This window comes from Rhodococcus sp. DMU1, from assembly GCF_012272955.1.
Lineage (GTDB): Bacteria > Actinomycetota > Actinomycetes > Mycobacteriales > Mycobacteriaceae > Rhodococcus > Rhodococcus aetherivorans.
Genome location: NZ_CP050952.1, coordinates 1,018,502 through 1,075,722 on the forward strand (window position 1 = coordinate 1,018,502; position 57,221 = coordinate 1,075,722).

58 protein-coding genes and 1 tRNA gene (1 of these 59 cut by a window edge) are annotated in these 57,221 nt (G+C 65.4%); 36 read left to right on the forward strand and 23 right to left on the reverse strand.

Annotated elements, in window-relative coordinates:
• The 14 genes from HFP48_RS04810 to HFP48_RS04875 form a co-directional block, all read left to right on the forward strand.
• Positions 1-985 carry the final stretch of a hypothetical protein gene (locus tag HFP48_RS04810; RefSeq protein ID WP_168579132.1) on the forward strand. 4,751 nt of this gene lie to the left of the window's left edge, so only the last 985 of its 5,736 coding nucleotides appear in the window; the start codon falls outside the window, past its left edge; the stop codon is at positions 983-985.
• Positions 986-1,155: 170 nt separating this feature from the next.
• Complete coding sequence (locus HFP48_RS04815) at positions 1,156-1,809, forward strand: hypothetical protein (protein ID WP_239010509.1); 654 nt, start codon at positions 1,156-1,158, stop codon at positions 1,807-1,809.
• Positions 1,810-1,815: 6 nt separating this feature from the next.
• Positions 1,816-3,393 carry a hypothetical protein gene (locus HFP48_RS04820; protein ID WP_168579133.1) on the forward strand — a complete coding sequence of 526 codons (1,578 nt, stop codon included), beginning with the start codon at positions 1,816-1,818 and terminating at the stop codon, positions 3,391-3,393.
• 14 nt (positions 3,394-3,407) lie between these two features.
• On the forward strand, positions 3,408-3,758 hold the full coding sequence (locus HFP48_RS04825) for a hypothetical protein (RefSeq protein ID WP_168579134.1): 351 nt from the start codon (positions 3,408-3,410) through the stop codon (positions 3,756-3,758).
• On the forward strand, positions 3,758-5,134 hold the full coding sequence (locus HFP48_RS04830; protein ID WP_168579135.1) for a peptidoglycan DD-metalloendopeptidase family protein: 1,377 nt from the start codon (positions 3,758-3,760) through the stop codon (positions 5,132-5,134). Before HFP48_RS04825 ends, HFP48_RS04830 begins: the two co-directional genes overlap by 1 nt.
• Positions 5,131-5,520, forward strand: coding sequence for a hypothetical protein (locus HFP48_RS04835; RefSeq protein ID WP_168579136.1), 390 nt, complete (start codon positions 5,131-5,133; stop codon positions 5,518-5,520). Before HFP48_RS04830 ends, HFP48_RS04835 begins: the two co-directional genes overlap by 4 nt.
• A gap of 3 nt (positions 5,521-5,523) precedes the next feature.
• A complete protein-coding gene (locus tag HFP48_RS04840) occupies positions 5,524-5,796 on the forward strand; it encodes a hypothetical protein (protein ID WP_168579137.1) in 273 nt (90 codons plus the stop codon).
• Between the two features lie 187 nt (positions 5,797-5,983).
• A complete protein-coding gene (locus HFP48_RS04845; protein ID WP_168579138.1) occupies positions 5,984-6,358 on the forward strand; it encodes a hypothetical protein in 375 nt (124 codons plus the stop codon).
• Positions 6,355-7,359: a hypothetical protein gene (locus HFP48_RS04850; RefSeq protein WP_168579139.1), complete on the forward strand. Its 1,005-nt coding sequence runs from the start codon at positions 6,355-6,357 to the stop codon at positions 7,357-7,359. The genes HFP48_RS04845 and HFP48_RS04850 overlap by 4 nt, the downstream gene beginning before the upstream one ends.
• Before the next feature lie 14 nt (positions 7,360-7,373).
• Complete coding sequence (locus HFP48_RS04855) at positions 7,374-7,649, forward strand: hypothetical protein (protein ID WP_168579140.1); 276 nt, start codon at positions 7,374-7,376, stop codon at positions 7,647-7,649.
• A gap of 1 nt (position 7,650) precedes the next feature.
• Positions 7,651-7,929: a hypothetical protein gene (locus HFP48_RS04860; protein WP_168579141.1), complete on the forward strand. Its 279-nt coding sequence runs from the start codon at positions 7,651-7,653 to the stop codon at positions 7,927-7,929.
• Positions 7,929-8,246, forward strand: coding sequence for a hypothetical protein (locus tag HFP48_RS04865; protein ID WP_168579142.1), 318 nt, complete (start codon positions 7,929-7,931; stop codon positions 8,244-8,246). Before HFP48_RS04860 ends, HFP48_RS04865 begins: the two co-directional genes overlap by 1 nt.
• A gap of 3 nt (positions 8,247-8,249) precedes the next feature.
• A complete protein-coding gene (locus HFP48_RS04870) occupies positions 8,250-8,600 on the forward strand; it encodes a hypothetical protein (protein ID WP_168579143.1) in 351 nt (116 codons plus the stop codon).
• A 20-nt stretch (positions 8,601-8,620) separates the two neighbouring features.
• Complete coding sequence (locus HFP48_RS04875; protein ID WP_168579144.1) at positions 8,621-10,405, forward strand: hypothetical protein; 1,785 nt, start codon at positions 8,621-8,623, stop codon at positions 10,403-10,405.
• Between the two features lie 78 nt (positions 10,406-10,483).
• On the opposite strand, the gene HFP48_RS04880 is transcribed toward HFP48_RS04875, so the two are convergent.
• The 3 genes from HFP48_RS04880 to HFP48_RS04890 form a co-directional block, all read right to left on the reverse strand.
• On the reverse strand, positions 10,484-10,858 hold the full coding sequence (locus tag HFP48_RS04880) for a hypothetical protein (protein WP_239010508.1): 375 nt from the start codon (positions 10,856-10,858) through the stop codon (positions 10,484-10,486).
• Entirely contained in the window at positions 10,846-11,061 is a 216-nt protein-coding gene (locus tag HFP48_RS04885) for a hypothetical protein (RefSeq protein WP_168579145.1), read from the reverse strand. The genes HFP48_RS04880 and HFP48_RS04885 overlap by 13 nt, the downstream gene beginning before the upstream one ends.
• A gap of 156 nt (positions 11,062-11,217) precedes the next feature.
• Positions 11,218-11,508, reverse strand: coding sequence for an excalibur calcium-binding domain-containing protein (locus HFP48_RS04890; protein WP_346779458.1), 291 nt, complete (start codon positions 11,506-11,508; stop codon positions 11,218-11,220).
• 1,692 nt (positions 11,509-13,200) lie between these two features.
• Between HFP48_RS04890 and HFP48_RS04895 the strand changes: the two genes are divergently transcribed.
• On the forward strand, positions 13,201-13,947 hold the full coding sequence (locus tag HFP48_RS04895) for a phage Gp37/Gp68 family protein (protein ID WP_168579147.1): 747 nt from the start codon (positions 13,201-13,203) through the stop codon (positions 13,945-13,947).
• Here the strand turns inward: HFP48_RS04895 and HFP48_RS04900 are convergent.
• From HFP48_RS04900 to HFP48_RS04910, 3 genes are all read right to left on the reverse strand, one after another.
• Positions 13,939-15,051 (reverse strand): three-Cys-motif partner protein TcmP, encoded by a 1,113-nt coding sequence (locus HFP48_RS04900; RefSeq protein ID WP_168579148.1) that lies wholly within the window; start codon positions 15,049-15,051, stop codon positions 13,939-13,941. The two genes, HFP48_RS04895 and HFP48_RS04900, sit on opposite strands and share 9 nt — an antisense overlap.
• Before the next feature lie 560 nt (positions 15,052-15,611).
• The gene (locus HFP48_RS04905) at positions 15,612-16,451 is read right to left on the reverse strand and encodes an acyltransferase (RefSeq protein ID WP_168579149.1); all 840 of its coding nucleotides are present in this window, start codon (positions 16,449-16,451) and stop codon (positions 15,612-15,614) included.
• A complete protein-coding gene (locus HFP48_RS04910) occupies positions 16,448-17,083 on the reverse strand; it encodes a DUF2637 domain-containing protein (protein WP_168579150.1) in 636 nt (211 codons plus the stop codon). The genes HFP48_RS04905 and HFP48_RS04910 overlap by 4 nt, the downstream gene beginning before the upstream one ends.
• Before the next feature lie 151 nt (positions 17,084-17,234).
• On the opposite strand from HFP48_RS04910, the gene HFP48_RS04915 reads away from it, so the two are divergent.
• The 4 genes from HFP48_RS04915 (at position 17,235) to HFP48_RS04930 (ending at position 20,168) form a co-directional block, all read left to right on the forward strand.
• Positions 17,235-17,306 (forward strand) — tRNA-Thr (locus HFP48_RS04915).
• Positions 17,307-17,582: 276 nt separating this feature from the next.
• Positions 17,583-17,990 (forward strand): YciI family protein, encoded by a 408-nt coding sequence (locus HFP48_RS04920; RefSeq protein ID WP_006942909.1) that lies wholly within the window; start codon positions 17,583-17,585, stop codon positions 17,988-17,990.
• A 6-nt stretch (positions 17,991-17,996) separates the two neighbouring features.
• Entirely contained in the window at positions 17,997-19,193 is a 1,197-nt protein-coding gene (locus HFP48_RS04925) for a DUF6596 domain-containing protein (protein ID WP_029541195.1), read from the forward strand.
• 174 nt (positions 19,194-19,367) lie between these two features.
• Entirely contained in the window at positions 19,368-20,168 is an 801-nt protein-coding gene (locus tag HFP48_RS04930; protein ID WP_043801483.1) for a hypothetical protein, read from the forward strand.
• 19 nt (positions 20,169-20,187) lie between these two features.
• Here the strand turns inward: HFP48_RS04930 and HFP48_RS04935 are convergent, their stop codons facing one another.
• Positions 20,188-20,421, reverse strand: coding sequence for a hypothetical protein (locus tag HFP48_RS04935; RefSeq protein ID WP_146034312.1), 234 nt, complete (start codon positions 20,419-20,421; stop codon positions 20,188-20,190).
• Positions 20,422-21,495: 1,074 nt separating this feature from the next.
• On the opposite strand from HFP48_RS04935, the gene HFP48_RS04940 reads away from it, so the two are divergent.
• Positions 21,496-21,798 carry an FtsW/RodA/SpoVE family cell cycle protein gene (locus tag HFP48_RS04940; protein ID WP_081637032.1) on the forward strand — a complete coding sequence of 101 codons (303 nt, stop codon included), beginning with the start codon at positions 21,496-21,498 and terminating at the stop codon, positions 21,796-21,798.
• Between the two features lie 69 nt (positions 21,799-21,867).
• Complete coding sequence (locus HFP48_RS04945) at positions 21,868-24,891, forward strand: protein kinase (protein ID WP_006942917.1); 3,024 nt, start codon at positions 21,868-21,870, stop codon at positions 24,889-24,891.
• A 258-nt stretch (positions 24,892-25,149) separates the two neighbouring features.
• On the opposite strand, the gene HFP48_RS04950 is transcribed toward HFP48_RS04945, so the two are convergent.
• The 5 genes from HFP48_RS04950 to HFP48_RS04970 all read right to left on the reverse strand — a co-directional run bounded on the left by HFP48_RS04950 (position 25,150) and on the right by HFP48_RS04970 (position 30,048).
• Positions 25,150-25,917: an SDR family oxidoreductase gene (locus HFP48_RS04950; RefSeq protein WP_006942918.1), complete on the reverse strand. Its 768-nt coding sequence runs from the start codon at positions 25,915-25,917 to the stop codon at positions 25,150-25,152.
• Positions 25,918-25,974: 57 nt separating this feature from the next.
• Positions 25,975-26,214 carry a hypothetical protein gene (locus HFP48_RS04955; RefSeq protein ID WP_044476293.1) on the reverse strand — a complete coding sequence of 80 codons (240 nt, stop codon included), beginning with the start codon at positions 26,212-26,214 and terminating at the stop codon, positions 25,975-25,977.
• Between the two features lie 408 nt (positions 26,215-26,622).
• The gene (locus HFP48_RS04960; protein ID WP_065923020.1) at positions 26,623-28,335 is read right to left on the reverse strand and encodes an FAD-dependent oxidoreductase; all 1,713 of its coding nucleotides are present in this window, start codon (positions 28,333-28,335) and stop codon (positions 26,623-26,625) included.
• Between the two features lie 184 nt (positions 28,336-28,519).
• Positions 28,520-28,720, reverse strand: coding sequence for a ferredoxin (locus HFP48_RS04965; protein WP_006942920.1), 201 nt, complete (start codon positions 28,718-28,720; stop codon positions 28,520-28,522).
• Positions 28,721-28,821: 101 nt separating this feature from the next.
• Complete coding sequence (locus tag HFP48_RS04970) at positions 28,822-30,048, reverse strand: cytochrome P450 (RefSeq protein WP_006942921.1); 1,227 nt, start codon at positions 30,046-30,048, stop codon at positions 28,822-28,824.
• Positions 30,049-30,357: 309 nt separating this feature from the next.
• On the opposite strand from HFP48_RS04970, the gene HFP48_RS04975 reads away from it, so the two are divergent.
• A complete protein-coding gene (locus tag HFP48_RS04975; RefSeq protein ID WP_006942922.1) occupies positions 30,358-31,098 on the forward strand; it encodes an SDR family NAD(P)-dependent oxidoreductase in 741 nt (246 codons plus the stop codon).
• 59 nt (positions 31,099-31,157) lie between these two features.
• Entirely contained in the window at positions 31,158-31,553 is a 396-nt protein-coding gene (locus HFP48_RS04980; protein ID WP_006942923.1) for an SDR family oxidoreductase, read from the forward strand.
• Between the two features lie 962 nt (positions 31,554-32,515).
• Here HFP48_RS04980 and HFP48_RS31475 read toward each other — a convergent pair.
• The 10 genes from HFP48_RS31475 to HFP48_RS05030 form a co-directional block, all read right to left on the reverse strand.
• Complete coding sequence (locus HFP48_RS31475; protein ID WP_006942924.1) at positions 32,516-32,800, reverse strand: hypothetical protein; 285 nt, start codon at positions 32,798-32,800, stop codon at positions 32,516-32,518.
• Positions 32,801-33,733: 933 nt separating this feature from the next.
• A complete protein-coding gene (locus tag HFP48_RS04990) occupies positions 33,734-34,570 on the reverse strand; it encodes a mycofactocin-coupled SDR family oxidoreductase (RefSeq protein ID WP_006942926.1) in 837 nt (278 codons plus the stop codon).
• A gap of 80 nt (positions 34,571-34,650) precedes the next feature.
• Positions 34,651-35,268: a nuclear transport factor 2 family protein gene (locus HFP48_RS04995; protein WP_006942927.1), complete on the reverse strand. Its 618-nt coding sequence runs from the start codon at positions 35,266-35,268 to the stop codon at positions 34,651-34,653.
• A 29-nt stretch (positions 35,269-35,297) separates the two neighbouring features.
• Complete coding sequence (locus HFP48_RS05000) at positions 35,298-35,852, reverse strand: VOC family protein (protein ID WP_006942929.1); 555 nt, start codon at positions 35,850-35,852, stop codon at positions 35,298-35,300.
• 92 nt (positions 35,853-35,944) lie between these two features.
• A complete protein-coding gene (locus tag HFP48_RS05005) occupies positions 35,945-37,333 on the reverse strand; it encodes an MFS transporter (protein ID WP_232334114.1) in 1,389 nt (462 codons plus the stop codon).
• 276 nt (positions 37,334-37,609) lie between these two features.
• Positions 37,610-38,533, reverse strand: coding sequence for an SDR family oxidoreductase (locus tag HFP48_RS05010; protein WP_044476301.1), 924 nt, complete (start codon positions 38,531-38,533; stop codon positions 37,610-37,612).
• Between the two features lie 207 nt (positions 38,534-38,740).
• On the reverse strand, positions 38,741-39,706 hold the full coding sequence (locus HFP48_RS05015; protein WP_006942934.1) for an SMP-30/gluconolactonase/LRE family protein: 966 nt from the start codon (positions 39,704-39,706) through the stop codon (positions 38,741-38,743).
• 124 nt (positions 39,707-39,830) lie between these two features.
• On the reverse strand, positions 39,831-40,574 hold the full coding sequence (locus HFP48_RS05020; protein ID WP_006942936.1) for an SDR family oxidoreductase: 744 nt from the start codon (positions 40,572-40,574) through the stop codon (positions 39,831-39,833).
• Between the two features lie 103 nt (positions 40,575-40,677).
• Positions 40,678-42,315 carry an NAD(P)/FAD-dependent oxidoreductase gene (locus HFP48_RS05025; protein ID WP_006942944.1) on the reverse strand — a complete coding sequence of 546 codons (1,638 nt, stop codon included), beginning with the start codon at positions 42,313-42,315 and terminating at the stop codon, positions 40,678-40,680.
• 171 nt (positions 42,316-42,486) lie between these two features.
• Positions 42,487-43,623: an acyl-CoA dehydrogenase family protein gene (locus tag HFP48_RS05030; RefSeq protein WP_006942948.1), complete on the reverse strand. Its 1,137-nt coding sequence runs from the start codon at positions 43,621-43,623 to the stop codon at positions 42,487-42,489.
• Between the two features lie 154 nt (positions 43,624-43,777).
• On the opposite strand from HFP48_RS05030, the gene HFP48_RS05035 reads away from it, so the two are divergent.
• From HFP48_RS05035 to HFP48_RS05050, 4 genes are read left to right on the forward strand one after another with little or no spacing between them, the layout of a single operon-like run.
• On the forward strand, positions 43,778-44,953 hold the full coding sequence (locus HFP48_RS05035) for a CoA transferase (protein ID WP_006942951.1): 1,176 nt from the start codon (positions 43,778-43,780) through the stop codon (positions 44,951-44,953).
• Positions 44,954-44,970: 17 nt separating this feature from the next.
• Positions 44,971-46,704, forward strand: coding sequence for an AMP-binding protein (locus HFP48_RS05040; protein WP_044476297.1), 1,734 nt, complete (start codon positions 44,971-44,973; stop codon positions 46,702-46,704).
• Positions 46,705-46,706: 2 nt separating this feature from the next.
• Positions 46,707-47,891 (forward strand): FAD-dependent oxidoreductase, encoded by a 1,185-nt coding sequence (locus tag HFP48_RS05045; RefSeq protein WP_006942957.1) that lies wholly within the window; start codon positions 46,707-46,709, stop codon positions 47,889-47,891.
• A 29-nt stretch (positions 47,892-47,920) separates the two neighbouring features.
• Positions 47,921-48,373 carry a nuclear transport factor 2 family protein gene (locus tag HFP48_RS05050; protein WP_006942960.1) on the forward strand — a complete coding sequence of 151 codons (453 nt, stop codon included), beginning with the start codon at positions 47,921-47,923 and terminating at the stop codon, positions 48,371-48,373.
• On the opposite strand, the gene HFP48_RS05055 is transcribed toward HFP48_RS05050, so the two are convergent.
• Entirely contained in the window at positions 48,370-48,990 is a 621-nt protein-coding gene (locus HFP48_RS05055) for a TetR/AcrR family transcriptional regulator (protein ID WP_006942961.1), read from the reverse strand. The two genes, HFP48_RS05050 and HFP48_RS05055, sit on opposite strands and share 4 nt — an antisense overlap.
• A 176-nt stretch (positions 48,991-49,166) precedes the next feature.
• Between HFP48_RS05055 and camK the strand changes: the two genes are divergently transcribed.
• The 9 genes from camK (at position 49,167) to HFP48_RS05100 (ending at position 57,218) form a co-directional block, all read left to right on the forward strand.
• Positions 49,167-49,940, forward strand: a complete 774-nt coding sequence (gene camK, locus HFP48_RS05060) for a 6-oxocamphor hydrolase (protein ID WP_006942964.1) — start codon at positions 49,167-49,169, stop codon at positions 49,938-49,940.
• Positions 49,937-50,440, forward strand: coding sequence for a MaoC/PaaZ C-terminal domain-containing protein (locus HFP48_RS05065; RefSeq protein WP_006942965.1), 504 nt, complete (start codon positions 49,937-49,939; stop codon positions 50,438-50,440). The genes camK and HFP48_RS05065 overlap by 4 nt, the downstream gene beginning before the upstream one ends.
• 3 nt (positions 50,441-50,443) lie before the next feature.
• Positions 50,444-51,670, forward strand: coding sequence for a thiolase family protein (locus HFP48_RS05070; RefSeq protein WP_065923018.1), 1,227 nt, complete (start codon positions 50,444-50,446; stop codon positions 51,668-51,670).
• Between the two features lie 8 nt (positions 51,671-51,678).
• Positions 51,679-52,065 carry an OB-fold domain-containing protein gene (locus HFP48_RS05075; protein ID WP_006942967.1) on the forward strand — a complete coding sequence of 129 codons (387 nt, stop codon included), beginning with the start codon at positions 51,679-51,681 and terminating at the stop codon, positions 52,063-52,065.
• Between the two features lie 12 nt (positions 52,066-52,077).
• Complete coding sequence (locus tag HFP48_RS05080; protein ID WP_006942969.1) at positions 52,078-53,685, forward strand: long-chain fatty acid--CoA ligase; 1,608 nt, start codon at positions 52,078-52,080, stop codon at positions 53,683-53,685.
• A gap of 81 nt (positions 53,686-53,766) precedes the next feature.
• Positions 53,767-54,936: a thiolase family protein gene (locus tag HFP48_RS05085; RefSeq protein WP_006942971.1), complete on the forward strand. Its 1,170-nt coding sequence runs from the start codon at positions 53,767-53,769 to the stop codon at positions 54,934-54,936.
• Positions 54,937-54,977: 41 nt separating this feature from the next.
• Positions 54,978-55,850 carry an enoyl-CoA hydratase-related protein gene (locus tag HFP48_RS05090; protein ID WP_065923017.1) on the forward strand — a complete coding sequence of 291 codons (873 nt, stop codon included), beginning with the start codon at positions 54,978-54,980 and terminating at the stop codon, positions 55,848-55,850.
• 20 nt (positions 55,851-55,870) lie between these two features.
• The gene (locus tag HFP48_RS05095; protein ID WP_006942975.1) at positions 55,871-56,476 is read left to right on the forward strand and encodes a TetR/AcrR family transcriptional regulator; all 606 of its coding nucleotides are present in this window, start codon (positions 55,871-55,873) and stop codon (positions 56,474-56,476) included.
• Positions 56,477-56,597: 121 nt separating this feature from the next.
• A complete protein-coding gene (locus HFP48_RS05100; protein ID WP_161996384.1) occupies positions 56,598-57,218 on the forward strand; it encodes a TetR/AcrR family transcriptional regulator in 621 nt (206 codons plus the stop codon).
• Positions 57,219-57,221: the final 3 nt, after the last annotated feature.

A 57,221-nucleotide genomic window follows, 5' to 3' on the forward strand; every position in this document is an offset into this window, starting at 1 on the left:
CATGCTGAACAACGCCCCCGCCGCTGCGCAGACCAGCGAGTACGGCTCCGGGCAGCAGCCTGAGGTCGGGCCCGCCGCGGCTGCGAAGTACGCGGCAGAGATCGACTGGGGCGGGGTCGGTGCTCAGATCGGGACCTCACTGCTGGCGGAGTGGGGTAACGACCTGCTCGGAATCGCTGGGTTCTCGAGCCAGTTCGAGGGCATGAAGCTGGTCGATGACCGCGGACGCGGACGCTCGGACGAGGCCCAGGCACGCAACGAGGCCACGTACAGCGAGGCTCCGGCCGCGGCGGCGACACCGGCGTCCACCGGGGCCCCCGAGTCCACGGTGGACGCTCCCGCTACAGCGGAGGTTGCCGCTGGACCGGAGTCGGTTGTCGACGCGGTGAAGCGGGCCTTCGCTCCGTACGGCTGGAACGAGGGCGAGCAGTGGGCCGCCGCCGACTGGATCATCCAGAAGGAATCGAGCTGGAACCCACTGGCACGCAACCCGCAGTCCAGTGCTTTCAGCCTGTTCCAGTTCCTCGGGTCGACGAAGGACGCCTACCTGCCGGACGAGAGTCCGGATCCGTACACCCAGGGGGTGGCGGGAGCGAAGTACATCCGCGACCGCTACGGCGACCCGATCCGGGCGAAGTCGTTCTGGGAGAAGAACGGCTACTACGACCAGGGCGGCATCGCATCCGGTCGCGGTTTCATGCTCAAGGACGTCATCCGTCCTGAGCGTGTCCTTTCACCGCGGCAGACCGAGGCGTTCGAGGCGCTGGTGCCGATGCTCGACCGAGTCCAGTCGGCCGCTTCCGCGCCGCGTGAGGTGATGTCGGCCGCCGACCGGTCGGCACTCGAACTCGCGCCGGTCGGTGGTGGGGACAACTGGAACTTCAACGGCGAGCTCTCGCCAGCGATGCGGAGGGAGATCGACATCATGTGGAACCAGCGTGAACGCGGCAGCGGACGTAGCTCCGAGTCGAGGAGGCGTTGGTGATCGACTCGATCAGCATGGTCGGGTGGAACGGGTCGCGGCACAGGTACGGCGGCCCGTCTCGCGGGGCCCAGGACTCATGGATCCAAGGTGGTCTTGACGGTCTCTGGGTCCCCGCGCCCCGCACTCCGACCCGCACCTCCCGGGCGTACCAGCACGGTTCGACTCCGAAGGTGACGAAGATCGAGGAACGCCTCCTCGACTTCCAGCTTCGGATCGAAGGTCGAACACGCCGTGACTTCGAGCGTGAGTTCGCCGCCCAGATGGCGGTGTGGTCGTTCGACCACGACAACGAGGTCACGACGAAGACCGCATCCGGCCGGCGCACGATCAGGCTTCGGCTCGACCGGGATCCGAAGATCGTCGGTCGGATGTCGATGCAGACCACCCGCATCGACGTCGAGATGGTTGCGGTTGCGTGCTGGCCGTACCTGACGTCGGGAACGAAGGTCATCAAGTGGGAGGCCGGGCCCGGCTCCCACGTGGGGACCTTCCCGGTCTCGAATCCGACCGACGTGCCGTTGTGGCTCAAGTTCGAGGGCACCCCGGCAACGAAGTGGCTACTGCCGGACGGTCTGTCGGGTCGGATGGTGCTGATCAAGGATCAGACCTCGGGGTGGCGGGTGCAGACCCGTCAGGACTTCCAGACTCTCCGCGCGGCCGGTGCGGGGTTCGAGGTGTGGAAGGCGATGCGGGGCGTGGGCTTCCTGCACGAGATCCCACCGCGCACCTCGCAGGTGTTTCTGCCCGTCGAGGTGCAGGGGTCTGCGGTTCCGGTCGAGTTGCGGATCCACATGCCGCGCTATCACGAGATGCCCTGGGGGTGAGTGCCTGTGAGTTACGACCTCGACGCTGACCTCGCGGCGATCGACGCCCAGGAGCATGAGGAGGCGGCGCTCGCGCTGCTCCGCACCCGGGTCACGATCCACGATCGGAACCTCGAGCTCGTCGGGGAGGTCGAGGGTGAGTACGACGCCGACTGGGAGACGATGTGCAACGAGGTCGGTGAGGCCTCGGTCGGTCTCGATGGCCGGGACGATCTGGCGCAGTGGCTGATCGACGGTCTCTCTCTTGAGCACGACATGTTCCTCGTGTTTCGGTCGCCGTGGAAGAAGGCGTGCTTCAAGGTCTACGACATCGAGTACGACGAGGACGAGCACGGCGAAGCGATCGTGCGGCCGATGGCCCGGCACATCCTCGACGAGATGAAGCACCTGCAGTGCTGGCCCAACACGTTTGCTCCCCTGGCGGTGCAGGCCCCGAAGGTCGACTTTCAATGGGGCAACTCGATCAAGGTGATCAAGGGGTACGCGCACCGGAACCTGCTGCGTGAGCAGCAGCCCGGATGGCTGCCGGCCTTCGACATCTGGGATGTGGCGAACTGGCAGGCGAACTTCGACAACGCGAAGTGGCCGATGGTGATGGTGCCGTACATCGAGTCGCGTGACGGTATTGGTCCGTGGTGTGCTCTCGGGTCCCGCATGGACGACTTCTGGGATCTGGTGCTGCCGACGCTCGAGGACGGCGGGTTGCAGCTGACTGCGGACTTGTGGGAGGTCGGTGACCCGCAGCCCTGCCCGTCGCACTTCATCCTCGACCGACCGACGTTCGTGTTCGACGTGAAGAAGCGGGCCACGATCCCCGGTGTCACCGGCACGATCGCCGACCCGATCCTCGATCTGCTGCGCATCTTCGGATCCGACGGCACCTCGGACACCGTCACCATCACCGATCCGAACGACGACCCAGACAACGCTGATCCGAACGGACCCTGGGTCATCCTCCGCCGCGGTCAGCACCGCGGGCTGAAGTCGAAGATGGTCATCCACAAGCCGATCGAGCACACGATCATGACCGGCGGAAAGTCGCCGGACGCGATCAACCAGGGCGCCAAGCTCCTGTCGAACATCCTGCTCGGGTTGCTCGGCACCCTGATCGGCATGCCGTGGCTCACCCTCGGTATCTTCGACAAGGCGGTCGAGGATGTCATCTTGGCGTGGGCGAGCCTCACCAACTATCAGCGCAAGGCAAATATGGGCCGGTTCGCGCACAAGTCCGGATTCGAGGCTGGCGGTGGCGTGGCGGTGTCCCCTTCGGGGCTGCAGACGATCCGGGTCGGTCTGCACAAGGCCCGCGGGTACGTCTCGTTCGCTGCCGAGATCGACGACGCCGCACCGTATCGGGTTGGTCTGCATATCGACGACGGTCTGCGCTGCGGGTTCGAGATCGGAAACCGGATCTGGCTTTCGCACATCGCATCGGTACGCCAGTCCTGGTCGCGGGAGAACCCGGACCAGCCATGGGAGATCAACGTCGGCGACTACCGATCCGAGGAACTGTCCGGCACTCGCGCATTGCGCGGACTCGAAGCCATCAGCGGCGCGCTGCGCCAGCACTCGAGCGCTACCTAGACCAGGAGGTCGCATTGACACCCGAAGAGCTGCAGAAGGCTCTGCCGCCCGGGATGCATCCGTACGCGTACGTGTTCATGCATCCGCCCACGAACGGGGAGGGATCGCCGGTGGCGACGTTCGAGCCGGACGAGATCAACTCCCTCGCCAGGCACATCGAGCGCCTCGGATTTCGCCTGGTCGAGGAGCCTCTCGATCGGTACAACCCACCGATCACCGGGCCCATCCACCCTCACAACCCGGGGCAGTGGCAATCGAAGAAGCTTCCGCCGCCGAACCGTCCTGACCCGTACGCGCACATCCGCGCCCAGCTCGCGGAGTTGCCAGCGTCGGCGCGCGCTGAGTTGCTCGAGGAGGATGTGTGATGGCGCCTCGTTACTGGCCACTGGCCCGCGGCCACCTCATCACGTCCGGCTACGGGCCGCGCTGGGGTACCTGGCACCGCGGTGTGGACTTCGGCTGGCCCGGCGGATCGGCCGGCAAGCCGGTGCACGCAGTCCAGGCCGGCACCGTCGTCGCGGTTGGATGGGACCCGTCGCCGGGAGGGTTCGGCCACTACCTCGACATCGATTCCGACGACTCGCAGGGCGCGAACCTGTGGGTGTACGGCCACATCGTCCCCGAGGTGACGCGCGGGCAGCAGGTCGCGGCGGGGCAGCGCATCGCCCACGTCAACGGCGACCGGTCCACGAACGGCGGTGTCGACCCGCACTGCCACGTCGAGGTCCACAACCGCGTCCGCCAGCCATTCGGCCCCGGGCGCATGGACCCGATGCCGTTCCTGCAGGACGCGTCCTACCCCGGCGAGACGCCCGCACCCACACCGGACGTTCCTGTGTCCCGCGTGCTGTACGGCATCGACGTGTCGAACCACCAGCGTGAGTTCGACTTCGTCGCGGCCAAGCGGGAAGGGTTCGTGTTCGCCACCCACAAGGTCACCGAGGGCGACGGCTACCGCGACCCGTTCTGGCCGCGCGCCCGCGAGCAGATGCGCGAGCACTTCCCGGGCCTGTTCGGCGGGTACGTGTTCTGCAGGCGCGGCAGCCACCCCGAACGGGAAGCCGACACGCTGCTGCAGCACCTCGGCGATCCGTCGATCCCGATCCAGCTCGACTACGAGGACACCTTCGGCGGCGGCTCCATCGAGGACATGTGGGCCCGCATCCACGCCATCCAGGCCCGCGGCATGCGGGTGTTCTCGGTGTACCTGCCGCGCTGGTTCTGGCGCGACCGCATGGGCTCCCCGAACCTGGCCGGGATCCCGGCGCTGTGGAACTCGCACTACGTGAGCGGCAAGGGCTACGCCTCAACGCTGTACGAGACCTCGCCGGGGACCATCACCGCCGGGTGGGCCGGCTTCCATCCCGGGGGTCCGCCGGTGCAGATCCTGCAGTTCTCCGAGATCGCCCGTGTGGCGGGACAACTGATCGACGTGAACGCATTCCGCGGCACGGTCACCGAACTCCGCGCATTGTTCGCGGGCGATACAGGGGGTTTCCTCATGGCACTGTCCGATGACGAGCAGCGGCAGCTGTTCGAAGCGATCTGCAAGCCGCGACCGTCGCTGGTCGAATCTCGGTTCCTCGGGGGACAGCCCCCGGCCGAATTCGATGCGGCCACGTTCACCCGCACCGCGGACTATCAGGCGTTCCACGCTGCTCGGCTCGCCCAGTCCTGCCTGGACGAGGTCGCAGCCTTGCGTCGCGACCTGGGGCTCGAGCGAAAGGGAGACGCGAAGTGAAGACGATCTCAAAGAACTGGCCAGTGATCCGGCAGGTCATCTACAGCCTCACCGCCGCCATCTTCGGGGGGTTGACCCTGCTCGGCGTGTTCACCGATGCACAGGTCACCGAATGGCTCGGTCACACCACCACGGTGCTTACCGCAATCGGTACCGCAGTGGCACTGCTGGCGAGCCTGTACACCCCGAACCCGAAGGGTGCGCAGACCATCGGTGACGGCACCGAAACCCCGGTCAACTACGAAATCACCAAGACCAGGCCGACGACGGTCGTCGTCGGCGGAGGTGGATCGGGGGGTGTGTCGGATTTCGGGCAAGTGATCCGCAATGCCACCGATCAGGTCGGTGCGGCGCGGGCGGAGCTCGAACGTCGACTCGGGCGGTAACCCGTGGAGGAGATCGCCGGAGTCGCCATCGCCGACCTCGGCCTGTCCGGCCTGCTGACCCTCGCCGTCCTGCTGATCCTGGCCGGCGGCCTGATCCCACGCACCCTGCACCGCACCATCGTCGCAATCCAACAGCAGCGAATCGACAAACTCGAAGAGCTACTCGGCAAGCGAGACTCACAGCTCGACCGGTTGATCTCCGGGGCCGAGAAGTCGGCGGACGCCCTCGAAAAGATCCAGGTCTCGACCGACCCGGAGAGGGACGGTGATGGGTGATGTGGTGGTTCGGGCACAAGCTTCGGCGTGAGCGCCAGCAGCTCGAGCACGCCGACATCGCGCTCGCCCAGGAAGCCGAGCGGGAGCGCCGAGTCAATGACGTTGTGGCGCGAATCGAGGAGGCCCACCGAAGGAACCACTTCGGGGAAGCAATCGAACGTGCCATGAGCAGAAAGAGGAAACCTGCATGATCAGGACCAGCATCGCGATCGCTGCGCTGCTCGGTATCGGCGCGATTATCGTCCTGGAACCCGAACCGGAGGCACGGCTTCTGGTCACAGCGATGACCATCCTCGCGTGGATGTTCGCGCTCAGCTACGCGGTCCGCTCCCATTGGCGCATCACCCAGGCCGGCCGATCGGTCATGGCTACCACCGTGTGCCTGGCGCTGCTGGGGACGCAGTTGATGTCGCGGTGGTGGTTCGGGCCCTACCCCGGGCACCACGAGGTGCGCGCCGTCATTCTGCTCGCCCTGGTCTTGACCATCCTGCACCGGCTTCTCGTCCTGTGGCGGATCCAGCGCGAAGGACGACCGATGGAACAGAGCGAGGATGCACGATGACCTCACCTGACGGATTCATCCCCGGCAGCACCAACACCGGCTGGGGCGACATGTCCGATATGGCCGGCGAGTTCGTCCAGGGCGGCCTGCTCGGATGGGTGATCGATCTGGCGATCCAGTGGATCAACAACATGATCGCTTCTTTGCTGGACGCGCTCGACGGAGTAACCGGAGGGATCTTCAACCTTGACGACATGGCGGACCGCTTCCGCGGGACCGAGCGCACTCTCGCGAACGAGGTCCCGCGTCTGGACAACCGCATCGACGAGATCATCATCGGCAACATGCAGGCCCAGCTCGCCACCTTCTCGGCATCGGGCACCTGGTACAAGCCGACCGACGCGAAGTACGTCACCGTCGACATCCTCGGCGGCGGGTCCGGCGGTGGGCGCTCGAACAATGGTGGCAACGGCGGATCCGGTCGAGGCGGCCGCGGCGGCTACTCCGGCGGATGGGCGCGCCTTGAGTTCGACGCCGCAGACCTCCCCAGTGAAGTGGCGATCACCGTCGGCGCCCCCGGATCAGGCGCCACATCGGACGGCGGACACGGAACCGACGGTGGCCCGTCCTCATTCGGCTCGTTCGGATCCGCAACCGGCGGCAGCTCGTCCGGTCAGGCATACGGATCCGGCGGTGCCGCCGACCGCACCTACAAGATCCGCGGCGGCAACGGTGCGTCTCTGATCTACGCCGGTGGTAATGGCCTTGCCGATCCGGGTGGCGAAGGTCCGTTTGCGCCCGGCGGTGCCCGCCCCTCGGAGCAGGCCGACGGTACGGATGGAAATCCGGGTGTCAGCGCAGGGGTAGGGCAGATCGGACCCGGTTCCGGTGGGTCAGGTGGAGCTGGGAAGAACGGAACTGGCTCCGGCGGCCGTGGCGGCGCCGGCGGTTGGCCGGCCGCACCTGGAGGCGGGGGCGGTCATTACGAGACGTTCGGCTTCGCCGGCAACGGCGGCAACGGCGCAAGCGGCGCCGTCTTTGTCACCACTCGTTTCTACTGACAGGAGAGTCCCTGATGGGCACCGCAACACAGGTTGCCACCGAGGTCGGCGGATTCGCCGCCCCCGCAACGTTGTACCGGATCGACCCGCCGATGGCTGGCGCCGATCACCTGCTGATCTACACCCAGCCCAGCATCGCGGGGCAGGCCGCTCAGTTGGTCGTACTGCTGGCCACAGAGACGGGCGCGGTGGTAGGGCGTGAGGTTCGACCTCAGCCGGGTTCACATGTCTCGGGTAACCCCAGTGACGAGACCGCCCTCCAGTTGGCCGGATACATGCTGGAGAAGTGACATGGCATTGATCGACGGGCGGTACCGCATCGCCGCAGAGGACCTGGCTGTCGCACTAAACGGCAACCCTGACGACGTGTGGCTCCTCCACAAGGACGGGCACACATCCACCTCCAGCGCCTCCGAGGTGTTGCAGGTGGACGGGTGGCCTCGGCCGCTGGTCAGAGTCAACGGTGCGCTGCAACACGTGAACACCTTCCCTGGGGGTCTTGACCAGGCTGCCGCAGTGCTCAACAGGATCATCGGCAGGTGGCTACCGATATACGGGGAGGCGCCGTAATGCTCGGTTGGAGCACGCTATACGACGACATCGAACTCAACGGCGGCGACTGGATCTTCGAACGCACCAACTCGAAAGGCGTCTTTCCATCTGACACGACCGCCGAGGTGAAGTGGGCGAACGGCGTCACCTGGGATGCCACGATCGACGGCGCCGACATGAAGTGGCGCATCGAATCCGAGGACTGCACCGCCGCGATCATCCCCGACGGCACCGGATTCGTGATCTGGGTGCACTACCCGAACTCGACGACCAGCACGACCGATGACTACCCGTGGATGCGCGGCCGCGCATACCGCACTGACATGGAGGACTGACCCATGGCACTGACCGCACCCGCAGCGACCGCCAATGCGATCGCCGACTTCATCGCTGCCCGGGGGAACACCTTTTCCCTGCACACCGCCAATCCCGGCGCGGCCGGCACCGCCAACGAAGCGTCCGGCGGTGGATACGCACGGCAAACCGGCACCTACCCGGCAGCATCGGGCGGGGAGACCACGACCGGCGAGATGGTATTCGACGTGTCCGCGGGCACGTACACGCACGCCTGCCGCTGGAACGGATCGACACTGATCGAGGTGATCGATAACCCGGACATCACCATCAGCCCGGCGGGTGAGGCGAAGCTGACACACAAGGTCAAGGTCAACTACACCGCGCCGGCCTGACCATGAACGGGGGTACGAGCATGGCCGTATTTCCCGGTCCCGACCGCGGCACGGCCGTGTTCCCGAGCGCCGACCGTGGAACAGCGGTGTTCCCGGGGGCCGACCGTGGTGCGGCCGCGTTCCCTCCGTACCCGAAGGCTCGTGCTGCCGCGGCCGTCACGCTCGTCGACATCATCTCGACCGTGGCCGCCGCCGCGGTGCTCGCCGAGGCTCACGCCGAAACAACCGTCGACGTCGAATCGACGATCGCAGTGCTCGGCGCCGCTCACACGGTCACGGTCGTCGACGTCGAATCGAGCATCACTGCACGGACCGTCGTCGCGGTGGCCACCGCGACCGTCCTCGACCTCGACTCCACGACGACCCTCACGGCCGCGGCAGTCGCCGAGCTGGTGTCGACGATCGAGGTGAACTCCACGCCCATGGTGACGGGCGTGGCTGCGCGCGCAGTCCTCGAGAGCATCGTCGATGTCACCTCCACCGGGCGACTGGCGGGCGGGGTGACCGAGGCCGAGACGGTCGTCGACGTCACCTCGTCGATCGAGGCGGTCGCAGTGACGGCAGTCGCCGCGGCCACCGCCGTGGACGTTGCCTCGAACATCATCCTCGCGGCCCCGTCCGTGGATGCTGCCCCGGAGACGATCGTCGACATCGGCTCGACCACCACGGTCACCGGTGTGGCGGCGAGCGCGGCCGCCGTGTCGACGGTCGATGTGGAGTCGACCGGCACCGTGGAGCAAGTTGTCCCGCCGTTCCCACCGTCGGGGATGAACAAGTCCGGCAACTACACGCTGCCGTCCACGAACACCTGGCACACGATGCCGACGTGGGCGATCCGCAGCGGATACCCGGATACTGTCATCGTCACCAACGGTATTGAAGTCCCCGCAGGTGTTGAGGTCATGGTCGCCGGACAGTTGACGTTCGGATACACGGATTCCTTCTCGGGGAACGGCATGCGGATGCGGGTGATGGCCGGAGCCACGCAGATCGGTGCGGTCGCCGGCACACCGGGCAACGGCTCGGTGGCGGCTCTGACGCAGTTCACATGGAAGAACGAGACGGGTGCGACGCAGTTGCTCACCGTGCAGGGATACTCGACGTCGTCGTCGTTCGGCCGGAACATCGTCCAGGGTGGGGTGAACAGCTACCTCACGCTGGTGGCGGTGGTGCCACTCGTCGAACGCGCCGCGGACAGCTTCGACGACGGCCCGGGCGGGCTGACCGGACCTCTGTCGGAGGAATGGGTCACCACCGGCGGTGGCACCCTCGGCCGGGTCAACGGCCGTCTCAACGGTGTCGGTACTCCGTCGGTGCCGCTGTCGTACGCGTGGTGGCACGAGCCGATGCCGTCGGACACGCAGGTGGTGCGGGCGGTGATGCGGTGGGACGGCTACGACCCCGAGCACTCCGCCTGCGGCCTGGTCGTACGGGCGAACCCGTACCAGGATCCAGTGACGAATCCGGGTGCGCAGTTCGGTGTGCAGTTCTCGTGGACGCGTTCGATCATGGCGCTGTACTACGAGGACTACGACGCGACGAATGGTTTCGTGCCGGTGACCGGCGTGGCGCAGTATGTGTCGACATCGAAGTTCCCGGAGGGCGCGCTCGTCGAGCTACGTGCCGAAGGGAACCTGTACACCGCCCGGGTGAACGGCACGATCATGTTGCAGGGCACCGTGGAGAACAGCGTGATCCCGTTCTCCAACCGGTACGTCGGACTGACCATCCAGGACGACTCCGCGGTGCAGAACGGCGGCGGGCCCCCGGGGCGCCTCGACGACTTCCAGGCGCTCACCCCGTAATCTACCGCCGATCAGACTCTGTGCACGAAAGCGCCCCGCCTCCGAACAGGAGGCGGGGCGCTTTCGTCGTCTGTGCGGTCAGGAGTTCACGAGTTGGTGGACACGCTGAAACGACACTCCCAGTACTTCACCGATGTCGCGGAGGGTCGCACCGCGCTGTTGAAGCGCACGTGCGGCGGTGATCTGCGCTTCGGCGGCGCGGGCGCGCGCTTCCTCGGCGGCGCGCTGAGCCTGGTGAACCTCGCGCACTGCGGCCGCGAGATCATCGGGCAGCTGGACGTCGACCTCGATCTCGGCTTCCGGGGTCCCCGTCATGATGTGCACGAGATCGGTCGTCATCTCCTTGACCTCGCGCAGGTGGCGGGCCTGGGTGGTGCGGTCCACCTCCGGCACGTGGACCGACCACCACCCGTCGTCGTGGGTGAGTTGTGCGGTGACCTTCACTTCTTCCACCAGTCCTTTCCGAGCTTGTCGGCGGCTTCCTTGTAGATCGCCGTGGTGGTCAGTTCCTTGATCTCGTTGTGGCGGGGGACCGGGATCATCAGGCCGTCGATGGTGACGATGGTGTGGCGTCCACCCTCGGTGACCTCCACCGTGAGGCCCGCGGCCTTGGCGGCGTTGCGGAGGTTCTTGAGGATGTCCCGGCGCTTCGTCATAAGGATAGTCTAGTGTGACTAGACATATCAAGTCAAGTGAAACTAGACAGATTTGGCGCAGTGGTGGCACGGTGGCGTCCGAACGTGAAATCACCCACACAACGAATGCGCCCCACCTCGCCGAGGTGAGGCGCATTCGTCGCTCTCGAGATCCGCTTACTCGCAGGCGACGCCGTCGTTGTCACCGTCGAGGTGTGCCGCGTAGCCAGGCTCCCCGCGGAAGATCGGAGTCACGCCGGCCTGGCGGGCCTCGGTGCAGTTCGCGTACGACGGGCCGGACGACCCGGCAGAACCGGAACCGGAGCCGGATGAGATCCACGACAACGGGCCAGCCGATGCCACAGCGGGCGCCGCGATAGTCATCAGTGCAGCGGCGAAACCAGCAGCGACCAAACGTGCCTTCATGTTCTCCCTATTCGTTCGACGGAACCCCGACGAATGGGACATTAGATGACTGTCTCGGCATCGTGACAGCCAGGGAATCCTGCCCGAAGTGGGGCGGCCCCATTAGGGCGCCAGCTTCGGACCGAAGCTGGCTGTGCCTATCCGTCGACAAGGAGTAGAAGAACCAGGATGATCACCACTCCGATGGACAGGGAGATCACGAGCCCACCGGTGGGGGATCTGGCATCACCGAAAAGCGGTTCGTCGGAATCCCATTTCCACCGCCGCTTACCCACCCCGCCATGAAACCGCACTGTCCGGTATGTCTGCAATGAGTAGATCTACGCGCGCGGCTTGGAGCGGCGGCCGTACATGTGGGCCAGCGGCTCGTGTAACGGTCGAACCAGCGCCGCCGACACTACCGGCGGTAACCGTGAGTACCCCGACGCTCGACGGTGCCGCAGCAGAATCGCCCCCGCTCCATTGCCTCCGGCGCGGGGGCGATTTGCTTTTGCGCAGGTTACGAGCGTCTTGCATGCAAGGGTGCGAGTAATGCTCGCTCACTACCGGCGGCCGAATCGGCTGTGCAGCCCCCTGCGGCGCACAGACCGATCCGGCCCGAGTTGAGGATCGCACGCAGCCCTGAGAAATAGATGAGCCTCCCTGAACAAGAGAAGAGCCCCGCCGGGGAATCAACTCCACTCCGGCGGGGCTCCTGGCCGCCGGCAGGGGGGATGCGGCGGCCGATACCGCCCGAATGCAGGGGGTGCACGGGCGGCCAACAGGAACTTTACTTCAACTTTGAACCAGATTGAAGACCGCCCACAGCGCCCCTCCGTCGGTGCGGCCGGTGGAGGCGCCGACCGCACCGACGGTGGCGCCCGCGGCGTCACACGGATCCCCGCCGTCCAGAACTCCACAGCCGGGCGGGCGCACAACGTCGGGGTTGCGCACTTCCGAAGGTGGAGAAGCGAGGAGCCGAACGCGATGTCCAGCCCTCCCCGGCGGTCCACCACGCTTCGACGAGGGTGAGATTTCGACAAACCGGGCGTAACGCCAACAGGTGTCCGACTGCCCGCCCCGCGGAATACGCATGGCCAGTGTCAGGGCTATGGCAACATTTGTAACGTTAGGGACTAAAGTCCCGACAACGTTGCCGGTGGTCCCGCATCCCCCGAGGCGGGCCCACCCTTCCGCACTACCCTCCCCGGTGTGTGGATGAGAAAGGTACCGTCGGCGGACGCGCCGACGGGACCCAGCGGGCAGGAAAACGAGCAGGGCCGGCTCTCACTGTGCAGCCCCCCTGCGACGCGCAGACCGAACCGGCCGGTTTCCAGAATCCCACGCCCGCCTGCGGTGAGGACGAAATCGGACTGAAAACCCCGCCGGAGAGAGAGTGGGGCAACTCCGGCGGGGCCTCGGTCACCGTGCAGGGGGGGTGACGGTGACAAGACCAACGGTATCGAAGGTCGAGCGACCTCGTGGGAGAACGCACGCCTGGCCCGCTCAAGTAGGTGAAGCCCCGCCGGGGATCTCTGTGAGGAGCCAACCGGCGTGGCCTGGCCGCCGGACGGGGGAGAACGGCGACCAAGATCAACTATCCAGGTCGGCGTCGATGAGGCGGGCTGAGAAGATCCTCTCACAGGCGCTAACAAAGTACCGCCTCAAGGCTATAGACGGCTGGGATCCCCGCCCCGGGAGGTGTAGGGTTCTGTGGAACAGGTAGTCGAACACGTGTGCGAATGGAGAGGGCTCATGGCCGACAAGTCGCCGATTGAATGGACCGAAGCTACCTGGAATCCAGTGACGGGATGCGACCGCGTTTCGGCTGGATGTGACAACTGCTACGCTCTTACTCTCGCTAAGCGCTTGAAGGCCATGGGGGCGGAGAAGTATCAAAACGACGGTAACCCTGTAACCTCTGGCCCGGGCTTCGGGGTGACAATCCATCCGCAAGCCTTAGAGCAGCCATACAAGTGGCGAAGTCCGCGCCTTGTATTCGTAAATTCAATGAGCGATCTATTTCACGCTCAGGTGCCAATTTCCTTCATTCGTGACATCTTCGATGTGATGCGTAATACGCCCCAGCACACGTACCAAATTCTCACGAAGCGTGCCCTCCGACTTTCCCGAATTGCGCCCAAACTCGACTGGCCCGAAAACGTATGGATGGGTGTATCGATCGAGGACTCCAGCACCCTTGGGCGAGTGGACCATCTCAGAATGGTGCCAGCAAGTATTCGTTTTCTATCCTGCGAACCGCTCCTGGGTCCGTTGGATGGAATCGATCTGCGCGAGATTGATTGGGTTATTGCTGGCGGCGAATCCGGCCCAAATTATCGCCCGATGGAGATTTCTTGGGCTCGGGGAATTAGGGATGCATGCGCCGCCGCCAGCGTCCCATTCTTCTTCAAACAATGGGGTGGGCGGACGCCAAAAGCGTTTGGCCGTGAGCTAGACGGTAAGCTCTGGGATGAGATGCCAGACTACGCGTTAGCTTGAGGGTAAGGAGAACGTGACACCTGCGGAGAACTGCCGTTTTCCATTCGGTCTGAAAACAATAATTTCTCCGGCCTTCTCCATTTCTTTGAGGATTGGTGTCACATGTGTTTCCCTATAAGGGGTACATAAGACGGCGAATTCCTTCACCTCATCCGCTGAAATACCGCTGCGTCCGACATATTCGTTGACGATCGCCTGCTTCAGCGGTCGAAGGTCCGGTGTCTGCTCAAATAGGGTGCCCTGACCGTCCATGCGGTCTGAGAACTTATAGTTTCCGCCTGGATCGATCTTCCACATTGCGGCCTTCATCCGTTGAACCCCGACTGGGCTATTGGTTGCATGAATAAGCGCATATGATACATTTCCAGTCCGGTTCAGCATATAAAATTTCTGGATGTGCTCTAGCTTTGTGTTCTTGGCTAGAGATTTGGCGTAGACCTCGACCAAATGTCCGATTCGGTCGTGGTTTTCTTCGTATTCGGCAAGTACTTCATCAACTTCCATTCCGTACAGTGCCTGAATCGGCGCCTCTTGGTGGTCTCTGGTGATGAATCGCTGTACGAAACCAACCATGAAATTGATAAACAGCTCGCTTCGCTCCGTTTCGGCTATCCCCTTCAGTAGGTCCATGGGGAACCGTGTATACCCGAATGGATCGATGAAGGCAAATGTCGGTGCGAGCTTCCGGTTCTGCTCACGAACAGCCTCGATAAGTCGATTCATTTCGTTATCGAAGGAGCCGTTGATGACATGAGTCTTAATATTATCGGGCCATGGCGCTAGCTCGATCTTTAGGCGCTCTAGCTCCTGTTCCAGTGACGCGCAGTTATCAATATCCTTCTCAATAAATACGAACACGAACTCACAACCTGACATTTTCGGAAGGAAGTGATGAGTGCGTAGTCGGCGCAAAGCAATCTGCGGTGATCCTTCGCTACCGTCGTCGTACCTACCGCGGCCAGCAAACCCGTCAATGTAGAGCACGCGTCCGCGCCATCGAGACAAAATGGGAAACCAAGCGCCGAGATAATTCTCAAGGATTTGATGCTTCGCCTTTGTGTGTGGAGCCATTTTCCACTTACTTGGGTCGCTGTCCTTGCTCACGTGTTCTCCTCTTTGGGGCAGTCGGCTAAGTCTCTGACGAAGAGTCGAACAAACCGATCGTTCTGTTACAGTGTGACTGTCGGTATCACGCAACCATCTAACGCCTGCGGTTGGCCGCTTCTCGGTGGCGTCCCGGTTGATGACAAACGCCTTGTCCGATGGCCGGGGCGTTCACGGGGCCGGATCTTTCCTCCGGCCGACTGGGAACCTGCTGAAACTCGAACGCATGTGCAGAAATACTGGGTATGGCCTCATTCGAACGCGCACCCAGGAAGTGCCCGAACGGACACTCACTCACCCTAGAACGGGATCCTCGTCGGTTGGGTCCCATGCAACTGCACACTGGTCGCCGTGGGTCGCCACACGTGGATCTGCCGAACTTTGCGAGACAACGATTGGCCAGCCGCCGCATGTCGGTCCGCTGCGGCCCGGAGTGAAGTGGTCGTGACATGAAGAACGCCCCGGGTGTGTGGGTGCCGGGGCGTTCAGTCAGCAGTGTAAGAGAAGGGTGTCACCTTCGGCGTAGACTGGTCCGTTCGCCGTTGCCGGGCTGCTGCGACCTATCCGGCAGCGCACTCCTGAGTCCACCCGGTCGTCCCGTCGGTGAACATCGTCGTTCCGGTCTGATACATCGACGAATCCATGCAGTAGTCGATGACCTTCCCCACCAACGGCTGCGGATCACCGATCGGGGCACCGGTGTAGCCGACAGGGGGACTCCCAACCGGAGCCTGCGCGGGCGCCGGAGCGTCAGTGGTCCGGGCTGTAGTCACCGCAGGCGAAGTGCTGACCGGTACCTCCTCCACGATCTCAGACTCAGGCGCGGCGGCCACTTCCGGAAGCACCCACTCGATCCGCACATCATCACCGCTCTGTGTCGTGTGATAACCGATCACACGCGCATCGTTCGGCACGTCGAGCGTCACCGTCCCATCTGCCGACGAGTTCGCCGGCAGATCGATGAACGCGTTCGACCCGCGAGTCGAGCATGGCGTCGCATCCGATGTGTCGAGGTTCTTCGCGATCTTCCCGGCATTGTCGACGTAGTAGAAGTCCGACTGCCAGAGCCACTGGGTCGCTGTCGCATCGCCGATCGCCACAGTCGCCTGGAATGCCTTCTTCGTGATCTGGTCGGGGTCCGTCGTGTTGATGGGACACCCTTCGGTGGTCAGCGCCGTATCGGAAACCTCAAGGACGATCGCGCCGCTCTGGGACACGGTCGCGGTCTCACCGAGTGCGATTTCGACTGCGCCCCGAGCGTTGAGGCCGGAGGACCGCTCCGCGCCGGTCGTGCTGGTAGGGCCGGCTGATTCGACGACCTCGGTGCCGTCGTCGCTACCTCCGCAACTTGCGAGCAGGAGTATGGCGGCGGGAGCAAGGGCGACGGCGCGGAGTCTCATGCCCGGATCATCCCATCCGGTCTGTTTTGTGTTACTTCCTGGCCGGCTCGTGCCCACCGTCGTACCGACGTGTCGGTGACACCGACTTCCTTCGCGACGGCGCGGAAGGACATGGTTGTGGTGGCGAGCAGCTCAAGTGCGCGTGCTCGCCGATCTTTGGGTGTCTCGACTGCCACCTCCGGTTCGACAGTCGGTGCCGCCGCCTCCGCAGGCATCGTGTCCGGGGTTGTGTCTACGTCGCGACCAGGTCGCGACTGTGCGTCGCGGGCAAGTTGCACCGCGAGGTGCGGCGCGACCAGTAGGCACAGCGGTGGCACCACCGACACCGCTGCGGCCGCGAGCGGCGGGAGTGGTCCCGGCGGAAGGACCTGGCTGCCGACGGCGGCGGTCATCGATACTCCGGTGCCGGCGGCGAGGAGGGTCCACGCGTAGCGGCGGGATCCGGTAAGGCGAAGGACGCCGCGGGTGGCGACGATGGTGATGCCGTCGACGATGAGCGGCCACACGTGTGCGGCGTAGGCGCCGTAGCCGGCGCGGAGCGCGAGGTCTACGAGCTTGGTATAGGAAAGCAGGAACGCGAGGGCGGCGATCGTGACGGTGAGGTACGCGTCGGTGCTGTGGGCACGTTTCATGGAGGGATTCCTTCCGGGGAAGTGCGAACGGAATCGAGTTCGAGGGAGTACGCGCGGGCGAAAGTTGTCACACAGTTGTCACAACTCGCGCACCGATGCACGTTCCCGGGCGGTGGCGAGCGCGGTAAACGCGCAGGTCACGGTGTTGCACGACGGCCACCGTTGGCCTCGTGTTCGCCTTGTAAGCGAGCGGTCGTCAGTTCAATCCTGACAGGGGGCTCCACCAGCGGAAACGCTGCACGGCAGGTCAGGGGCCGGTTCCGGGAACGGGAGCCGGCCCTGTTCTGGTTCTTGCCCACATTCTCTCGCTCGACGCCGTCGTGGCCGGCCTGCAAGCCCGCGGGCGCGAAGCTCGTCGCGGCTCCCGTGGCGCCGCAGAGTGCGCGGTGTCAGGAGGATCGCCGGGAAATGTCGCGGTGGGATGTCGAGATCCCGAGCACGGCTCCGTCTCTGAGGTGAACACGGCCACAATGGGCTGTACCGCATCAAGGAGAACACGATGGCCAAGTACCTGCTGCTCAAGCACTACCGTGGCGCGCCGGCACCGGTCAACGACGTGCCGATGGACCAGTGGACGCCGGAGGAGATCTCCGCCCACATGCAGTACATGAACGACTTCGCCGCTCGGCTCGAGGGCACCGGAGAGTTCGTCGACGCGCAGGCGCTGTCCCCGGAGGGCACGTTCGTCCGGTACGACGGCGAGGGGCGGCCGCCGGTCACCGACGGCCCGTTCGCCGAGACCAAGGATCTGATTGCCGGCTGGATGGTGATCGACGTCGACAGCTACGAGCGGGCGCTGGAGCTGGCCGGCGAGCTGTCTGCGGCTCCGGGGGCGGGTGGGAAGCCGATTCACGAGTGGCTCGAGGTGCGCCCGTTCCTGTCCGCGCCTCCGACCGTCACGGAGTGAGGCACGGTGGATGAGACCCTGCTGCGGACCCTCACCCCCACGGTGATCGGGATCCTCGTCCGCCGCGGAGCCGACTTCGCGGCGGCCGAGGACGCCGTGCAGGACGCCCTGGTCGAAGCGGTGCGCGTGTGGCCGGACGATCCGCCGCGGGACCCGAAGGGCTGGTTGGTCGCCGTGGCCTGGCGCAGGTTCCTCGACGCCACCCGCGCCGAGTCCTCCCGGCGGCGGCGCGAGGTGCTCGTCGAGGTCGAGCCCGGGCCCGGCCCGGCCGAGGCAGTGGACGACACGCTTGCGCTGTACTTTCTGTGCGCGCACCCGTCCCTGACGCCGGCCTCGGCGGTCGCGCTGACACTGCGCGCGGTCGGCGGTCTGACCACGCGACAGATTGCGCAGGCCTACCTCGTGCCCGAGGCAACCATGGCCCAGCGCATCAGCCGGGCCAAGCGGACCGTCTCGGGTGTCCGGTTCGACCGGCCCGGTGACGTCGCCACGGTGCTGCGCGTGCTCTACCTCGTCTTCAACGAGGGCTACTCCGGCGACGTCGACCTCGCCGTCGAGGCGATCCGGCTCACTCGCCAGCTGGCGGCCATGATCGAGCATGAGGAGGTGGCGGGCCTGCTCGCGCTCATGCTGCTCCACCACGCACGGCGCCCGGCGCGGACCCGTACCGACGGCAGCCTCGTGCCGCTGGCCGAGCAGGATCGCAGCCTGTGGGACACCCGTCTGATCGCCGAGGGCGTCGACGTGCTCCAGGCAGCGCTCGCCCGCGACCGACTGGGGGAGTTCCAGGCCCAGGCCGCCCTCGCCGCGCTCCACGCCGATGCCCGCACGGCCGAGGAGACCGACTGGGTGCAGATCGTCGAGTGGTACGACGAGTTGCTGCGGTTCACCGACAACCCGGTGGCCCGCCTCAACCGCGCCGTCGCGGTCGGCGAGGCCGACGGCCCGCGGGCCGGTCTGGCCGCCCTGGCGGGGCTCGACCCCGCCCTGCCCCGCCACGCCGCCGCCGCGGCGTACCTCCACGAGCGTGCCGGTGACCTGGTGACCGCAGCACGGCTCTACACCGAAGCGGCCCGATCGGCGCCCAACCTCCCCGAACGCGACCACCTCACGCGTCAGGCTGCACGGCTGGGCGCAGAGCTCCGCCGTCGAGGAGGCCGTTCGAATCCCGGAAACAGGACCGCCAGGGTCCCCCACTACTGACACCGTGTATGCCTCTGATCGGTGCATATGGGCGCTGGAGACAACGGCCCGCCGCGGCCCGGAGGGACGTGGTCGTGACGAGCATCACTGTCATATGTGCTTTCGGGCCCTAAAATTCCCGGCGTGCTTCCCGAACCGAACGATCGTATTCTCACGTCCGTCCGAAAAGGCGCCGTGCGGCTCGGCATCGTGTGTGGGTCGCTCGCACTCGCAACTGGACTGGCACCTCTGGCTGACGCGGATCCGGGTACCGCGGACCCACATGCCCGCCCTGCCGGGCCCGAATTCGCTCCGATTCCGAGGATCGCGGCCTCGCCGCTCATAGACACCGCCGACGAGAGGGGCGGGGACAACTACCGCGCACCGGCTCCGGCGACCCCCTTGGTGCTGCGTGCGGCCGACGACTTCGATCGCCCGGACGGCCCGCTCGGCCCGAACTGGATCACCTGGGGTGGAGGCACACTGAAGATCGTGAACGGTCATCTCGACGGCCGGGGGACTCCGTCGACTCCGTTGAGTCTTGCGTTCTGGAGTGAGCCGATGCCGAGCGAGACGCAGGTGATGCGGTGTGTGGTCCGCTGGAACGGACGCGAGCCGGAGCACTCGTCGATCGGTCCGGTGGTGCGCGCCAATCCCGGTGTCGACACCGGTGTGCAGTTCGCGTTCACCGACAGCATCATGGCGTTGTACCACGAAGATCCTGCCAACCCGAACGGGTTCACCCCCGTGGCGGGGACTCCGCAGTACGCGTCCACGTCGAGGTTTCCCGAAGGCGCAGTGATCGAGCTGCGGGCCGAGGGAGACCTGTACACAGCCCGGGTCAACGGCAAGATCGTGCTGCAGGGGACCGTGGGGGCCGACAAGATCCCGTTCACGAATCGGTACGTCGGCACGGTGATCCAGGATGACAGCCGGGAGCGCGGCGGTGGCCAGCCCCCCGCTCAGCTCGACGATTGTCGGGCGTTGACCCCGTGACGTCGCATTCCTGTCTCCTTCAGCACAGGCCACGATGCCGCAGCCAACCCCTGCGCGCCGAGTTGCCGCTGTCCAACGCCCGGACGCCGCCCGGCTGTGCGAGCGGATCCGCGGCCAGCCGGAAATCGTCACCCGGGATGAGCACATGGCCCGGACAGCTCGCTCCAACGCCCTCGAAGCCACCCGCCAGGCCGACACCACCGCGGTAGCCGAGCCACTCGAGCCGCTCACCGTCGCAGCAGCTGGAAAGCACCGTCGGGTCGCTCGCCGACCGCTGCCACTCGCAACGATCGAGGGTTGATCCGGCTCGGAGAGATCATCCAGGACACGGTCGAGCGGAAAATGCACGACCCGGCCCTCATCGGCCGCGAACTCGATAGCGTCTCAGGCACCGGTCCCGCCGAGACCGGACCGATGCACCCCATCAGGTTTCGGACGGCCTTGTCACCTGTCGATAATGCTAGCCTTCGGTTCGTCGACAGCTGACGGTCCGGCACGCTGATACCGAATGCCATATCAGCGTGTCGAGTCTGCCACCGCCACTATGCCGGTTCGGCTTCGTCGCCGAGGTCGGGCGCGTGGCATGGCAGCTCGTCTCTTCCGCTTCGGTGCCGGCATCGGTGTTGGGGCCGGTCTCGTTGCGCTGGTGTGCGGCGAGTGCTTCGCCGACGGTGCGCAAGTAGGCGGTGCCGGCAGTGCGCAGTGCGTCGTATAGTCCCGCCCGCCCGGTGTCCTGCCCGACCGGCGCTATTTCCCCAGCGGTGTGCTGTGCGGAGGCTGGCGGGTCGAGGGGCACGGTCGGCTTGCCATACGCCGTGTCGGCCTTGTTCGTGGGTCATGGCAACCTCCCTGCTCGAAGCGCCGGACTGGGCGACCTGCTTGTTCTGCCCTTCTGGCGCAGGGAATGTGGACCAGCATGAGGACCGGGGAGTGCCATCTACTCACGGGAACGTAGGTTCGACATCGGTAATGCCCCGGGGCTGGCGGCCGCGTACACCGGTCCCCGGTGCGGCTGCGGTGTGTCCCCGACATCGGATACTGGGCTGTCCAGCGCGACAGCCGGAGCACACACACGGCCGTGGGTGTGGGGCGTACCGGGGCGGCGTGGCTACTCTCCGAGATATGACCCTGTGCCCCAACATATTACGATGTTCAGGCAATTGGTGCGGTGGGAGGATTGTGCCATGATCACCCCCTGGTCGGAAAGAGCAGGGCATCAGCCGGGCGACCGCGCAGTTGTGTGGGGATTTCCCCGTATCCTCGTACACCGACGTCGAAGCCGTAGTCCAGGAGATCAGGGCGCGACTGTAGATCGTGCGCTCGATGGTTGGGGTGCAGGCCTGGACCTTCGGACCCGAAGTGGAGTTCCAGGCCGCAGGCATACAACGAATTCCCCTTTTCGATCACCGGGGAAGAATTCGGCATGCTGGTGGTGATCGGGCAGTTCGCCGCGCAATTGTGGGTGGGATTACGGGTGGCGATGGGTTCGGCTGATCCGTTCCTGTGCATGCTCGCCGCGGTGGCGACGATGTGGATCATGTTCCAGACGTTCGTCGACATCAGCTGCACGGTGACGGCGGTGTTGCCGCGCTATTCTGAAACTGTCCGCAGAGGTGGCACATGGCATTGAAGGAACGGCGAACAAGCCTGATTGTTGCGTTGAAGCGGTCGAGCCGACACGCTGGAACAGGTTGCTGCGATGGCAGGCGGTGATCCGCGGGCGACTCAGCGCGACGACGCGACGGCCATCGGTGCCGAACTCGGGGCAGCGGGTTTCGAGGACGCCGAGCAGATCGGACGCGGCGGCTTCGGCATGGTCTACCGCTGTCGGCAGCGGGCCTTGGACCGTACGGTCGCCGTCAAGATCCTCACCGTGTCATTGGACGAGGAGAACCTTGCCCGGTTTCTGCGTGAGCAGCGGGCCATGGGCCGGTTGACCGGGCATCCCAACATCGTCCATGTCCTGCAGGTCGGGACGACCGACAGTGGCCGGCCCTATCTGGTGATGCCGTACTACCCCCAGACTTCCCTCGACGCATGGATCCGCCGCCAAGGTCCGTTGTCGGTCGACGACGCCCTGCGGATGGGGGTCCGGCTTGCCGGTGCCTTGGACACGACCCATCGGCTGGGAGTCTTGCACCGCGATGTCAAACCGGCGAATGTCCTTCTCACCGAGTACGGCGAGCCGGTGCTGACCGACTTCGGGATTGCCCACATCGAAGGGGGCTTCGAAACCGAAACCGGGGCGATCATCGGGTCGCCCGCATTCACCGCGCCGGAGGTGCTCAGCGGCGAGCGTCCCAGTGTGGCCTCGGACATCTACGGCCTCGGAGCGACGTTGTTCGCAGCTCTGACCGGGCACGCTGCCTTCGAACGCCGACAGGGTGAGCAGGTGGTCGCCCAATTCCTGCGGATCACCACCCAGCCGGTCCCGGATCTACGCGAAAACGGATTTCCGGATGACATCAGCCGCGCTGTTGAACGCGCCATGGACGCCGATCCCCGCCGACGCCCGAGCACTGCAGCAGCCTTTGGGCACGAGCTGCAACAAATCCAGGTGAGTCGAGGGCAGCGAGCCGACGAGATGGCGCTGCTCGAGTACAGCGGCCGGCTCCGGCCCGGATTACCCGATGCTGTGAGACCTGTCCGCCGAGTGGGGAACCTGCCCGCCGAATCGACCACCTTCGTGGGGCGCCGGCGAGAAGTTTCCGCCGCGAAGAAGAGATTGACGGCCTCCCGCGCGCTGACGCTGACCGGGATCGGTGGGGTGGGTAAGACGCGGCTGGCGCTGCGGGTCGCGACGGAGCTGCAGCCGAGCTACCGCGACGGTGCGTGGCTGGTCGAGTTGGGAGAACTCAACGACGAGGCGCTACTCGTCGATGTCGTGGCCGAGGTACTCGACGTCCGAGATTCGCCGGGTCGATCGCTGGAGGATGCAGTAGTCGACTTCGTGGCCTCGCGACAGCTTCTGCTGGTACTCGATAACTGTGAGCAGATTGTCGACGCTGCGGCGCGGCTGGCGGACCGGTTGTTGCGACACTGTCCGGATCTACGCATTCTGGCCACCAGCCGTGAACCCCTCGGTATTCGCGGTGAGGTGGTCATGCGGGTATCGCCGCTGTCGGTGCCGCCCTTGGATCAATTGGGATCGGTCCGGGAACCGCGCCGATTCGATGCGTTGAAGCTGTTCGTCGAGCGGGCAGCAGCCGCCGTGCCGGACTTCGAGTTGACCGAGTACAACCGTGCCGCTGTGGTGGAGGTCTGTACCCGGCTCGACGGACTGCCCTTGCCCATCGAGCTGGCGGCGGCCCGCATGCGGGTGATGTCTGCCGAGCAGCTCCGGCAACGCTTGGCCGAGCGGTTCACCGTCCTGACCACGGCGGAGCGGCACGTGCCCACACGACAACGGACGCTGCGTCTGTCGATCGACTGGAGCTACGATCTGTGCACGCCCGCCGAACAGCAACTGTGGCAACAGTTGTCGATCTTCGCCGGCAGTTTCGGCCTCGAGGCGGTCGAGTACCTGAGTGGCGGCACCGCGACCTCTACCGACGTTCTTGACCGGGTCACTGCGCTGGTCGACAAGTCGATCATGATTCGAGAACAGCACGATGATCAGGTTCGCTTCCGGATGCTCGAGACGATCCGGCAGTACGGTCGCGAGAAGGCTCAACAGTGTGATGAGTACCTCGGGTGGCGCCACCGCCACCGGGAGTGGTTCGAGCAGATGGTCCTGCGGGCAGAAGCGGAATGGATCAGTCCCCGGCAGCTGGACTGGATCACCTGCTTGAACAGAGAGTTGCCGAATCTGCGTGAGGCCCTCGAGTTCGCTTCGACCGAACCGGCCGCGTCCAGATCGGATCCCGCATTACGGATGGCCACCGCGCTGTTTCCGTACTGGCTGGCACGGGGGCTGCTCAACGAAGGCCGCCACTGGCTCGGACGTATGCTCATGCATCCTCTCGCCTCCAGCAATGACAGGATCGACGCCCTCTATGCCCACAGTGTTCTCGCCGAACTGCAGGGCGATTTGGCTACCGGGGCTGAGTTGGTCGAGCAGTGCAAAGCCCTGGTCCAGGGCGCGAACGACCCGCTCCTGGATGCCCGCGCCGATCACGCCGCCGGCCTTCTCGCTTTGTACAGCGGTGATCTGGTCCAGGCCTGCACGCATTTGGAGCGTGCACTCGCGGTCTTCGATGCGGAACATCACCTTTCGCGGCACGTCTGGATTCTGGTGATGCTCGGTCTCGCATACGAATTGCGCGGCGATACCGACCGAGCGATCGAGTGCCACCGGAAGGTGCTGGCCATCACCGAAGCGCACGGTGAGTTCGTGTATCGGTCCTACTCGCAGTGGGCCTTGGGTGTTGCGCTGTTCCAGGAGGGCGATCACCATGAGGCTCGGGTGATGCTCGAGCAGGCGCTCGGTGTGATTCGGCGTGTCGGCGAACCTCTGGCTGCTGCGGTATGCCTCGAGGCGCTGGCGTGGACCGAGGACGTTGAGAACCGTGCCGAACGCGCTGCCGTACTGATGGGCGCAGCGGAGTCGTTGGGACGTGCGACCGGAAGCTCATCGCTACTCTTCCGTGCGCTTGACCGCAATCATGCGGAATGCGAGAAGTCCGCGCGGATTACTCTCGGTAACAACGAATTCGAAGCCCGACTGCGCCACGGGAGAGGACTCGGGCTCGACGATGCCGTCGACTACGCTCTGGATGGCTGATCGCCTCGTCGACGGACCATCCCTTCATCTCGTTCGTGAAGCCCCCAGGTCTGTCGAGACGCGGTGGTGGATAACCGAACACCCTGCCGAGGAGGAGGCAGGGCGCTCGGCTCCGGCCGATCGCTCAACTGAGACCACGACCACCGACAGGGGAGAGGCAACCGTGGGGATGGTGGGTAGTCCGGCATCGGCTGGATCGGTCGGACCTTTCGCCAGCGGATCGACGGAGGGGCGCATCGACCAACTCTGGACGCGCTGTCAGATGGCGTGGCAGTGGCCGCCGTCGACGTGGACGGCGGTGCCGGTGATGTAGCCCGCTCGGGGCGAGAGCAGGAAGGCGGCGGTGTCACCGAACTCGTGAGCTTCGCCGACCCGACCGAGCGGGATCCGCATCCGGTCGGCCATCGTGTGTAGGTATTCCTCGACGTCGCGGCCCGCCTCGAGTGCGGGGCGCTGGATCTGGCCGCTGCGGATGACGCCGACGAGGATTGCGTTGACCCGGATCCCGTCGGGCCCGAGTTCGGTGGCGAGCGCATTGGTCATGCTCAGCCCGGCGGCGCGCAGAGGGGCACTCGGCATGGCTTTGCGTCCGGGAGTGCGGGCGCCGGTGCTCAGGACGTTGACCACGGCCCCGCGGCTGGCTCGCAGGTGCGGAAGGGCGAGGCGGATCGTCCGGGCGGCGGCGAGGAACTTCAGTTCGTAGTCCGCGATCCATTCCTCGTCGGTGATGTCTTCGAACCGGCCGCCGGTATGCACGCCGGCGGCATTGAGCAGTCCGTCGACGCGGCCCCACCGGTCGGTGGTGGCGTCGATAAGGGTGGTGAGGTCGTCGATGCGGGTGACGTCGGCGGGGACCGCGTGCACGTCGTGACCGAGGGCGGTGACGGCGTCGTCGAGTCGACGCTTGTCGCGGCCGCAGATGGTGACGTGGGCGCCTTCGGCGAGCAGCGAGCGCGCGGTCGCCAGACCAAGGCCGTCGGAGCCGCCCGTGATCACGAACGCCTTACCGTGCACACCGAGATCCATCCGTCTGCCCTTTCTCCTCGAGTTTCGCGCCCCGAGACCCGGGGTCGACGTAAGCGGTCAAACCAACTCGGAGGCGCGTCGACTCCTCTGGGACAGCTTTGCTGCGCACGCTTCGGCCAGTTTGCGCTTTGCCGTCAGCCCCAAGCCGAGCGTCGGACGTGACTGCAGCAGGGTGTGCAGTCGTAGGTAGAAGGTGTACGGCGTGACGCCGAACTGGGGAAGAATGTATTCGTCGCCCCCGCCGAAAGGGAGCCACTTGGTTGCGAAGTCGATAAACTCTTGGTCTTCGGTGGTCATCGATCTCTCCTTTCGTTCACGTTGTGCCTCGGGGCGCAACGGACCGGACGGGAAGTACTGATCCGTAGATGGATCGGCCCAGTGTGAGAAGTTCGGGCGTTCCGGCATCCAGTGGGCTGGTCTCCAGTGTTGCAAACAATCATTTGTTTTTCAATACTGCGGATTGATTCCCCTGGGTGCACTCGGCCGACGCAGGGGCGCCCTTTCGGACAGCTGCCGCTGATCGACGGGCGGATGCACAACGCGACTGTTCGCACACACTGCAGCGCAGGACTATCGCGGCGTGTCCTGCGGTCCCGCCCTCGAATCGAAGGCCCGTGCAGTGTCTGCATTGACGTGTTCAAACCCTGCTCTTCCGCCACAGGACTGACTCCCGCCGTGACCGCACCGCCGTTGCGAGGTGGGAGATCAGCGTGTCGAGGTGTCGTGCACCTTGACCACTTCCAGCATCGCCTTCACATTGGTGATCTTGATGCGGGGACGTCCGTGTTCCCTGCCTTGCTTGCGTTCGGCAGCGTCGATGGCCTGCCATCCTCGGTAGTCGACGACCTCCGGCTGTCGTTCGGTGACGAGGGCGCTCAGTTGTTCCCTGCTGCAGTCGGAAGCGGGTCCCTCCAGTGTGCCGGCGAGGAAATCCTCGAGCAATACCTTGACGGTCTCCTGGGCGCACTTCTTGTTGGTTCCGATGACGCCGGAGGGTCCGCGCTTGATCCAGCCTGCGGTGTACACACCGGTCAGGGACTCGCCGGTCTGCGGGTCGATGACCCGCCCGTCTCGATGGGGGATCGTTCCTGTGGCGTCGTCGAAGGGGACGCCGGGAACGCCTGCGCCGCGATATCCGATGGAACGCAGCACAAGACCCGTCTCTATGGTCTCCGTCCGGTCGGTGAGGCGGGCTTTGAGAGAGCCGTCGGCGGCCCGATAGAGTTCATTGTGTGCGATTTCGATGGCTTCGACATGGCCGGCGCCGAGCACCGCGGTCGGTGAAGCGAGATAGCGCAGCACGATTCGCTTGCGCGTCGGGTCGGGGACTCGGGTGGAGTACTCGCGGGCGAGCTCGGTCTTGAGCACAGTCGAGGGCTCGGCCGCGGGGTCCTCCAGCGCAGCTCTGCTGTGCTCGTCCAAGATCAGATCCTGAGAATCGACCACCACGTCGACCCCCTCGAGCGCTCCGAGAGCCAACAGCTCCGGGGTAGTGTATGCGGCTTGAACCGGTCCGCGACGACCGAGCACCAACACCTCGCGAATACGGCTGTGTCGCAGAGCGTCCAATGCGTGATCGGCGATGTCGGTTCCAGCGAGATCGTCCGGGTCGGAGACCAGGATACGTGCCACGTCCAAGGCGACGTTGCCGTTGCCGACGACGACGGCACGTTCACCGGACAGATCGAACTGCAGGTCGGCATAGTCCGGGTGACCGTTGTACCAGGCCACGAACTCGGTCGCAGCGTGACTGCCGGGCAGGTCTTCACCCGGAACGCCGAGACGACGGTCGCGTAGCGCGCCGACCGCGTAAATGACGGCGTGGTGGTGCGACATCAGCTCCGGGTGGCTCAGGTGCTTGCCGATTTCGACGTTGAGGTGAAACTGCAGAGCCGGCTTGGCTGCGGCGTTTCGGAAGAGATCGGTGACAGCCTTGGTGCGCTGATGGTCGGGAGCCACACCCGCCCGCACGAGCCCCCAGGGGGTGGGGAGCCGGTCGAACATCTCGACCTCGACGGCCCCGTGAACGTTGGTGAGCAGATCATCGGCCGCATAGCAGGCCGCCGGGCCTGAGCCGACAATCGCAACCCGCAACGGTTGGTCCTGCTCGGGCAATGCGATCGTCGATACCGAAATGTTCGGCATGCCCTTGGACTGGAGCGGGTGCTTGTCGAAATAGTCTGCGTTGATGCTGGCGTACCGCACGTCGGTCCCGGTGAGGTCCCACTCCGGGTAGATGGCGCCGACCGGGCATGCGTCCATGCACGCCCCGCAGTCGATGCACGTCACGGGATCGATGTAGAGCATCTCCGTGTTCAGGTATTGCGGGTCCCCCGGGGTGGGGCGGATGCAGTCCACCGGGCACACCGGCACGCAGGAGGCGTCGTTGCAACACGGTTGGGTGATCACATAGGCCATGACAAGTGTCCTCGGTACAACCCTGCAGAAGGGGATGGAAGTGGCGATGGATGGCTGGTCGCCATCGATGAAAGCGTGGTCGGTGACGAGTGAGTGTGTCGGAGTAGCCGGGTCAGCGCTGGAAGGTAGAGGGGGCGGGCGCGGAGACGTTGCCTTTGCTCCGCGCCCGCCCGTGTGTCCCGTCCTAATTGTCGACGAGGGCGATCGCTCCCTCGGGGCAGTTTCGCATCCCGAGTTCGGCGGCTGCCTCCTGGCCGGGCGCCACTTCGATGGTGGAACCGCGGTCGGCGTTGTAGCCTTCGTCGTCGAGTCGGTACACATCCTTGGCGAGGATGAAGCACCGTCCATGACCTGAGCACAGTGTGCCGTCGATCTCTACCTTCATCGTGATCCTCCATCACGTCGTTCATGCGTGGTTCACTACATCCACGACCGAAGTGTCCGGTCGCGCCACTGGTCGGCGCGTCTACGCCCGGAGCATGCTGGTCAGAAGACCAGGTGCAGATCCTTCATCGTGCGCAGAATTCCGGTCTCGTAGCTCGGCTCGGTTCCCGGCTTGATACCGAAATCGGGGATCCGCTTGAGCCACTCGTCGAAGGTGGCACGCAGTTCCAGTCGTGCCAAGTTCGACCCGATGCAGCGATGCTGGCCTACGCCGAAAGCGGTGTGGAGCACCGTCTGCCGGGTGATATCGATCTTCCCGGGATTTTCCACCACACGGGGATCGCGCGATGCTGTGCTGTAACCGAGCAGAACAAAATCCCCTTCCTTCATCGGCGTGCCGGCGACCTCGGTGTCTCGGGTGCAGGTGCGCCCGAGGGCAACCACCGGTGGGAAGACCCGGACGAATTCCTCCACCGCCCGTTCGATCATGTCGGGATTGTCGACAAGGGCTTCACGATCCCCCTGATGCGTGGCCAGGTGATGGATGGCACCCGCCATGACGTAGGTGGTGGTGGCGATGCCACCGAAGGTCAGGTCGACGAGAATGCTGACCCGGTCCTCCCACGGTGCAGGCTGACCGTCCTCGTACTCCACGCCGGCGGCGATGACGTCGACCAGGTCACCGCGCGGGGGCTGGTTCTTGCGGATCTCCAGGTATTGGCCGAGGTACTCGAAGACCTTCGCCATGTGTCCGGGCCGTTCCTCCGGCGGAGCGAAGGTGCCGTTCTCCACGCCGGTGACGAGCATGTCGAGGTCGTCGATCGGCACGCCGAGCACGTTCTTGAAGAAGGCCCATCCCGGTAGCTTCGATCCGAATTCGCTGACGAATTCGCATTCGCCCTTGTCGATGAATCGGTCGATGAGGGTGTTCACGTCGGCGCGGATCTGATCCTCGTACCGGGCGACGGTGGTCGGGCTCAGGTACGGGTTCAGGACCTTCCGCCATGCCGTGTGCTTGGGCGGGTCCGATTCCTCGGGCATGAGGTACGGCAGCCCCTCGGGGCGGTTCGGCATGTATCCCTTGGCGCTGCTGAAGGTACGCCAGTCCTGGCCGACCTTCCGCACGTCTTCTTGACGGGTGACCATCCAGTACCCGTTGCCGACGTTGCTGCGCACAACCGGGCACTTCGCGACCATCTCGTCGAGGATGTCGAAGAAGTGCTCGTTGAACTTCGGGTCGTCGATATCGAAGTCGTTGAACATGTCTCGTCCGAAGCGTCCCTTGAGGGACTCGACGTCCGGGGTGGTGCGCGTCTGCTCTTGAGTCATGCCTCGTTGCCTCTCTGGGTGGACTTGGCCCGACGGTCCGGGTCAAAAAACAAGTGTCTGTTTTTTCCAAGGCTAGATGCCGATCGGTGTGACGTCAACCACCCTTCGGTCAGGGTTGTGAGTGCCGGCACTCTCGGCTGCTTCTGGCGGCGCCACCATCCCTCCTCGGCCTGACGGGGTAAAGGCGGCTTCATCGTCGTCTACCCGGCTTGTGCCGAAACCTATTGACGCTGTTTGCCCCCCGCGTTACCGTCTCTGGAAACGAATGATTGTTTTCCACGGTCGTTCACCCGATGCGAGGAGGAAGAAATGTCCGGAAGGCTGGCAGGTAAGGTCGCCGTCATCAGCGGAGCGGGATCGGGAATCGGAGAGGCGACAGCGGAGGTCTTCCATCGGGAAGGTGCCAAGGTCGTGGTGGCCGATATCTCCGGAAAGCAGGAAGAGGTGGCCAAGCGCCTCGGCGAGGGCTGTATTCCGGTCCACGTCGACGTCTCCAAGTCGGCCGACGTCGAGGCGATGATCCAGGCAGCCATCACCCACTTCGGCCGTCTCGATGTGCTGTACAACAATGCAGGCATCGACGGCGACCAAGCGGCCACCGGTGAATACACCGAGGAGGCGTGGGACCAGGTGCTGAATGTGAACCTCAAAGGTGTATTCCTCGGCATGCGGCACGGCATCCCGGCAATGATCAAGAACGGTGGGGGCTCCATCATCAGTACGGCCTCGATGGCCGCCAACGTCGCCTTCGCGAACATGCCCGCCTACTGCGCGAGCAAGGCAGGCGTCGTTATGCTGACCAAGACTGCTGCCGTGGAGTACGCCAAGGACAACATTCGCGTCAACGCCATCCTGCCCGGCGTGATCGGCACCGGAATGACACCCCACCTTCCGGCCGATCTCATCCAAGGCATCAAGGACGCCACCCCGTTGAATCGCATCGCCAGTCCCTCCGAAGTGGCGAACCTTGCTCTGTTCCTCGCCTCCGACGAGTCCTCGTTCATCACCGGCGACGACATTCTCGTGGACGGCGGCTACACCCTGGTCTGAACGCGTCAGCGTCGTGACAGGGCGGCCGGGACAAGCCGTGACCCGGCCCATTGAAGGGAATGGGGCTCGGCATGCAGGCTGTGCTGCCGTCGATGATCGGTTCCGGTGGCGGGAAGATTGTCAATGTCTCCTCGGTCGCCGCGCTGATCGGCATGCAGAACACGGCCGCGTACGCCGCTGCGAAGGGAGGCATCCTCGGCCTCTCCCGCCAAGCTGCCATCCAGGACGCCTCCGAGAAAATCCGGGTCAACGTCCTCGCGCCCGGCACTATCGAGACTCCCATCCTGGGCGATATCCCGAAGGAGCTGTACGACGTGATGATCGCCGGTACCCCGGCCGGCCGACTGGGCAATCCCGACGACGTCGCATCCATGGCTTTACACCTGCACGGCTCCGGTGGTGACCTCGTCACCGGACAAACCTTCGTGGTCGACGGAGGTGGGACCGCCCACTGAGCCTGTAAATCGGCAAATGCGACGCGGTGCGCCGTGTCGGATAACGAAGTGCTACAGCGTTATCCGACACGGCGCATGGTGTCCGCGACATTCCCACCCAGGAGAACGCGACGACACACTGCGTGCAGGACCCGTCCAGAGCCAAGTTATCGAGTACGAAGTGAACGCGATGTGTACGCCCATGGTAACGAGGCCGAAGACATCACCACTGACGTCGGCAACCTGAACCACACCGGAGACCGCTGCCCCCGCGTCACATGCAGTGAGAACCAGGACCAACGAGATCCATGACTAACCGGGCGCCAAGACCAAGATCAGTCCGATGGTGAATCCTCTGCTTTCCTACGCCCGCGTGGAGTTCCGGCGCTTCCTCCAACTCAGTCGTCAGGACGGGTGAGGCAGACCCACGCGCAGGGTCTGCCTCACGTGCTCCGGCCCAAGGGGCGGAACCTGAGGGACGGTCACGGTCGCCACGGCGTGGCGATGCGTGTCGACAGCGTGGGCACTTGTGGCTGCGAACGCTATTGCAGGCCGTCGAACGCACGTCGGGCACGATTCCACAAGAATCGGTCCGGCGGGGGTACCCCCGGGCATGCGTCAGCGCGGGTACCGGGGCTTGGCAACGCACATCCCCATCCGAAAAAGCGTGCGACGAGAGGGCCGATCGGGACGGCCACGCCTGAATCAGCATCCCACCCGTGCCGTGCGGAACGGTGGAAGTCGGCGTTCCTGCCCGAGGACCGAGAGTGCAGCGACGAGGCTGGCAGCCCCCATCGCCAACCAGGCAAACGAGTACGAAGCGGTCGTGACGAGAACCCCCATTATCGAGAGTCCTACGACACCACCGCCGAAGTATGCACCTTGGACCACACCGGAGGCCGGTGCCACCGCATCGCAATACCGGCTCGTGACCCCGTGTACGAGCAGCGGGATCCACGACCAGCCGGGCACCAAGACCAAAATCAGTCGGGCGACAAATGCTCCGGGAATCCCTGACGCCAACAGAACGAAACCCCACCGCCGCCGGCCACCATCATCATCCAGGCCACGGGGAACGGGTCCGATCCCCGCCGGTCGACTATCAGAGCACACGTCAGACGGAACAGGATCGATCCACAGGCACAGGCGGCAACGACGAACGAGACGGACGCGATGTCCAGGCCGGCAGTGGGAGCGGCGATCACCACGAAGGCCGTGGCGCCGCCCAATGCCACGTTGCCGGCCAGGACCCCGGTCATCATCACCACCAGAGGGACGCAACGACACCTTCTCCAGAGCAGCGGCCGGGACGGAACGCGTCCGTTGCGATTGTGCCCCGCGTAGCCACAGCACGATCAGCGCGGCGACCAGACCCCCGATGCCGAGGGCGGACCGCCATCCGATCAGTCTCTCCAGCACCGGCGCGGTTGCTCCGGCCACCATCAGCGCCGTCACGGGACTGGCACTTGCCGCCGCGAACGCAAGCGCGCGTCGTTGGACGCGCACACCCGACATGATCACCACGTTCACTGCGGGTGTGGCCAAGGCCGGAGCGAGTCCGACCACCGCGAGTGCGAGTACCAAACCCGCACCGGAGTGCGCGGCCCAGGTGAAGACAAGACCCAGGGCGAACGCACCGAGGCCGGCGGCGCGCAGTGCTCTCACGGCGCCCATCGGTCTGCGAGTACGGCCCTCGGAAACGCGGCAACGGACGCCACCAGCCGATAGCCGGAGAACGCGAACCCGAGGACAGCTTCGTCGAGGTGCAGATCGGATGTTCTCGCCCATCGCGCTGACCAGAAGCTGGGCAGAATGCGCATGGTGTTCAGGGAGATCGCGTCCACTATGTGTCTGCTACGAATGCTCGCCGGCGACTCTACCGATACCGGAGTGTCGTCCGTGCTGCCCTCGATCAGGATTTCTTCTCGCGCCTGTGCGGGGCTTCCGCCCTCTTCGTCCAACTCGTCGTCCTTTTCACGACGGTGAGGCAGACCCGCATACAGGGTCTGCCTCACCCGGTCCCGCCGGCGGAGCTGGGGCATCCGAGCCCCGTCGGCGTGACGCTCCGCGCTGACGGGCTCGATCTCGGCGCAGTGACTCATCGCCCGTGGTGGAGGCGGGCGTGGCTGTCTCGCCGTCGCTCGCGGACACAACTCGAGATCACGAGGACCGCGGGTTGCCCGCACGCAGGGTCTGCCGCCTCAGTTGTACTTTCCGAGATAGCCCGCATCGACGGGGATAGTGGCGCCGGTGACGTACTTCGCATCGTCCGACGCCAACCATGCGACCGCACCCGAGATCGCCTCCGGCTCCATCCACGGCACCGGCAGCAGGTTCATGGCGGTGAAGGTGTCACCGAAGTCGTCGAACGTGGGATTCTCCACTCCCGGTGCGAAAGCGGACCAGATCGCGTCGTTCTGGATCATCTTCGTGTCGACGGAGCTGGGGTGGATGGTGTTGACGCGAATGAACTGGGGTGCAAACTCGTTCGCCAAGGTCCGCATGAGTCCGACGACGGCGTGCTTGCCCATGTTGTAGTGCACCTGGTTGGGGAAGCCCCGCATCCCGGCGGTCGAACTGATGATGATCACCGAGCCGCCGCGGCCGCCGTCGACGATGTGGGGAAGGGCGGCACGACACGTGTTGTAGGGTCCGTGCATCTGTACATCGATCATCTCGTGGTACGTCTGTTCGGGCATGTCGAGGAAGGGAGCGCTGGACCAGATCCCGGCGTTGGCCACGACGATGTCCAGGCGGCCGAACTCCGCGACCCCGGCATCGACGGCGGCGCGCAGAGAGTCGAGGTCCCGCACGTCTGCCGTTCGCGCCACGATCCGTCCACCGGCTTTGTCGACGAGCCGGGCGGTTTCGGCGAGGTCGTCCTGGGTCGCCAGGTCGTACGGGACGCTCGCCATGTTCGCGCAGAGATCGACGGCGATGATGTTCGCGCCCTCCTCGGCCAGGCGCACGGCGTGTGCGCGTCCCTGCCCGCGGCCGGCTCCGGTGATGAAGGCGACCTTGTCCTGCAGTCTGTTCATGTGGATCTCTCCTGGGACGATTGCTCGATGGGTGGTGTTGTTGTGAGACTGATCTGGGTGGTGACGGCGTCGTCGGCGGCTCAGCCGCCGAGGCGTGAGGGATCGATGGTCAGCGGACGCTGATAGGAGATGTCCGAACGGTCTCGGCGAGGCTGGGGACCCGTCCGCATGAGGGTCTTTGTCCGTTCCGGAAGGTTTTTCACCACTGTCATCGCGACCTGGTCGAGTTGGTCGGGGATCGAGTCGAGCGGTGCCCAGTCCCGGATGCAGGCGCGCGCGGCGATCGCCCAGTGGCCGTCGCGTTTTTCGAATCGGTCGAGGTAGCGGCCACCGCTCATGGTCAGGGGTGTTCCTTCACGGTTGAGCCCGACGAACATGTAGTACGTCTCGGTGTGGGCGACATCGCCGTCGAGCTCGCAGGTGATGTTGAAGATGGCATGTTGGTGGGACAGGTGGGTCCGGGTGTGCATGTCGATCGCCCAGTCGGCGAACTCCTCCGGGCTTCCGACGAAGACGCCGTGGTCGTCGATGGCGTCGGGATGGTAAACCGACAGCAGCAATTCGCGATCGAGCCGGTCCACCGCCCGTGAATAGGTCATCAGGCAGTCGCGGATGCTCTGCCTGTCCTGCAGCTCTCGAACCGAGGCGGCCAGCTCGGTCAGGGACGGGGTTTTCTCGATCTCGGGATTGGCGGTCATCACTGCTCCTTGTCGTCCAGCGGGGCGCATCAGGCGATCGGGTGGTCCTCGCGTACACAGGCGATGTAGTCCCGCCACACGATGCGGCCGGCGAGGACGTCCTCGCAGGTGTAATCCTGGGTAGGGGTGTCCCACCGCAGATCGGTACTGACGAACTGGAGCAGCGCTCCGAACGTGACTCGAGGCGAGAGGAACGTTTCGCTCCAGGCCGATAGGCGGGTGTCGGTGTCGATGGGTTCGCACCCGTCGGTGCGCAGGGCCTCGACCGTGCGCGGGATGTCGTCGACCAGGAACGTCATGTGGTGAAAACCCGGGCCGCGGCGGCGCATCGCTTCGGAGATGAGCGAATCGCTGCGCAGCGGCTGCATCAGTTCCAGTTTGAACCCGGGCAGCATCCAGTGCGTCAGCCGGATCCCGGTCTCGTCGTTGTCCCCGCCGCACAGGAACGTCCCGCCGATCACGTCACGGAAAAACGTTGCGGCTTCGGCCATCGACGAGACCGCGAAGGCGACGTGGTCCACCTTGGTGATCCGCTCGGCGGTCCGGCCGCCACAGACCGTGGGATCGTCACCTGTCGAGGACATCGTGGTTCCTTCCGTCGAGTTGTGGGGATCGAGTGCTGTGCCGGTTATTCCGGGGCGGGCTCTGCGGATCGTCTAGCCCGAGGACGTGTCGCCTACCGGACGGCCGTACGCGATTCCGTGTCCAGAGTCTGCGCCGCCTCGTGTAGCGCGGCTGCGTCCGCGAGTTCGGCGGTGAACTGGGTACGGGTGATCGACCACAGACGCAGAGCGGCCAGGGCCGAGATCGCGAGCGGGATCGAGGCCGCCAGGAAGATGTACTTGGGGGCAACGGATTCGGAGGCGTAGCCGGCCAGGATCGGGGTGATGATCGCGCCGATACGGCTGATACCGACCATCAGGCCGTAACCCCGAGCGCGGGCGAGCGCCGGGTACATCGGTGGTGCCATGGCGGTGTAGGAGGACACGGACACGAACACGGCCAGTCCGAGTGCGGTGGCCATGACGAGGGCGAGGGGTCCGCCCATGGTGAGGGTGAAGAGCACCAGGCTGACCACGGCCAGGCTCAGTGCCATCCAGGCGATTCGGGTGGCGAGGAATCTCAGGCCGATGAGCCCGAAGACGATCGATCCGGCGAGGCTGCCGATGCTGATGATCGTGCCGGCGATGGCGCCGTCCTGAGTGCTGCCGCTGGCGTCGGCGATCAGCTGCGGCGTCCAGGTGCCGACGAAGTAGTACGCCGCGGTGAGGAAGGCGTAGCCGATCCACAGCAGTACGGTGCGCTCGCGCAGTTCGGCGCTGAGCACCCGAGGCTTGCCGGGGGCGGGGGGAGCGACGGTGGTCGACGACTGCGGTTGCTGCTCGGTGGGGGTGTAATCCAGGCCCAGTTTCGTCGCGATGCGAGCGACCTTGTCCTGTGCCCCCGGCTTGTCGGTGGTCAGCAGGAAGGTCAAGGTCTCGGGCAGCAGAGCGGCGACCAGGACGAGTCCGAGGAAGCTGACGGCGGCCCCCACCCAGAACATCGCCTGCCATGCCCCGCCGAAGATCGACATGAGGGACACGCCGGTAAGGCCGGCGAGGGTGCTGCCCAAGGGAAATCCGACGGTGACGATGCCGATGGCGAAATTGCGGCGCGCGGCCGAGGAGTACTCCTGGGCCACCACGATCATGGTGGCGCTGATGACGCCGACACCGATGCCGGTGAGGAAGCGGCCGCCGAGCATGACCGCAGAGTTCGGTGCCAGGGCGGTCGTGACCATCGAGACGATGTTCAGGGTCAGGCCCGCCAGGATCAGAAGGCGCCGGCCGTAGCGATCTGCCAGAGGAGCGACGAAGATCGCCCCCGCCGCCATGCCGAGGAGTCCGGCACTGATCAGGTATCCCTTTTCGCTGGGGGCGGCGAAGTCTGCCGGTAGATGAGGCAGCACGAAGCCCATGGCGAAGAAATCGAAGCCGTCGAGCATGTTGCAAAACATGCACAAGACAACGATGAGCCACTGATAAGGCCTCATCTTCGTTGAATTGATCTTGCTGATGACATCCATACCTTCTGCTCCCTCGTGGAACGGTGACGGGATGATGGCGTCTACCCAGCGCGCCGTGCCCGCCGGCTCGGCGGGCACTGGGTCGGTAGCTGCGGGCCGACGGAACCGATGGGACACTGACCTCGATCGAGGTGCGCCCTGACGTTCCGTGCCCGGACGGATTCGTCCTGGACGACGGTGCTTCCACCGTGGCGGGCATCGGCCGAGCCGGACGAACGCCATAAAAAACGATTGATTGTTTTCTGCGTCACACTGTGCGCTCCCACTCGGGGAATGTCAAGAAGTTTCAAAGCGATCTGTCGACTCGGTCACCGTCCCGGAGCGGATCTCAGCGGTTCCGGATGGCGGGGTTCGAAGAGGTCCCTGCCCTTCGGCCATCGTGCTCAGCACCTCCCGGACGAGAACGGCCATGTCGTGAGCCCACACGGAGGTCAGACCGCCATCGACGGTGAGAGATTGGCCGGTGACGAATCCGGAGCGGTCACCAGCGAGGAACACTGCCACGTCGGCGATGTCCTGGACTGTGCCGGCACGACCGAGCGGGTGCAACTCGCCCAGCCGTGGGGCCAGTCGGTCGAGGAACTCGTTGTGGCGTTCGCGGCCGAGGCGGGTGGCCTGGGCGAGGATGGGGGTCAGGATGACACCGGGAGTGATGACGTTGGAGCGAATCGCGTAGCGGCCCAGTTCGTGGGAGGCGGCGCGGGCGATCTGCTCGATTCCGGCCTTGACGGCCGAGTAGGACACCGATCCGATGCCGGCCAGTGTCGTGGCGATACTCGATATCGAGACGATGCTTCCGCCGGTGCCCTGGGCCTTCATACGCTGCCCGGCATGCTTGTGCCCCAGCAACACCGATCGTAGTAACAGATCGCTGGTGCGGGTGAAGGAGTCGGCGTCGACGTCGAGCAGGCGACCCTGGCCGCCGAGTGCGCCGGCGTTGTTGACCATGATGTCGATCCGGCCGAACGTGTCGACTGCGGCGGCAACGAGAGCCTGGATGTCGGTCTCGCAGGTGACGTCGGTGTGGTGGAACACGATCGAACCGGGATGGGTGTCGGCTACTTCGGCGCCGCGGTGGTCATCGATGTCTCCGACGAGCACCACGGCGCCGTTGTCGACGAACGCTTCGGTGACGGCGCGGCCGATCCCGCCCGCGCCACCGGTGACGACGGCTACCTTGCCGTTCAGTTCTCTGCTCACGAATCCCTTTCCGATCACTCGGTCCCGCAGAACCGTCCGTATGGGCGATGTCGGCCCCCGACGGCCGGTGGCGGATCGGCGGTGCGACCTACTCGCCGACGATGATCGATTCGGTGGGACAGCCGTCGGTGCGCGACGCAGATCCTCTACCGACACCCCAGGTCACAGGCCCGCGAACAGTCGGATCCAATACCTGAGCCGAGGGCCTCATCGCCAATGCTCCATGGGCATTCCCGCTACCGGAGACCACAACACCTGCACCTCTCGATTGCCGAGCCCACCCAAATAGAGCGTCTTCAGATCCGGTCCTCCGAAAGCGATGCTGGACAGGTTGGACACACGAGACCCACGGCTGTGCGAAATCTGATCCCAGGTCAGGCGCCCCTCGGCATGGGCCGAGGCGATCGCGTCCAGCTCACTGCGATTGACGTCTTCGAACACGACGGTCCAGGTCATATCCGGTGCGATGCGGATCAGGCGGTTGGAGATGACACAGACGATCCAGAGCGCGCCCTCCGCATCGACGGCCATGCCATCGGGGAAGGTGTCTTCCGGGTAGGTGATCCGGACAGGATTACTCAACAGGCCGTCTGCCGCAACGTCGTACCGGGTGGTGCGGCAGGCAAAGGTCTCGTTGACGAAAAGGTACTTGCCGTCGGGCGAGAGCCGTAGTTCGTTCGTCCAGTTCAGCCCATCTGCCGCAACAGTGACCTTGCCATCGTGCACCAGCAGGATCTGCCCGGTGTTCTCTTCCGCGGTGAAGTGGTCGTGCTTGCGTCTCAACGAGCTGATGGTGATCCAGGCCCGGTCACCGTCCACCAGCACGAAATTGGTGCGCGGTATAGCGGTCCCGTCGAGCTCGGTCGCGAAGGGGCGGGCCTCACCACGCCGTCCGACCCGCCAGACACCCCCCGCCTTACCCATATTGGCGAACAAGAAGTCACCGTCTGCCGTCAACGCGATACCGTTCGGCCGAAAGCCCTGCGCAATCAGATCTGCCTCGACGGCGGGGCCAGTGGTCCCGTCGGGCGCGATCCGCGCGATACCGAGCGTCCAATCGCCGGTGTAGATCGAGCCATCGCTTGCTGCCAGCACGCATTCCGGCCGGTTCAGGCCACTGCCGATCTGCGACAGATCCGCCGGCTGAAACGGCTCGATTTCGGTCAGCACCATTTGTCTTCTCTCCTGATTGCAATGGAGTCAGGCCGCGATCGGAGTGCGGTCGGGATCTCCGATCGCGGCGACTCTTTGGGGGCTCAGCGGTTGCGTCGGCGTGCACCAAGCGTGACGCTGCCGCTCACAAGGCCAGGTAACCGCCATCGACGGGAATCGTGACTCCTGTGACATACGAGGACATATCGGAAGCGAGGAACACCGCCGGGCCGGCGATCTCCTGTGTCTCGCCGACACGACCGAGCGGTAGTCGTTGGAGGAACTTCTCGCCCGCTTCACCGGTCACCGTCATCAGGTCGCTCTTGATCCTGCCCGGTGCCAGTCCGTTGGCTCGACCACCTGTCGGGCCGAGCGTTCGGGCGAAATACTGGACCAGTGAGCGGACGGCAGCCTTGGACGCGCCGTAGGCGGCACTCGATCTCGGCGCCGTGAATCCGGCAATCGACGAAACGAAGATCACGCTTGCGCCCGCATGCTTCAACGTGGGCAGCAGCGCGACTGTAATGTCCCATTGCGCAGTGAGGTTCACGCCGATGACCTGATCCCACTTCTCCGCCTGATCAGGATCGTTCGGTCTGATGCGGGGCGCGATGCCCGCATTGTTCACCAGCACATCGATATTTCCGTATTGCTCGGCCATCCGAGCGCCGAAGGCATTGACGCCCTCACGGTCGCTGATGTCCAGGATCTCGGCAGAGGCCGAACCACCCGAAGCCTTGATGTCCGCAACCACGACATCTGCTGCTTCCTTGTTCCTGTCAACCACCAGGACGTGTGCGCCTTCCGAGGCCAGAGCGGTCGAGATGGCCGAACCCAGGCCGCGGCCACCTCCGGTCACTACCGCCGTCTTATCGGACAGTCGTGTCATCTGCTTCTCTCCTTTCGCGAATCAACCGGCCGGTGTGGCAAGTCGATCGATTTCTGTGTGCATTCGGTGCCTTGGCCAGCTGTAAATCCGAGACGTCGCAGGATCACGACATGACGTATCCCTTGTAGCCGTTGCGGGTCACGTCCTCGCAGTACTCCCGGAACCTGGGATTGCCCCCAACGAAGAGCAACACCTCGCGTTTGTCGCGCCCCTCGATGTTCTTGTTGATGCCGGTGAACCAGGAGTTCGTCTGCCCAAGGAGCAACTTGCCCATCAACTTCGTGCAGTAGAGCGTATAGCTTTCGGCTGCATCGGGTTCCGGCTCTATGCGTTGGACATGGTTTTCCTTTGCATGGGCCATCATTTCGCTCAGCCAGTCGACGGCGAGCGCCGAGCAGCGCGGAATGTTGCAGAAGGTGGCCCCGCTCTGCGGTCCGACAAGCAGGAAGAAGTTGGGGAAACCGGGGCATTGCATACCCATGTAGGTGGTCACGCCATCAGCCCACGCATCCTTCAGTGCCACACCGTCCGTGCCGCGGATGTCGATACGGTTCCACGCTCCCTTGACTGCATCGAAGCCCGTGGCGTAGATGATGACGTCGAATTCGTGCAGGGTCTCGGTGGTCTGGATGCCATCGGGTGTGATTCTGGTGATCGGCGTCGTGTTCAAGTCGACCAGGGAGACGTTGTCCTGGTTGTAGACCTCGTAGTAGTCGGTTTCGAGAGGCACCCGCTTCATGCCGAAGCCGTGATCTTTCGGGATCAGCAGTTCGGCGGTGCGGGGGTCCTTGACCCGCTCACGAATCTTCTGGGCCACGAATTCCGAGACGTACTTGTTGGCTACCGGATCGGACAGCACGTCCTGATACGCACCGAGCCACAGCGAGAATCCCGGGCCCTTGTACAGTTCTTCCAGCTTGGCATCGCGCTCCTCCTTCGGAACGTCGAACAGGTTCTTCGGAATGAACTCGTGCGTATAGCCGGCAATGGATGCGTCGCACTTGGCAATGAACTCGTTGTAGTGCGATTTGATGTAGTCCATCCGCTCCTGGGTCATGGGACCGTTGCCCAGAGGCGTGCACCAGTTCGGTGAGCGCAGGAACACCGTCAGGTTCTTGGCGACCTTTGCCATCTCCTGAATGACCTGCACACCCGTTGAACCCACGCCGATCACGGCTACGCGCTTGTCGGAGAAATCCAGATCGGCGGGACCGAATCCGTTCGGGTCATGCGGCCAGTTCGCGGTGTGGAAGCTTTCGCCCTTGAAGGTGTTGATGCCGGGGGCGTTGGGCATCTGGGGCGCGGACAGCGGTCCGAGGGCCGAGAAGACGAAGCGTGCAGTCACCGGAGCGCGATACTGTTGTTCGAACTCGAGTGTCCAATAGTTGTTCTCGTCGTCGAAGACGGCCTTCTTGACCCGCGCGTTGAAGATGTAGTCCTTGCGGATGTCCATGAGGTCGGCCGCGCGGTGGATGTATTCGAGTACTTCCGGTTGGGCGGCGAAGCGCTCGGACCAGTTCCACTCCTGCATGAGCTCTTCATTCCAGAAGTAGCCGTACACTTCGCTCTCCGAGTCGACCCGAGCGCCCGGATAGCGGTTGTGATGCCACACACCGCCGATGTCGTTTGACCCTTCGACGCCCAGGACGGAGTAGCCCATCTCGCGCAGTCGATAGGTCTGGTACAGACCGGTCAATCCCGCGCCGATCACCACGGCGTCGAAATCGAGTTCTTTCGTCATTGCACTTCCTCTCGTTGGCCTGGGGGCGAGCGTTCCGGGCGGCCGAACAGGCGAGCCGCTTCGCTGCGTCGATCGAGCCCCGGACCAATAACAATCGTTTGTTTTTCATGCGCCGCACGTATCCACGGATATGTGTCACGCGTATGGGGCTTGCAGGGAATTCGAGGCCGGTCAGAGCCCCATCTGCTTGGCGATGATGCTGTGCTGGATCTCGTTGGTGCCACCGCCGACCATGCCGTGCTTGGCCTCGCGGAAGTAGCGCTCCATGTCGTACTCGGGCAGCGTCGCGTAACCGCCGAGGGCCTGCATGCCGTTGGTGGCCACCCGGAAGGCGGTCTTGGCGGCGAAGACCTTGGCCATGGAGACCTCCTTGAGCGCCTTCTCTCCACGGGCGAGCTTGGTGGCGGCGCTGTAGACCAGCAGGCGTGCCGCCTCGACCTCGCACTCGTCCTCGGCCATGCGGTGCTTGAGCACTTGGAAGGACGACAGTGGCCGGCCGAACTGGGTGCGGTCCTTGGTGTAGCGGATGGTGTCGTCGAGGGCGGTGCGGGCGTTGCCGACGTAGGTGGCTGCCAGGCTCAGGCGCTCCCATTCGAGGTGGCTGCCGACGACGGTCCAGCCGTCGCCCGGCTGGCCGATGATGTTCTCCACTGGGACGCGGGCGTCGGTGAAGAAGATCTCCGTCGTGCCGAGGCTGCGGCGGACGATGGTGTCGAGTTTGCGGACGTCGACGCCCTCGGTGGTGTTGGGCACCAGGATCATGCTCAGACCCTTGTGCTTGTCCTCGGACGTGCGGGCCATGACGGCGATGACTGTGCCCGGGAGGTGGGCTCCGGAGCAGAACACCTTGTTGCCGTTGATGATCCACGAGTCACCGTCTTGAACGGCGCGGGTGCGCAGGCCGGCGGCATCGGAACCGGCATTGGGTTCGGTGATGGAGATGCTGAACTTGATCTTGCCTTCCATGAAGTCCGGCAGGTACTTCTGGCGCTGCTCGTCGGTGCCGTGGAACGCAATGTTGGTGGCGGTGAACATCGAGGTCATGATCGCCGCGGCGAAGTCGAGGCTGTACTTGGCGATGGCTTCGCAGAAGATCGCGTACATCACCGGGTCGGCTTCGAGGCCGCCGTACTGCTCCGGGATGAGCAACCCGAGCCAGCCGCGGTCGGCGATCTTCTGGTACGCCTCCTCCGGGAACTCGCGGGCCTCGTCGTGCTTGCGGATGTACTCGATCCCGACCTCACGCTCCATGAAGGCGTGGACGGTCTCGTGCCACATCTGCTGCTCGTCGGTGAAACGGAAATCCATGAGTTCTCCTGGGGTGTGACGGGGGTGATATTCGGAGGACGCTGTGGTCTTGACCACCTTAACCGCATCTGATAGCAATAAACAAGTGATTGTTTTTTCAGCACCGTCCGCCCCGGTGTTCTCAGTCGGGCACCATGGAAAGATGTGAGCGTAGATGGGTCTGCAACACACGTACCAGGGCATACGAGTCCTCGACCTCAGCGAGAACATCGCCGGTCCCCTCGCGTGCATGATCATGGCCGACCTCGGCGCCGACGTGATCAAGATCGAACGCGCCGTCGGTGGCGATTCCACCCGGCTGCTCCCGCCGCAACGGGAAGGCACCGGAACGGTGTTTTCCACAGTCAACCGCAATAAGCGCAGCGTCGCCCTCGACCTCGCCACCAGGCAGGGGCGAGACGCCGTCCTGCGCCTAGCCCGCGACGTCGATGTGGTGGTCGAGTCGTTCCGGCCCGGTGTCGCCGAGCGACTGGGCCTCGGATTCGACGACGTCACCGCCGTCAACGACCGAGTGATCTACTGTTCGATCAGCGCCTTCGGCCGCGGACGACTCGGCCATGACCGCCCCGGCTACGACGCGCTGGTCCAGGCCTTCACCGGGATCATGAGTCTGACCGGTGACCCCGATGGCCGCCCGGCCCGCACCGCCCCCTCCCTCGTCGACATCTCCACCGGGATGTGGGCCGGCATGTCGATCATGGCCGCGCTGGCCAACCGGCCCCGTCAGGACGGTCCGGTCCGCCTCGAATCCACCCTGATCGACAGCGGCCTGTTCATGATGTGCCACCAGATCATCGGCCTCGTGGCCGCCGACTTCCACCCGCAACGACTGGGATCGGCCGCCCCCAGCACCGCGCCCTACCAGGAGTTCCCCACCTCCGACGGATCGATCATGGTCGCCGCCGCCACCAACCGACTCTTCCAAAAACTCTGCTCTGCAATGGAAGCCGAGGAACTCGTCGACGATCCGCGATTCGCGACCGTCACCGATCGGGTGCACCACCGCGAGGACCTCACCACCGAACTCGAGAAGGTGTTCGTCACCCAATCGTCCGGCTACTGGCTCGCGCGCATCGCAGCCGCCGGGGTGCCGGTCGGTCCCGTCCACTCCCTCGAGGAGGCCCTCGCCCACCCATTGACCAAGGAACGCGCACTGGTGGTCGACGACCCCGCTGCCGCACAGGTGCGCCTGCCGCTCGACCAAGACCGCGACCTGCCGCTCGTCTCTCCACCGCCGCTCGGCCAGCACACCGAGGACATCCTCCGTGAGGCCGGCTTCGCCCCCGAAGAGATCCGTGCCCTCGTATCCGCCGAGAACACCCTCCCGTGAACCGGAGACCCGCCGAGATGAATCCTGACACTACGACCGAACGCCGCTTGGCGCTGGAGCAACGGTACGCCCCGTGGCGGCCGCGTACCACCGCCCAACTGTTCGACGAGGTCGCCGCCGAGTACCCCGAGCGCCCCTTCGTCCTGACCGACGACCGCACCTACACCTACGCCGACATGCACCGGTGGACCCTTCGACTCGCCGCCGGACTGATGGCGGTCGGCGTGCGGCCCGGCGACCATGTCGCCGTGGACATGGCGAACTTCGCCGACTTCATCGCACTCAAGCTGGCAATCGCCCGGATCGGCGCGGTGTCCGTCGCGGTCAACTACCTGCTCCGGCACGAAGAACTGGCCTACGTGCTGCGCCAGTCCGACGCGAGCGTGCTGATCACGATGGACGAGTTCAGAGGGCTCGACTATCTGGACTGCCTCGACCGGATCGCTCCGGGCTGGGAGGACAACGGTGGGGGAGAGGCCCTGCCGCGGCTGCGGCACGTCTTCGTCCGCGCCGTGACCTCGGACCTGCCCCGCCGCGGCGCTCCGCTGTCCTGTATCGAGGCCGCCGGTGCCTCGATCCCCGACGAGCAGGTGCTCATGGTCACCCGCGGGGTCGGCGCGCGGACCGTCTCGGACATCCTGTACACGTCCGGGACCACGGGCAAACCCAAGGGGGTCATGCTCGTTCACGATGCGGTGACCCGCACCGCCTACAGCTCGGCCTATACGCGGGCCTTCCAGGACGGGCGTCGCATCGGCTACGCCCTGCCGATGTACCACGTCTTCGGCTACATCGAGGCGATGGTGGCGGCGATGTTCGTCGGTGGTGCCGTGGCACCACAGGTGACGTTCGATCCGGCGGCCATGCTCGCGTCGGTCTCACGCCACGACATCGACGAACTCATCTGCGTGCCGACGATGACCTCCCGGCTGCTCGACGCGGCCGCCGACGGAACCTACGACCTCTCACCCCTGTCGACGATGTTCTCCTCGGGCACCGCCCACAGCCCGGAGATGTGGCAGCGCATGCTCGACGTGCTCGGCGTCGAGGAACTGTTCACCGCGTACGGGCAGAGTGAGACCACCGCGTCGACGATGTGCACGCTGCCGGGAGACGCGCTGATCCGGTTCCAGACCACCAACGGCACCGTCAAGCCCGCCGGCGCCGCCGGCGACCCCGGCCTCGGCGCTGCCGTGGCGGTGTACAAGGTCATCGCGACCGACACCGGCGCCGATCTGCCGGTGGGAGAGATCGGTGAGCTCGTGGTGCGAGGCCCGGCGGTCACCCCCGGGTACTACAACAAGCCCGCCGAGACCGCGGCGCTGTTCACCGCGGACGGGTGGATGCGCACCGGCGACCTCGGTCGCCTCGACGCAGACGGTTACCTCACGCTGACCGGTCGGATCAAGGAGTCGTACCGCTGCGGTGGTGAGCTGGTGCTCCCGTCGGAGATCGAGGCCGTGCTCAACCGCCACGAGGCGGTGAAGGTGGCACACGTGGTCGGCGTTCCGCACGAGCGCATGGGCGAAGTCGGATGTGCCTTCGTCGTGCCTGCCGACGGCGCCTCGATCCAAGAAGACGAGTTGATCGCCTATTGCAGCGATCTGCTCGCCCGATTCAAGGTGCCGGCCCATGTCCTGGTGGTCGCCGAGCACGAGCTTCCGGTCACCGTGACAGGCCGGGTGCAGAAGTTCCGCCTGGTGCAGCGGGCGACCCAAGTGCTGGCCCAACGCGTCGAAACGGTGAGATGACCATGGCCCAACCCTCCAACGACATCGTCATCGTCGGCGGTGGCCTGGCCGCCGTGCGGACCGCGCAGGGGCTGCGGACCCTGGGCTACGACGGGCCGATCCGTCTGTATTCGAACGAGTCCGAACCGCCGTACGACCGCCCGCCGCTGTCGAAGGACTTTCTGACCGGTGAACTCGACACCGACGGCCTGCATTTGCTCCACGACAAGGCCCTGGCGAGACTCGACCTCGACATCCATCTGGATTCGGAAGTCGTCGCGCTCGATCCGGCCGGCCGCCGTCTGGCCCTTGCCGACGGCACCACCGTGCCCTACGGACGCCTCGTGGTGGCCACCGGGGCGCAGGCCCGCCGATTGCCGGGGTTGTCGCCCTCAGCGCGCATCCACTACCTGCGTACCGTCGACGATGCCCGTGCGCTACGCACGGCGTTGGCCGACGCCTCCCGGATCACGGTCGTCGGAACCGGCTTCATCGGGCTCGAGGTGGCCTCGTCGGCCCGCCACCTCGGTCTCGAGGTCGACGTCGTGGCCGCCGACGAAGGACCGATGATCGGCATCGTCGGTCGCCGGCTGTCCCAGTGGCTGACAGAGCTGCACACCGCGCACGGGGTGCGCCTGACCAATTCGGTCGTGGTGTCGTCGGTGGACGAGTCCGCCACGGGGGTGACCCTCACCCTCGACGACGGCACCTCCCGCTCCTCGGACATCGTGGCCGTGGGGGTGGGCGTCGGCCGCGAGCTGCAGTGGTTGCGCGAGGCCGGGCTCGAGGTGGACCGAGGCCTGGTGTGCGACGTCGACGGCCGCACCAGCGATCCGTTCGTCTTCGGTGTCGGGGACATCGTGTGCATGCACATCGGTCCCGAGCACGAGGACCTGCAGCACTGGACGGCCGCCGCCGACAGCGCCCGCCGCACCGCCCACGCATTGATGGAGGCCGAGCACTCCCACGACCCGGGCGACGGGTTCTTCTGGACCGAGCAGCACGGCCACCGATTGCAGTTCGTCGGTGCCGGCGGCACCGACGCCGAAGTGGACGTGCTCAGTGGATCGATCGACGAGGGGAAGTTCGTCGCGCACCTGCGCTGCGGGAGCACCGTCACCGGGGTGTTCGCCTCCAACAGTCCCCGCGAATTCCTCGAGGCGCGTCTGGCCTTTCAGAAGCAGGCCGCGGCCGGCGCCGTCGGCTGACGGCGAATTCTTACGATCAGGAGGTACCTGTGAGCATCGATATCGAACGCACCCTCCCCGTAGCGGACCGGGTGGCGATCACCGAGTTGTACGCGCGCTACTCGACGTCCTTCGACACCGGGGACGTCCCAGGATGCATCGAATTGTTCACCGAGGACGGCACATTCACCGTTACGGGGCGGGAACCGGTGGCGGGCACAGCGGCACTGGCGCAGTTCTTCGCCGCCGCGGCCCAACGGTCCGCCGGCACCCATCACATCGTCAGCAACATCCTGGTGGAGAAAATGTCCACGGATCGGGCGCGGGGCAGCGCGCGCGTGCTGGCACTGCGGGTCGACGGCGAGACCGTGCGTCTGGCCGCCCTGGGGCGGTACCGCGACGAGTTCGCCAAGGTCGACGGCCGTTGGCTGATCCACACCCGGTGCGTCGACTCCGGTGTGCCGGACTCGCTCGTCGGCGCCGTCGTCGTCCGGCCCGACTAGGCGTGGGCTGCGCCGTGGCCGACGCGCACGCTCGCCAGCACGATCTCGGCCACGCCCGCAGCGACCGCCTCGGCCGGCTCCGAGCCGTCCGCGGGCAACCATTCCGGGCACCAGTTCACCATGCCGAGGACGGCGCGTACGGCGGTCGGACGATCGAGGTCGGGGGCGAATTCGCCGGCCGCTACCCCGGCGTCGATGATGTCCCGGAGCCGGTGTTCGTAGGCGTAGCGCTTGGCCACGATCCGGGTGCGCTCCGGTGGTTGGATGTGGCGCCACTGGTGGTAGACGACTCGGGCGCGGTTGACGTCTTCGGCCACGACCCGCACGTGGGCCTCGACGAAGTGCCGCAGTTGTTCGGTCGGAGTGCCGGGCAACTCGGCCACAGCGTCGAGGTACTGGTCGATGCCGCTCTCGACGAGACTGACCAGCATCGTGTGCTTGCTGTCGATGTGGGCGTACACGCTGCCCGGCTGGATTCCCAGCGCCTCGCCGAGGTCGCGCACGGAGGTACCGGCATAGCCTTGCCGGCTGAACAGACGCACCGCTGCCGCCATGAGCCGTTCCTGCTTGGTCGGTTTCTTCGGTGCCGAAGCGCGGGCACGGGACTGCCGGGGCATGGCGCCTCCTTTCGAACGGGTGGCCGTGCAGTGCGGACACCACGGCATGACACCTGATTGTTCTCTACCCGGTTTCCGACGAGTACAGCGGTCTTGTTACCGGCCTCACCTGATGTTACATTCAAAAAACAAATGATTGTTCACCGCTCCTCGGTGACTCGAACGGAGGAAGTTCGATGAAGCAATTGGCCACCCCCTTCCAGGAGTACTCACAGAAGTACGAGAACATCCGCCTCGAACGAGACGGCGGCGTCCTCCTGGTCACCGTCCACACCGAAGGCAAGAGCCTGGTGTGGACCTCAACCGCACACGACGAGCTGGCCTACTGCTTCCACGACATCGCGTGCGACCGGGAGAACAAGGTCGTCATCCTCACCGGCACCGGCCCCTCGTTCTGCAACGAGATCGACTTCACCTCGTTCAACCTCGGCACCCCGCACGACTGGGACGAGATCATCTTCGAAGGCCAGCGTCTGCTCAACAACCTGCTGAGTATCGAGGTGCCGGTCATCGCGGCGGTCAACGGACCGGTGACCAACCACCCGGAGATCCCCGTCATGTCGGACATCGTCCTCGCCGCGGAGTCCGCCACCTTCCAGGACGGACCGCACTTCCCTTCCGGCATCGTGCCCGGGGACGGCGCCCACGTGGTGTGGCCGCACGTGCTGGGCTCGAACCGTGGACGCTACTTCCTGCTGACCGGCCAGGAACTCGATGCTCGCACCGCCCTCGACTACGGCGCGGTCAACGAGGTCCTGTCCGAGCAGGAGCTGCTGCCCCGCGCCTGGGAGCTCGCCCGCGGTATCGCCGAGAAACCGCTCCTGGCCCGCCGGTACGCCCGCAAGGTGCTGACCCGTCAGCTGCGGCGGGTCATGGAAGCCGACCTGAGTCTCGGCCTCGCGCACGAAGCGCTCGCCGCCATCGATCTGGGAATGGAGTCCGAACAGTGACCAGCACAGCACCCTCGACCGTAGCCGAGACGGGGACTTTCCACGTCGACCGCTACTTCGAGGACTTCCCGGTCGGCACGGTCTGCGTCACCGGCGGTCGCACCGTGGACATGTCCGACATCTCGATGTTCGCCGGCCTGACCGGCGACCACTATCCCCTGCACACCGACGAACAGTACGCCAGCCGAACCCAGTTCGGTACCCGAATCGCGCACGGGCCCTTCACCTTCTGCATCGCGGTGGGTCTGGTGGCCCTGGCCGGCTTCTACGGCGAAGCCATCGTCGCGATGCGCGAGGTCCAGTCGATCCGTGCCCTCAAGCCGGTGCGTCCCGGCGACACCGTGCACGTCCGGGTCGAAGTGGTGGCTGCCGAACCCGCACGAAAGCCCGACCAGGGCATCCTCTCCCTCGATTACACCGTGGTCAACCAGCACGACGAGACGGTGATGACCGTCCGAATGGTGTTGCTGGCCAAGCGACGTAGCCCCTTGGAAGGCTGACACATGACACTCTCTTCGACCGATCTCGGTTTCAACCCCATGGCGGGAAGCCCTCTCGAAGCAGCTTTCGTGGGTATCGCCGAAATCCCCTCCGGGCGCTATCCGAACCGCCCCTTCATCGGCTCCCTCGTCGAGGTCGCGGTCGCCGCGGTCCGCGACGCCGGCATGCAGATCTCCGACATCGACACGGTGCTGCTGATCCCGTGCCTGCACTCCGCGGACGATCAGGCCGACCTCATCTTCTCCCGTGTGGTGGAGGAACTCGGCCTGCACGGCCGCGCCAAGGCCAGCGCCATGCTGCACTCCGGCGGATCGACCAGCGACAACATCACCCGCACCGCCGCCGGCCTGATCGCCAGCGGACAGGCCAAGAACATCCTGGTGGTCCAGGCCGACAAGTGGGGCTCCGCCCCCGTCGCGGACATGGTCGACATGCTCAGCGGCTACGGCATCCCCCGCGAGTGGGAGCGCCCCACCGGCCTGACCTTCAACGCGGTCGGCGCCCTGATCACCCAGCGATACATGGCAGCGTCCGGCTCGACTCCGGAAGAGATGGCCGCGGTATGCGTCGCCCTGCGCCAGTGGGCCCGACTCAATCCGAATGCGATGTACAAGGACAAGGACCTGACCGTCGAGCAGGTGCTCGGCTCGAAGATGGTGTGCGATCCGATCCATGCCATGGAGTGCCCGATGTTGGCCGACGGCGCCACCGCGTACGTGATGACCAGTACCGAGAATGCCCGCAAGACGCATGACCGGTGGGTCCGGATCGCCGGCTCGGGCGGCTGCGTGTCGCACTACAGCATCGGTCAGGAGAACGACCTGGCCACCATGGGATGGCGGCGGGCCGGTGAACGCGCCTACGAACAGGCCGGCTGGGGCCCCGACGACGCCGACATCGCGCAGGTCTACGACTCCTATGCGGCCGTGCTGACCATCGGCCTCGAGGGCCTGGGCCTGTGCAAGCTGCATGAGGGCGCCCGGCTGTTCGCCGCCGGGGAGTTCTCTCCCGGCGGCCGCCTGCCGGTCAACACCAACGGCGGTCTGCTCTCGGCCGGGCACACCGGCGTCGGCGGCGGCACCGCCCTGCTGGTGGAGGGCATCCGCCAGCTCCTCGGCCGCGCCGAGGACGCCCGCCAGATTTCCGATTGCCGGCGTGCCGTCTGCGGCGGCTCCGGCGGCACCTATATGGACAGCCAGGTGCTCCTGCTCGAGCGCGTGGACAAGTGAGGGACAACATGACGACTTCTCTGACCGACGAGTACTACGCCGCGCTGAGCCGAGGCGAACTGGTGATCCAGCAGTGCGGTGGATGCCACAACCCCATCATGTACCCGAAGTACGTGTGCCCCTCCTGCGGCAGCACCGATCTCGGATGGACGCCCACTCCCGGCGCGGGACAGCTGCACAGTTTCGCGATTCAGCGAGTGGGGGCTCCAACCGGATTCGAGGACGACCTGCCGTACGCCGTCGGCGTGGTCAAGCTCGATGAGGGCGTCCAGCTCCTCGCCCGTCTCCGTCCCGATGCGAACGGCGGCTGGGACGCCTATCGCTGCGACATGCGGGTCCAGTTCGACACCACCCCGGACGAAGGCCGCCATATCGCCTGGTTCCGGGCGGAATAGGAAGCCGGTGCCGTGTCTATCCCCGAGATGAACATCGCGACCTTCCTCGCCAAGTCCGCAACCCACCACCCGGATCACCCGGCCATCGTGGCCGGGGCCCGGACCGTCACCTACCGCGAGTTCTACCGTCGTGCCCTGAGCATCGGCGGCGAACTGCTCGCCCGCGGGCTGCGTCGCGGAGACCGGGTCGCCTTCGCGCTGCACAACAGTCCCGAGGTCCTCGAGACCGTCTTCGGGTGCCTGGCCGCCGGGCTGGTCGCCGTTCCGATGAACGCCCGGCTGCACCCCAAGGAGATGGGCTACATCGTCCGCTCCTCGGGAGCGAAGGTACTCATCCACGGCACCGCCTTCACCGCCCAGATCGACGAGCACCTGGGCGAATTCGACGGCATGCAGTGGCGCTTCGAGGTCGGGGGCACCGCGGGCATCGAACCGTACGACCGCCTCCTCGACTCCGGCACGCCGCTCGAGGCGCCTGTGGAGGTGACCGCCGAGGACGCGAGCTGGCTGTTCTACACCTCCGGCACCACCGGACGCCCCAAGGGCGCGACCTGGACCCACCGGACCGGCCGCGTGGTAGTGATGAACTACCTCGCCGACGTCTACAACATCGACCATGACGATGTCGTGCTGCACGCCGCACCCCTGTCGCACGGTAGCGGAATCGTCGCTCTGCCCACCATCGCCCGGGGCGCAACCAACGTCATCCTCGATGCGCTGAGCTTCTCCCCGGAACTGCTGTTCGACACCGTCGCCCGGCACAAGGTCTCCCACATCGCCTTCCTCGCCCCCACCCAGATCGTCGCGATCCTCGACAAGTACGACCCGGACCGGTTCGATCTGAGCACCGTGAAGGCAGTGTGCTACGGGGGAGCCCCGATCTACCTCGAGCACCTCAAGGCCGCTGTCGAAACCTTCGGCCCGATCTTCGCGCAGATCTACGGCCAGGGGGAAGCTCCGATCACGGTCACCGGACTGACCCGGGAGATGCACGCCCGGTTCGCGGCCACCGACGATCCCCGCCTCGGATCGGCCGGCATAGCCCGCACCGACGTCGAGGTGCGGGTGGTCGATGCCGACGGCACTCCCGTCGCTCCCGGCCAAGCCGGCGAAATCATCGTCCGTGGCGACGTCGTCATGCGCGGGTACTGGAACAATCCCGAGGCCACCGCCGAGGCGCTGCGCGACGGATGGCTCTACACCGGCGACGTGGGCACCTTCGACGACCAGGGCTACCTCTACCTTCTGGACCGGACCAAGGACATGGTGGTCTCGGGCGGCAACAACGTCTACCCCCGAGAGGTCGAGGAAGTGCTGATCACCCACCCTGCGGTGGCCAGCGTGGTGGTCTTCGGCATCCCCGACGAGTACTGGGGCGAAGCCGTGCACGCCGTGGTCGTGACCGAACCGGGCCACCAGGTCACCGCCGAGGAGCTCATCCGCTTCTGCGGGGAGAACCTGGCCGGATACAAAAAACCCAAAGCCGTGGAGTTCGTACCGGAACTCCCGGTCAGTGCCTACGGGAAGATCCTGCGCCGCGAGGTCCGCGACCGCTACTGGGCCGGCCACGACCGCAAGGTCGGCGGCGGCGCACGCGGCGTGGCGACCGCGACGCCGTAACGACCTTGGCATGCCGGGCCGCCGCGACGGCGCCACGACCCTCGCGGTGGCCCGGCCGCCTCACAGAACCAGGAGTTTGCCGTGGACAGAGTTTTCATCGCCGGCGTCGGCATGACACCGTTCGTCAGCCGCACCGACCAGACCCTCGGCGAGATGGCAGCCGCGGCCGCCGCGCAAGCCTTGACCGACGCCGCCATCGAGCCCCGCGACGTCGGCCGGGTGTATTTCGGCAACGGCGCCGCCGGCCTGCTCACCGGCCAGGAAATGATCCGAGGCCAGGTGGCGCTTCGCCACACCCCCTTGGCTGGAATACCCCTGGTCAATGTGGAGAACGCGTGCGCCTCCGGCAGCAGCGCGGTGCTCGGGGCATACGACGCCATCCGCGCCGGCCGCTGCGACGTGGCCGTGGCCATCGGCGTCGAAAAACTCTCCCACAGCGAGAAACACCGCACCTTCGCCGCCATCCGCGGCGCGACCGATGTCGCCGAACTCGACACCGATGCTGCTGCCCAGGAACTGAAGAGTTCGGCCCTGCTCGACGTCTACGCCGCCGAGGCCCGCGAGTACATCGACACCTACGGCGCCTCGGTCGAAGACTTCGCCGCCGTGGCGGTCAAGAACCGCACTCACGGCGCCCTCAACCCCCGGGCCCAGTTCGGCACCCCGCAGACGATCGACGACGTGCTCGCCGCCCGCATGATCGTCGACCCACTGACCCTGCCGATGTGCTCACCGACCACCGACGGCGCCGCCGCCGTCGTGCTCGTGTCCGAGCGCTACCGCAACCGCAACGGGGCAGGCACGTGTCAGATCCGGGGAATCGACCTGGCCTCCGGCCACGGCGCCGGCTCGGAACCGGTCGCCCGCGCTGCCCGCGCCGTCTACGACGCCACCGGCATCGGCCCCGACGACCTCGACGTCATCGAGGTTCACGACGCCGCAGCACCGTCGGAGATCCTGCAGTACAGCGAAATCGGATTGTGCGAGGACGGGGAAGGACACCTGCTGCTGCGCAAGGGTCAGACCGCCCTCGGCGGCCGTACCCCCGTCAACGTCAGCGGCGGTCTGCTCAGCCGGGGACATCCCCTCGGCGCCACCGGCTGCGCCCAGATCGTCGAACTGTTCGACCAGCTGAGCGGACGAGCCGGAGCCCGGCAGGTCGAACGCGCCGGCGTAGGGCTGGCAGTCAATGCCGGCGGATGGCTGGCGGGCGCCTACGCCACCACCGTCGCCACCCTCCTCACGCGGTGACCGTCGTCGGCACCGTCCATCCAGCACCCAAGGAGACACCAGTGCGGCAAGACCTGGAAACGCTGTACTACGAGCAGGCCGACGACGGCGTCGTCGTACTGACACTCAACCGCCCGGATCGGGGCAACGGGGTCGTGCCGGAACTGGTCCGGGACTTCGTGGAGACCTTGACGCGGCTCGAGGCCGACAAGAGTGTCCGTGCCCTCGTCCTGACCGGCGCCGGGAAGCAGTTCTCCGCCGGTGCCGATCTGAAGGCGATGAAGGACTACCTCGAACATCAGCACCGCGTCGAGCACGAACCCTACAACGCCCGGGTACTTTTCCCCCTGACCCAGCGTGTCGTCGCATCCCGGCTGCCGACGATCGCGGCGATCAACGGGGGCGCCACCGCCGGGGGCCTCGACTTCGCCCTGGCATGCGACATCCGCATCTGCTCCACCAGAGCGAAAATGGGGGAGACCTACATCAACATGGGTCTTCCCCCTGGCAACGGTGGCTCCTACTTCCTGCCGCGACTCCTCGGATCGGGCATGGCGGCGGAATTGGCGCTGACCGGGGACGTCATCGACGCGCAGCGCGCTCTCGAGATCGGGCTGGTCAACCGTGTAGTCGAACCCGAGGACCTGCTCCCCGAGGCGGTGGCGCTGGCCGGCAAGATCGCAGCCAAGTCCTGGCGCGCGGTCGAGGCCACCAAACAAGCCTTGCGCTCGACGTGGCAAGTCGACCTGGCCACCTCGATGACCAACAGCTTCTGGGCGGTCTCGGCCCTGCACTACGGGCCGGATCTGCTCGAAGGGGTCTCGGCCTTCCTCGACAAGCGTCCACCACGCTTCAACGAGGATCGGACACACGCCGCGGATTCGCCCACCGCGGATCCGGCGGCATCGGCGCCCGCTCACGCCTCACTACAGTGACGCCTCACTACAGTGACACTGTGAGCACTTCGGAACGGGCACCTGCCGCCGCCACGCGCGAAACGATCCTCGCCGCGGCGACGGCACTGTTCGGTGACCTCGACTACCCGGCCACCTCCATCCGCGACATCGCCCGGGCGGTCGACATGCTCCCGGGCAGTATCTACGCCTACGTCGAGAGCAAAGAGGCGATCTTGTACGAGATCGTCTCCACCGGGATCGACCGGTTCGTCTCTGCGGTCGAATCCATCGACCCCGCCACCGCACCGGACGAACGACTCGAACAAGCCATCCGTGCCCACATCGACATCGTCGCCGAAAACCCGCAACGGGCCCTCGTCGTCTTCCATCAATGGCGGTATCTGGGCGACGAGTCCCGTGCCCAGGTGATCGCAGCCCGGCGCCGTTACGAAGAGTTCTTCCGCACCACCATCCGCGAGGGCGCCGAGACCCAGGTATTCCGCCCTGACCTCGACGTTCGCTACGCAACCTTGACGGTTCTCGGCGCGCTGAACTGGGCGCCGGAATGGATCCACGCCGACGATCCAGCGCGTGCGGACAGCGGGCGGAAGCTGGCAGACATCCTTCTCGCCGGGCTGCGTCCATTCGACGAGAATGCACCGTAGCGGTCGATGTCGCAGCAGCCGGGAAGCGGCACGAACCCGATGCTGTCGCCTTGGTAACGACTGTTTGTTTGGGTTACATTCGTAAGAAGAACTGACCGTCCCGGACGGGGAAGGGGGAGGCATGCCACCGAGACAACGGCGTAACAACAGCCGTTCCGCAAAGAGCGGCCCGGTTTCGGCTGCGGAGATCCGTGCAGCCGCCTTGGCCTTGTTCAGCGAGCGGACGTTCCCCGTCATCGGGATGCGAGACATCGCTGAGGCGGTCGGGCTGCTGCCCGGTAGTCTGTACGCCCACATCAGCAGCAAGGAAGAGTTGCTCGCCGACATCGTCACCGAGGGCATCACGAACTATCTGGTAGAACTCCGCCCCTTCCTCGAATCCCAGGATCCGGCTCCCGATCGGATGCGCGGCGCCGTCAAGGCCCACGTGAAGGTGCTGGCGAAGACCCTCGAACAGACCCGGGTCGCCTTTCATCAATGGCGGTTCCTCGGTGACGGTGCCCGAGAGCAAGTAGTCGAGCTGCGTAAGCAGTACGAGAATGTATTTCTGCAGATCTATCGGGCGGGGGTCGCGGAGGGCACCTTCCGGAAGGCGCGCAGCGAGCGCATCGCAGTGCTTGCGGTGATCGGCATGCTCACCTCCGCATCGGAGTGGTATTCACCCGAAGGTCGGCTCGGTGCCGACGAGTTCGGTGAAGCCCTGGCCGAAGCCGCAGTGGACGGGCTCGTCGCGACGAGCTGACCG

Bases quoted from the DNA above. Each gene is read 5' to 3' on its own strand.
- HFP48_RS04845 (WP_168579138.1), top strand. From the start codon at position 5,984: ATGATCAGGACCAGCATCGCGATCGCTGCGCTGCTCGGTATCGGCGCG.
- HFP48_RS04970 (WP_006942921.1), bottom strand. From the start codon at position 30,048: ATGACTCAAGAGCAGACGCGCACCACCCCGGACGTCGAGTCCCTCAAG.
- HFP48_RS05100 (WP_161996384.1), top strand. From the start codon at position 56,598: ATGCCACCGAGACAACGGCGTAACAACAGCCGTTCCGCAAAGAGCGGC.
- HFP48_RS04965 (WP_006942920.1), bottom strand. From the start codon at position 28,720: ATGAAGGTAGAGATCGACGGCACACTGTGCTCAGGTCATGGACGGTGC.
- HFP48_RS04910 (WP_168579150.1), bottom strand. From the start codon at position 17,083: ATGAAACGTGCCCACAGCACCGACGCGTACCTCACCGTCACGATCGCC.
- HFP48_RS05045 (WP_006942957.1), top strand. From the start codon at position 46,707: ATGGCCCAACCCTCCAACGACATCGTCATCGTCGGCGGTGGCCTGGCC.
- camK (WP_006942964.1), top strand. From the start codon at position 49,167: ATGAAGCAATTGGCCACCCCCTTCCAGGAGTACTCACAGAAGTACGAG.
- HFP48_RS04955 (WP_044476293.1), bottom strand. From the start codon at position 26,214: ATGACCACCGAAGACCAAGAGTTTATCGACTTCGCAACCAAGTGGCTC.
- HFP48_RS05035 (WP_006942951.1), top strand. From the start codon at position 43,778: ATGGGTCTGCAACACACGTACCAGGGCATACGAGTCCTCGACCTCAGC.
- HFP48_RS04875 (WP_168579144.1), top strand. From the start codon at position 8,621: ATGGCCGTATTTCCCGGTCCCGACCGCGGCACGGCCGTGTTCCCGAGC.
- HFP48_RS04830 (WP_168579135.1), top strand. From the start codon at position 3,758: ATGGCGCCTCGTTACTGGCCACTGGCCCGCGGCCACCTCATCACGTCC.
- HFP48_RS05015 (WP_006942934.1), bottom strand. From the start codon at position 39,706: ATGGTGCTGACCGAAATCGAGCCGTTTCAGCCGGCGGATCTGTCGCAG.
- HFP48_RS04850 (WP_168579139.1), top strand. From the start codon at position 6,355: ATGACCTCACCTGACGGATTCATCCCCGGCAGCACCAACACCGGCTGG.
- HFP48_RS05055 (WP_006942961.1), bottom strand. From the start codon at position 48,990: ATGCCCCGGCAGTCCCGTGCCCGCGCTTCGGCACCGAAGAAACCGACC.
- HFP48_RS04865 (WP_168579142.1), top strand. From the start codon at position 7,929: ATGCTCGGTTGGAGCACGCTATACGACGACATCGAACTCAACGGCGGC.
- HFP48_RS04990 (WP_006942926.1), bottom strand. From the start codon at position 34,570: ATGAACAGACTGCAGGACAAGGTCGCCTTCATCACCGGAGCCGGCCGC.
- HFP48_RS04950 (WP_006942918.1), bottom strand. From the start codon at position 25,917: ATGGATCTCGGTGTGCACGGTAAGGCGTTCGTGATCACGGGCGGCTCC.
- HFP48_RS04960 (WP_065923020.1), bottom strand. From the start codon at position 28,335: ATGGCCTATGTGATCACCCAACCGTGTTGCAACGACGCCTCCTGCGTG.
- HFP48_RS04860 (WP_168579141.1), top strand. From the start codon at position 7,651: ATGGCATTGATCGACGGGCGGTACCGCATCGCCGCAGAGGACCTGGCT.
- HFP48_RS04855 (WP_168579140.1), top strand. From the start codon at position 7,374: ATGGGCACCGCAACACAGGTTGCCACCGAGGTCGGCGGATTCGCCGCC.
- HFP48_RS04890 (WP_346779458.1), bottom strand. From the start codon at position 11,508: ATGTCCCATTCGTCGGGGTTCCGTCGAACGAATAGGGAGAACATGAAG.
- HFP48_RS05020 (WP_006942936.1), bottom strand. From the start codon at position 40,574: ATGACACGACTGTCCGATAAGACGGCGGTAGTGACCGGAGGTGGCCGC.
- HFP48_RS05000 (WP_006942929.1), bottom strand. From the start codon at position 35,852: ATGTCCTCGACAGGTGACGATCCCACGGTCTGTGGCGGCCGGACCGCC.
- HFP48_RS04980 (WP_006942923.1), top strand. From the start codon at position 31,158: ATGGGGCTCGGCATGCAGGCTGTGCTGCCGTCGATGATCGGTTCCGGT.
- HFP48_RS04945 (WP_006942917.1), top strand. From the start codon at position 21,868: ATGGCAGGCGGTGATCCGCGGGCGACTCAGCGCGACGACGCGACGGCC.
- HFP48_RS04975 (WP_006942922.1), top strand. From the start codon at position 30,358: ATGTCCGGAAGGCTGGCAGGTAAGGTCGCCGTCATCAGCGGAGCGGGA.
- HFP48_RS05005 (WP_232334114.1), bottom strand. From the start codon at position 37,333: ATGGATGTCATCAGCAAGATCAATTCAACGAAGATGAGGCCTTATCAG.
- HFP48_RS05030 (WP_006942948.1), bottom strand. From the start codon at position 43,623: ATGGATTTCCGTTTCACCGACGAGCAGCAGATGTGGCACGAGACCGTC.
- HFP48_RS05040 (WP_044476297.1), top strand. From the start codon at position 44,971: ATGAATCCTGACACTACGACCGAACGCCGCTTGGCGCTGGAGCAACGG.
- HFP48_RS04920 (WP_006942909.1), top strand. From the start codon at position 17,583: ATGGCCAAGTACCTGCTGCTCAAGCACTACCGTGGCGCGCCGGCACCG.
- HFP48_RS04895 (WP_168579147.1), top strand. From the start codon at position 13,201: ATGGCCGACAAGTCGCCGATTGAATGGACCGAAGCTACCTGGAATCCA.
- HFP48_RS05070 (WP_065923018.1), top strand. From the start codon at position 50,444: ATGACACTCTCTTCGACCGATCTCGGTTTCAACCCCATGGCGGGAAGC.
- HFP48_RS04995 (WP_006942927.1), bottom strand. From the start codon at position 35,268: ATGACCGCCAATCCCGAGATCGAGAAAACCCCGTCCCTGACCGAGCTG.
- HFP48_RS04870 (WP_168579143.1), top strand. From the start codon at position 8,250: ATGGCACTGACCGCACCCGCAGCGACCGCCAATGCGATCGCCGACTTC.
- HFP48_RS04885 (WP_168579145.1), bottom strand. From the start codon at position 11,061: ATGACGAAGCGCCGGGACATCCTCAAGAACCTCCGCAACGCCGCCAAG.
- HFP48_RS05075 (WP_006942967.1), top strand. From the start codon at position 51,679: ATGACGACTTCTCTGACCGACGAGTACTACGCCGCGCTGAGCCGAGGC.
- HFP48_RS04905 (WP_168579149.1), bottom strand. From the start codon at position 16,451: ATGAGACTCCGCGCCGTCGCCCTTGCTCCCGCCGCCATACTCCTGCTC.
- HFP48_RS05025 (WP_006942944.1), bottom strand. From the start codon at position 42,315: ATGACGAAAGAACTCGATTTCGACGCCGTGGTGATCGGCGCGGGATTG.